The following is a 57,671-nucleotide window of genomic DNA, read 5'->3' as shown; positions in this document are numbered from 1 at the left end:
TCAGGGTTTAAGCTATTGTGGTGGGGGTACTTTCTATATTTTAAATAAAAGCCGGCATGAGAGCATCAAAATGGAGGGGTAAAAATGAAGGGCAGCGTGCCAAACCCCCCTCTAGAATCTCGCTCCAGACCCCCGCTCCAGTGAGTATCCAATAGAATCCAGCCCGCCCATCGCCCAACCCTCCAGCCGCCTCATCCACCTCCCGCAGGGTAGGTGACAAGAACGAGCTCCCCGTTGCCAAGCCGCCGCTCGGATGGAGCGGGGCTCCCGTCCACGATGAATAACACTGGACGGGACTCCCCATCCTCCAGCCTCCTTCTGAGCTCCCTGCCGTATTTGAGCCCTAGTAGCCTTGCGAGCTCCCCGACCGTCGCGCCCTCCTCCAGCCCAAGTGTCTCCTCCCTCTTTCCCGTGAGCTGGGAGAAGGTCCCAAGATAGCGCACGGTCACAGTTATTTTATTCACCTTTCAGACCTCCCGGTGCGCCCCGCGCGGGCCCCAGCCCGGCTCAGGGAAGGCCTCTATCCTCCTCCCTCCCCATGTCCCCCTCGAAGCTCCACTCGGCGCTTCCTGATGAACGAGCGCCTTTTTATCCTCACCGGCAGGCCGGCACAGGGGGAGCAGAGGCCCCGCTCGCAGCTGTAGTGCTCGTCGCAGACCACTGCCCCGCAGGAGCCGCACCTGCGCGCCCTGATGCCCGTTCTGGAGAGATCAATGCGCTGCCCGCATAATTTGCACACCGGCACTCTATCCCCTCGAGGCGTTCTCACCGGGGCCCGGCTCCGGGCGATGGGCGAGTGGGTCTCTGAAGGGCTGAGCTTGCTCTGGCGCGCCGCCGGGCGAGAGGAGTCCCCTCTCCTTCAGAGCCGCGGCCACGTCCTCCATTCCGAGCGAGGCGAGCCTCTCCTCGTACGGGTAGCCCGTGCGGGGGTCCCAGCCTCGGATTTTATAGTATTCCACCAGCATCTCTTCGAGAATTCGTGGCTCGAAGAGCTCGCCCTTCGCCGGCCCTTTTGGTATCCTTTCTGTAAGGAAGCGACGGGGCAGGGTGTCCTGTTCCCTCCTGAGGCCCCACCGCAGGTTCAGGGCCCTCTCGAGGTTGATTATCCTGTCCCCGAACTCCATCAGTCCTTCATAGCTCATCGGAATTCCCGTCGCGGCCTCTATCCATTTGTGGTACTTGATTGAGTGAACCACGGCCCTCTTCCTCTTAGCATACTTGTTCATTAGCTCGGGAATGGGATACTGGGCGTAGTAGGAGGCATGCATGAAGCGGCAGCTACCTGCGGAGTCCGTGACAGCGGCGAGATTCTCGTGCCAAGCCACGAGCCTGACCTTCCCGCCGTACTTCCTCAGCTCGACAGCCTCGGGCGAGCCGAAAAGTTCCCTTCCGACCTCAGGAGGCTTCCTGAGCATCTCGAAGACAGGATGGGCCCTCAGGTGGTCCGAGCCCCTGCTCGCAACCGCGAAGCCGAAGCCGAATGCCTTGGCGGCCCTCGGGTCGCAGGCGATGGTCTCAAGCCCCTTAATCGTGTTAAGGAGCGCCTCTGCCCCTTTCCCTATTGCCGCTGCTGCCCTCTCGCTCCCTTGCGAGCCAAGCTCCCCGAGCCTCCCCTCGCGGTTCGCGATTCTGTGGACCATCTCGACCATGGCGTCCGCGCAGCCAAACCTAAGCCCCAGACCCTCATCCTCGAGCAGACCCCTCTCGATGCACTCCATGAAGAGCGCGATCGTGTTGCCGCAGGTTATGCAGTCCATGCCGTAGTCGTTGGCAAGCATGTAGGCGTGGAAAACCGCGCCCAAATCATCCACGCCGCACTTCGAGCCGAAGGCCGCGACGCCCTCGAACTCGATGTTCCCCCTCGTGCCGGCGTATTTACCCTCGTCGATTCTACCGTACCTCTTGCACCGGTTTGGGCAGGAGAAGCACGCCCTTCCCGCCGGAAGGGGCGCCTCGCGAGTCGAGAAGACGTCCCTGAACTCCTCGCCGCTGATTCTATCCGCGCCCTCGAACCAGCTCTCACGGAAGTTGCGCGTTGGGAGCCAGCCCTGCGCGTTCCCCCAGTTCACGCATATGCTCGTCCCAAGCGCCGAATGCTCGCCCGTTCTAAAGCCCGGGTCCTCGAGAACCGCGAGCCAGCCCTCGCGCGCAGCCTCATAATAGGCCTTCGGGTCAGCAACGCGAATCGCTCCCGTGCCCTGGACGGACACGGCCTTTAGGTTCTTGGAGGCGAGCACCGTCCCGAGCCCAGTCCGGGCCGCGGCGTCCCAGAAATCGAAAATGACTGAGCCGAAGAGAACGCCGTTCTCCGCGGCGGGACCGATTGCGGCGACCCTCGCCTCCGGACCCTCCTCCTCGAGAATTCGAGCGGTGGTCTCGAAAACGCCCTCGCCCCATAGCTCGCTGGCGTCCTTCAGCCTGACATCGTCATCCTGGATGCTCAGCCTGACGGGCCGGGGCGAGCGGCCAGTGAGGACGATGCCGTCGTAGCCGGCGAATTTCAGCTCCGGACCGAAATTCGTGCCGGCGTTGGAGTTCCCGTAGATACCCGTCAGAGGCGAGCGGCCGGCCACGTTCAGCCTGCCCGTCGTTGGACCTAGTAGGCCCGTCAGGGGGCCAGTGGAGATGAGGACGAGGCTCGCGGGGTCGAGAGGGCCGGTCGACGGGTCCTGCTTCTCGAACAGAACTCTAGCGTCCCTCCCCCTCCCCCCCAGATAGAGCTCGCACCAGTGCCTCTCGAGCGGCACCCTCTTCGCCGTCCCCTTTCCAAGGTCGACGAAGAGGAGCGAGCCCGCGAAGGCGCCGTACTTGAAGCTCAAGCCCCGCCACCCCCTCCCGGGCCACCCGTCCCTTCATCGGGGCCCTCTCCGCTAGTTTTACTGACCCGCCTTTCACCGCTGGGCCCTGCCCCTCCGCTCCCGCCCCCCAGCGCCTCCCCACTCCCCCCCTCCCCGTATCCTCTCCGGGAGCCCTCTCTATCCACCGTCTTGCCAATACCTCTGGTTTCATTGGCCTGTGGAGCCGCGGGAGACCATAAGTCCTTCGTCAGGGCCATGTGCTTGTGCGCGAATCTGTGTCTCTTCGCCCGTGGCACACCCGCCTCCTCGCAGAAGCTGACCGCGCCGGTGAAGCACCACTTCACGCACTCTGGGTCTCCGTTGCACAAATCGCACTTGAAGATTCTGCCCGAGGCGTGGCTGAAGTGCACTGCACCGAATGGGCAGACAACCATGCACTGTTTGCAGCCGATGCACCTGTCGCCGTCGACCACCACCGCTCCCGTCTCCGGCCTCCTCTTGAGGGCCCTCACGGGGCATATTCTGATGCAAGGCGCGTCTTCACAGTGCTCGCAGCCCGTCGGGATGTCTAGTCCCTCCTCGTCGAGCCTGACGACCCTTATGCGGGAGAGCGCGGGCGAGAAGATGCCCTCCTTTTTAAAAGAGCAAGCGACCTCGCAGGCCCTGCAGCCCGTGCAAAGAGAGGCGGTGAAGAAGAGCTTTCTCATCTATTAAGACCTCCTTCTATCCCCCGCTCCCCACCTCCCCGCCCTCCGTTTCCCAACCGCGAATGTGCCCGTCCACTCACTCCCCATCCACCCATGACCCTCCCCCCTCCAGCTCCCTCCGAGCGACCTGGGTTTTGAAGTACTCCACAGCCTCCCTCCTCCCCCTCCTGAAAGCGCGGAGGGCCTCCTCCCTCTCGGCGCCCGCGTCCACCGCAACCAAGCTCTCGAGCGCCTCCTCACGGACGGGGAACCCGGGCACTCGAGACGCTGCTCCCAGAAGCACAGCGCTTACGCCACGCGTGCCCGCCGCGCCGGCGAGGGCCTCTGCGTCCAGTATAAGGGAGCCTGGCAGGTCGCAGAGGAGCTTGAGAAGCCCATCCGCTCCTCCTCTCATCACCGTACCAGCCGGGGGAATCAGCCTTTTGGTGGCGATGACGATACCGTCAGGCGCGAGCAGGGGTAGGCTGCGCACCGTCTCGAGCAGCTCGAGCCCGACGATGAGGCTTGCCGTCCCCTCCTCCACACGCGCGTTCAGCACCCTTCCCCCGAGTCTCAGGTGGACCGAAACGGCTCCACCTCTCTGGGCCATCCCGTAGGAGCCGAACATTCTGAGGTCGAGGCCGGAGGCCAGCGCTGCCTCCGCGAGCACCCGGGCCGCAGTGACGACGCCCTGTCCCCCCACGCCAGTGAGGACGATGTTGTAGGTGCGTCGGGCGACGGACTCCCGGAACTGCCTCAATTTGGCCGTGCCAATACGAGCTCCCCGTGGCGGCGTTCCGTCTTTCAAAGCGCCACACCCCCCCTTACCCCTTGAATCGCCCCGTGGGGGCACACGCTCTTGTCCAGGCAGGCACCGCAGCCGGAGCATATTCCTGGGTCTATCTCCATTTTTTTGCCGGTTTGGGAGGGTTTCATCGCCGGGCATCCAAAGCGCGTGATGCACAGGAGGCAGCCCTTGCACCTCTCCGGGTCCACCCTGCAGACCGGCGCCCTCCTCCCCTTTTTCCTCCTCTCCCTCTGGACGAGCAGGGCGCATGGCTCTCGGACAACTACCGCCCTGACTCCCCCATCCATCACAGCTCTTTCAACGCTCCGCGCGATCCTGCTGATGCTCCAGCCGGGGACGACCGAGACCCCCGCGACCCCGCAGGCCCTCAGCACCCGCTCGATGCTCACCGCCCGCGTGGCCTCCCCGCCCGCCCTCCTGCCCGTGCCGGGGTGGGGCTGGTGGCCCGTCATAGCGGTCGTTCCGTTGTCGAGCAGAAGGACCACGAGGTCCGAGCCGTTCATCACCGAATTGATAATCGCCGGGATGCCCGAGTGGAAGAAGGTCGAGTCGCCGACCTGGGCGACCACGCTCTCCCCGCTGAAGCGGCCCAGGCCCGAGCCGAGGCCCACGCCCGCGCCCATGCAGAAGTTCGAGTCCACAGCGTTCAGGGGCGGCTGGTACCCCAATGTGTAGCAGCCAATGTCGGAGGGCCTGAGTAGCCTTTTTCCCCTCCCTAGTCTCCGCTCAACTATGTTGAGGGCGAAGAAGGCGTTCCTGTGGAGGCAGCCGGCGCACAGCACAGGGGGCCTCGGTGGAATCGAGGGAGCGCTCGCGGGACCGCGTGGTGTTCCTTCTATTCCTGACCGGCCAGAGGGAACCTCCACAGCGCCCGCGCATGGCGCTGGACGGGCAGGCGCCTCCATTCCAAGGAAGCTCCTGATTCCGCGGACCACCTGTGTGACCGTGAGCTCGCCCTGAATGGGTAGGTGGCTTGCGAGTACCGCCCCGTGTCCCCTCAGTGGAGCCCTGCCGCCCGCGCCGGGACGAGCCCGGTGCCGAGGCTCCGGAGCCGCCCTCTTTCCCTCGACACGCGTCTCCGAGCCCATCCTGTGGGCGATCGCGCCCACCTGCTCCTCGACGAATGGCTCTAGCTCCTCCACCACGAGCACCCTCTCGCAGCTGTCGAGAAGGGAGGAGACCATCCTCTCCGGGAGGGGATACGGCGTGGAGAGCTTCAGGACCCTCACATCACGAGCGAGCTCGAGCTCCTCGAGCGCCTCGAGGAGCACTGGATGGGCCGCGCCAGACGCGATGAATCCCAGCTCCCCTCGGCCAGATAGGCTGTTCAGCTCAATGTTTTCGACATCGAGCGAGATTCTGGCCATCCTCTCGAGCAGCTCCCAACGCATCCTGCGTGCGTTCTGCGGCAGGTTGGTCCAGCGCTCCGGAGCCCTTGTGAAGGTGCCCCTCCGGGGTCTCTGTGGCAGAGGGCCGAGCTTGACCGGCGCACTCGAGTGACTAATGGCGGTGGTCGAGCGGAGCATCACTGGCTGGTGCCAGCGCTCGGAAAGAAGCAGGGCGAGACGCGCCGCCTCCTTGGCCTCGGCCACGCCACAGGGCTCGATGACGGGGAGATAGGCCTGTCGGGCGAAGATGCGGTTGTCCTGCTCGTTATGGGAACTGTTCATTGAGGGGTCGTCAGCGGTTATGAGGACGAAGCCCCCCGGTGCGCCGATGTAGGTGAACGCCTGGATGGGCTCCGAGGCGACATTCACCCCCACGCCCTTCATGGACACGCTGGCGCGCAGGCCGCACAGGGAGGCCGATATCGCCACCTCCGCTGCGACCTTCTCATTTGTGCTCCACTCGACATAGTGCCCCAGATGCCTCGCCTTTATGAGCATCTCGAGTATCTCGGTGGAGGGGGTCCCGGGGTAGCCGGTGCAGGCGTCCACGCCGGCCTCGAGAAGTCCCCTTGCGATCGCCTCGTTGCCTAGCAGGAGGGCCCTCCCGCCGGGGGCCTCGAGATAGGAATTCTCAGCTCGCGAGCCGTCCACCTCCCCCGACCGAAGATATTCTTCTGATATATCCTTTTTGTGCGGTTCATGCGCCCCCACGCCGGCTGAAGGCCCCGGTACCTATTGCCCCAGCGGAAACCCAGTCCGAGAATCAATGAAATTCGAGCCACAAAGGAACACCCCATAACAACAGTTTTTAAGTAGAACGTGTATGTATGGAAAGAACATGGAACACGGGAGGCCCCGGTATGCGGAATAGGGCGCTGGCCACTCTGCTCGTGGGAGCTGTTTTAGCTGTTGAGCTTCTGATTCCAACCGCGGGCGCGGGGCCCGCGCAGGACGAGGGCTTGCAGGTCACGCTGCACTTCAAGGGACAGGGGTTCACGACCGTCCCGCCCAGCCCCGGTAACACCACCGAGGAGTACGCCAGCGCTCCCGGGAGACTCTTCGGAGCGCGCAGGTACGGAACGGAGATAGGCACGTGGTCCTTCGTGTCGCGCCAGGACTTCGTCATTCAGGGCTCCTTCAAGGCGGAGCTCTGGGCCAGGAGTAGCGAGGGCGCAAAGAACGCGGGCTTCAGGCTCAACATATTCATCGGCGATCAGCTGGTCGATTACTTCTTCACTTCGAGGCAGGACGTCAGCAGCCCGGTTAAATTCACGATAACGGACAGCACCACCCTGTCGATTCCCGGGGGGAGAACCGTCGGCGTGGGCCTCGTCTGGCTAAGCGACCCGAACTATTTCATTGGGCCCTCGAGCGGCGGCGACTTCCTGTACGGAAGCGCGGACCACGACTCTTTCATCGTCCTCACCCTCAGCGCGCCCCCACTTTCCGTGTCCCTTCTCGAGCCGGAGAAGGAGAAGAGCTCCATCAGACTCGTCGCGTCGGTCAATGAGAGCTTGGGAATGGACACGGCCACCCTCTTCTACAGGCTCACAGTCACTGGCCCGGCGAGTGTCTCCCCGGACCACATCAGCCCCCCCACGATCTCCTCGAGCGACAACGGAACCACGGTCTCATGGGTCTGGGACATTAAGAAGAGCAAAGCCCAGTCCGGTGACTACACCTTTACGGTCGGGGCCTCCTACGATGGCCAGAACTACTACACCAACTCGAGTCGTTTCACCCTCCGCTTCGAGAAGGAGGTCGCCCAGGGCTTCTTTACGAACCCGACGGCCGGCAACAATCTTTTCATCACCGCCATCTTCGTCGTTATCGTGGCCGGAGTAGCCATCGCAGGCGGGTTCATCGCCCTCAGACGACGAAAGAGGAGGAGGCTGGCCAAGGAAATCGCCGCAGGGGCCGCGCCGGCCGGGGTTGCGTGAGCATTATACGAGGGCCACCGGGCCGCTTCCCTCGCCACCCTGGAGGCGAAAGGCTCCTCGGGCTATCCAGTTAGGTCCGGCGAGCTCCTTCGAGCAGGGCCTGCACCGTGGTCTGGGTCTGGTCGCCTGTGGAGAGCTCCCGGAGCGACAGAACCCCTTTACTCAACTCCTCCTCCCCAATGATGACGGCCTTCTGGGCCCCGATGGCGTCCGCGTGCCTCAGGGCCTTGGCTAGGCTCCTTCCCGATAGGTCAATGTCCGCGCTGAGGCCCGCCCTGCGTAGCTCGCTCGCGAGCCTGAGGGCCTCGCGCCTCGCGGCCGGCCCCACCGAAATCACATAGAACTCCGGCCCCCTCTCCGGGAGTTCGAGACCCTGCGCCTCCAAAGCGACGAGAATTCTGTCGAACCCGAGGGCGAAGCCGGTGCTCTCGACGGGCTCCGCGCCAAACAGCTCCGCTAGGGCGTAGGTCCCGCCCCCACAGACCTGCTTCTCCGCCCCAAGCTCGGGCGCGTCTATCTCGAATACGAGTCCTGTGTAGTAGTCGAGGCCGCGAGCGATGCCGGGCTCGATTCTGTAGTCCGTTATGCCGCAGGCCTCGAGTCCTTCGAGAACTTCCTCGAGGCCAGATTCCGGCGCTCTCTCAAGTACCTCCCTGCCCCCGGACGCCTCGAGGAGCGCGAGGAGCGGCTTGGGGTCGGCCCCGAGCCTCTCGATTGCGGCCCTGAGGCCATCCATGTCCCGCTTGTCGATCAGGTGCATCAGGGGTGCCTGCGCCTCCCTCCGCACGCCCGCGCTCTCGAGAGCGCTCCTCAGGACCCCGACGTGGCCTATCCTAAGCCTGAAGCCCCTCAGGCCCGAAGCCCGGAGGCACTCATGGGCCAGCGAGAGGACCTCAACCTCTCCCTCCGCCCTTTTTGCACCGATGACCTCTGCCCCGAACTGCCAGAACTCCCTGTAGCGCCCCCTCTGAGGCTCCTCGTACCTGAAACAGGGGCCATGGTAGAAGAGCTTGAGGGGCCGAGGCTCTGCCCTCAGGCCCTCGACAAAGAGCCTCATCGTGGGTGCGGTCAGCTCTGGCCTGAGCGCGAGCTCTCGTCCTCCTTTGTCCTTGAAAACATACATGGACTCAACAATTCCAGGGCCGGACCTCGCTGTAAAGAGCTCTGCATGCTCGAAAGTTGGTGTGGCGACTTCCCTGAAGCCGAAGAGCGAGGCTGTCTTCCTGAGACGCTCCTCCAGCCAGCGCCGGCGCTCCATCTCGCGCGGCAGGAAATCCCTCGTACCCCTCGGCCTCCGGAGCTCGGGCACGGACCCATGAATGGGCTGGATGGATATAAATACCCATCAGAAAGGCCGACGGGTCGCGAGAGCTTGCAGGCGTTCGAGCCCCGGCGCGGTGTCCGAGCCGCAAGCCGCGAGAGCAAAGGACCCGGGCCACTCAGTAACTTTTAATTCCCTCCAGGCGGTTGGGGATGGTGGGGGAAGTGCATGCTTGACCTCCCGAGCGTAAAGAAAGAACGAAGCAAGGAGGAGGAGGAGCTGGAGGCCGCGAGGAAGCTCAAGAGGAACGCGGAAATCGACCACGAGGTCTCCATTCTCCGGCAGAAGGCGGCCAAGAAGCGCAAGCTCGCCGCCCAGACCATGGAGAAGGTCAAGAAGCTGGAGCTCGAGTCCGTGGAGCTGGAGAACAAGGCGAACGAGCTCGAGAGAACCAAGATTCCCTGAGCGGGCCCCACCACTCCCTTATGGTCGTGCGCTCGCCTTGAAATAAGGGTGGCGAGCTACTCCCTCTTCCTGAACAGACCCCGAAGGATGTCCCCGCGCGTAAGGATACCGACGACCTTCCCTCTCTCGACCACGGGGACGCGATTGATTTTCTTGCTAACCATCATCGACGCAACCTCCTCAACGCTGTCGCCGGGGGCCACAGCGACGACCTTTCTGGTCATGATTTCCGAGACGGGCACGCTCTTGACCTCCTCGAAGGCCCTCGCGATTTCGGAGTAATTCTCTTTGAAGTCGAGCCCGAATTGATGAATCGACGGATAGACCAGATTGTACCTGATGTACTTCGCTTTGGTCGCGTTCAGTATGTCGGACTCGGTGACGATGCCGACGAGGCGGTTCTCCGCGTCCACGACGGGCGCGCCGTGGATGTGGTTCTCGACGAAGAGGCGGGCGACGTCCGCTAGGCTCTGCTCAGGTCTGACGGTTTTGACCTCTCGGTTCATTATCTCAGAGACCCTCATTCCTCCACCCAACCCGCATCCTCTCCGCCGATGATAAATATTTAGGTCCTGTGTGGTCTTCGGGTAGGGGCGGGCTGGGAAAAGTACAATATTGTCGAGTGAGGTACGGGCCACGCGCAGGGGGAAGTGCGGATGGCGGGAGGAGCCGAGAGAGAGCTAGAGATATACATCAAGGAGAAGAGCGAGCTGAAGGGAGCTGCGGTGGTCGAGGGCTTCCCGAGCGTTGGGCTGGTCAGCACCCTCGCCGCGAACTACCTTGTGGAGCAGCTCAAGCTGCCCAAAATCGGCTGCATCCACTCCAGATACCTCCCTGTCACCTCTATAATTAAGGGAGGCGATCCAAACCACCCAGTGAGGATATACGGTGACAAGAGGCTGGTGGTTTTTCTCTCCGAGTTCAGGCCACCCGCCGAGCTCGTCGACCCCCTTGTCGACGCTATTCTGGACTGGACCTCTGAGGCCGGCTGCGGCATCATAATCTCAGCGGAAGGCCTCCCCATCGCCGAGGGATACCAGCCGGAGAAGATCAACACATATGGGGTGGGGAGCACCCCAAGGATGCGTGAGCTCCTCAAGAAGAACGCGATACCTGAGCTCAGCGAGGGGATCATCACAGGAATCTCGGGGGTCCTACTGAACGAGGGCGCCAGACTCGACAGGGACGTTCTGTGCCTTATCGCGGATGCGCACGAAAGCTACCCGGACGCCCGGTCCGCCGCGAAGCTCGTCGAGGCCATAGACGCCCTCCTCCCCCAGATCGAGCTGGACACAACCCCCCTATATGAGGAGGCGGAGAGAATGGAGGCCGAGATAAAAAAGGCCTTGAAGAGCGTCCAGAAGACCCTCGCGGGCCACCAGAGCCCCCTCTCGGTGGAGCCGCCCTCGTTGTCAATGTATAGATGAGTGGGGGACCCCCGGTTATTCTGCTCGATTTCTCCGAATTCCCGGTCCAGCCCTGTGGGCGGCTCCGAGCTCCTCCCTGTTGCTGGCTTCGGTGTGCTCTCGGTCCCAGTCTGTTTTTCCTCTCATCCCTTTGCTACGGTCTCTCTCGCGGTGCCGCCCCCCTCTCGAACGAGACCCGGGGGTACCGGGTCAAGAGACTCCGCACCCTCCAGTTGCGCAGCAGAGCCCCCTTCACCTCGGCCATTCCGCCGGCGACGGCCGAGACCCTCAGCCCCTCCTCCCTCGCCAGTCTCCCGACCTCATCCGCTGGTCCCTTTATTGTGCCGTAGAAGAAGTCATCGAGAGATTCGATGACCAGCCGGGTGAGCTCGGGGAGGCCCGTGCCGTCGAGGGCAGAGGTAAGACAGTACTTTTGAAGCCCGTGCCGGAGCGCGATTGCAGAAGCCCTGCGCATGCCTTCCTCTCTGCCCACTAGATCCATTTTGTTGAATGCCGCGACAACTGGCACAGTTGCGCCGCCCTTTCTGAGCACTCCGAGCGTCGTCGCGGTCTTGACTTGAATCTCTTCTAGGGGGTCCGATACGTCCACGACCACAACAACGACGTCGGAGAGGAATACCTCCTCGAGCGTTGACCTGAACGCTTCGATGAGCCAGGGGGGTAGGTCGCGGATGAAGCCGACGGTGTCGGTCAGCAGAATTCGGGAGCCCTGCACCCCCCAGCTGCCCCCCGTTAGCGCCGCGGCGGTACCCCCCGCCCTCGCAAGGGGCGTGCCGTCTCCTCTCCCCGTGTGGCCTCCCCCGCCCTCAGCCTCCGCCAGCCGCCTCGTGGTTGTCGAGAGGGTGGTGAACAGCTCTGGGCCGACGGGGCTGTCCTCTGAAGTCAGGGCGCGAAATAGGGCGCTCTTACCCGCGTTGGTGTAGCCCGCGAGGGCGACAAGCGCCCTTCCCCCCCTCCTCCTCGTCTTGCGCCTCTGGGCCCTCTCCTTTCCGATGGTCTCGAGCTCCTTTCTTATAGCGGCCATCCTGGCCCGAATCATTCTGTAGTAGTCGTCGACTTGGTACTCCCCTCCCGAGAAGAATAGGCCAGGGTGCTCCCCCGTTCTCGTCCTGTGAATGTACTCGCGCACCAGAGGAACCTCGTAGCGGAGCCTCGCCAACTCGACCTGCAGCCTTGCCTCCCTGCTCCCGGCGCGTCTGCTGAATATCTCCAGAATCAGGCCCACCCTGTCCAGCACGCGGGTCCCGAGCTCTTTTTCGAGGTGGAACACCTGCCCCGGCTTGAGGGAGCCGTTGAATATCGCCACACACTCCCTCCCTCCCCGGCCACCCCACCGCTCCCCGGAGTCCTCCAGCTGCCTCAGGAAATCCGCCACCTCGCGGACCTTTCCCTTCCCGATGTATAGCTCAGCGTCCGGGCTCTCTCTCTTCTGTACGAAAGTTCGGAGGACCTCATACCCAGCGGACCTCGCTAGCTCCAGAATCTCGGCGGTGTCCTCCTCCGTGGAGAGGATAACGGCGTGGCCAGCTCCCCCAGCCGCTGTCGAGTGCACAAAGCCGGAATGAACCACAGATTTATTAAATCACACCTTGTGGCTGTTGACGCAAATCCACCAAAGGCCTTAAATTCAGGGACCCGAATTCTCAAACGACTCCTGAAAACAGGAGGGAATTGCCTATGAAGAATAATGGAAAGGCGGGGCTGGTGCTCACCGCTCTTGCCCTCTCCCTTCTCATGCCTTCTGTTCCCGCCTCCAACGACCCCCCGCCCTCGGGCGGCACGGTCACGGGAAACTGGACCGTTACGGACGCCCGGACATACACGGGCGTGAGCATTCTTCTTGACCACGGCAACCTGACCGTGGCGTCCGGTGGCAGCCTCACACTAGACCACGTCTCGCTCCGCCTCAGACTGGACACCAGCGGCCAGTTCGGCATCGAGGTCCAGTCCGGGGGAAAGCTGGTCGTCAGGAACGGCTCGACCATATCCTCCACAAATGCCTCGAACAGGTACCTGTTCAGAATTCGGCCGGGTGCGTCGGTGACGCTCTCGGGCAGCACCTTGAGCGACGTGGGCTACACCTACACGAACAGCCCCTCGGAGAACAACGGCGTTTACGTAGCTTCTGAAAATGTGACCATCGACTCCTGCACCTTCATCAACTCGACCCACGGAGTCTATCTCGACGGTGTCTCGCCCTCCGTGACTTCCTGCGGATTCTTCGACATCGCCTCCGCCGGCATCATGGCTTACGGGGCCAGCCCGGTGGTCAACGGCTGCGAGTTCACCAGATGCTACTACGGCGTCTACAGCTACTTTTCGTCGCCAACCGTCTCAAGCTCGAGCTTCACGGATTGCCGATACGGCGTCTACATGTACGGCCACTCGAGGCCCAAGGTCCACAACTGCACTTTCCAGGGGTCGGGATACTTCGGAATCTACTGCGCCTACTACACCTCGCCAGACATCGAGGACTGCACATTCGTCCGCAACGGACTCCTAAGTTCCTCCTACGGTGGTGCCGCATACTACGGCCAGATGACGAGTGGGGGGTTCCGCAGAAACAAGGTCACGACCCCAGACCTGGGCTACGGAATTCAGCTGACCGACGGTTGCCGCCCGGTTGTCGACCAGTGCGAAATATCGACCAAGTCCCGACCCGCAATCTCGGTGACATCCTACGGTGCCGTGGAGATTGTAGAGAGCGCTATTAGCACAGGAGACAGCTACGCCATTTATGCAGAGCACTACTCCTATGTGGCCCTGAGCAACTGCGAGGTTACCGCGCGCTCCTACGGCATCTACCTCTACACGGCTCAGTGCAGCCTCAACAGAACGAACCTGACATCAACCGCGGGCTCGGGAGCGATTCTATACTACACCTCCTTCATTTCCGCCGATAACTGCACGATATACGGGGACCAGCTCGGAATGTATGTGCTCTACTACGGCTCGGAGGCCGTGCTCAACAGGACCACGCTCGGTGGCCGCAGCAGCATCGGCCTCTACCTCAGCGGGTCCCTGGCCACTCTCCATAACTCCTCGGTCTATTCGATTCGAAGCAACGCCATCTACACAGCGGGTGACAGTCGCCTGACAGCTGTGAACTCCACAATAACCTCGAGCGCCCCCGGCGTCGCCTGCATCTACGTCGGCGGGCCACGCAACGAGCTCGACCTCACCAACACATTTTTCGACCAGTCGAAGGTCACATTCACGGAGCCGACGAGCGTCCTTCACCTCTCCTGGTTCCTGACCGCAGCCGTCCAGTGGCAGAACGCCGCTCCAGCGCCCGGTGCTAGAGTCAGGGTCACTGATTCGAGCGCGCGCCTCGTCTTTGAGACCGAGACAGGGGAAAGAGGTGAGTGCCCCACTGTTCCGGTGAGACAGTACTCGAGAAGCCAACTCACCTGGCAGAACTTTACCCCGCACGAGATATCCGCCCTGGCCGGCGGGGTCAGGAGGTCCGAGAGGAAATCTCTGACGACAAATACGGTGATTCGCCTGACACTCGCGGACCCCGACCCCCCCCTCCTGTGCATAACTCATCCGAGGGATGGGCTTCGCTCGACCACTGGTCATATCCGAGCCGAGGGAACAGCCGAGGACTACGCCTCCGGTCTTAACAGAGTCGAGTACGCGGTAGACGATGGCAACTGGAGCCGCGCGGATGGTCTCGACAGATGGAGCTTCGACTTGGACCTCCTCGATGGCCGCCACTTGCTCAAGGTCCGCGCGTTCGACCGCGCCGGAATGTCGAGCGTGGCCGCCGCCTCCATACTCGTCGATACCGAGCTCCAGCTACGGGTGGAAACGCCTGAGGAGGGTGCGCTCGTGAACAAGAGCCCCGTCAGGGTCTCAGGGGTGGCGGAGCCCATGTGCTGCGTCACCGTCAACGGCCTTCCGGCGGAGCTCGACCCCGAGGGCAATTTCGAGGCCCTCGTGGAGCTAGGGGAGGGCCCCCAGACCCTGACAGTCGTTGCAGTGGACGAGGCCGGGAATACGGCGGTAGAGACGAGGAACGTCACTGTGGACACGGTCGAGCCCGCGCTGATGATTCTCTCGCCCGCCCAAGGCCACGTGACCGCGTCTAGGGTAGTGACCATTAATGGCCAGACCGAGCAAGGCGCCTTTGTTACGGCGGGTGGATTACCCGCAATTGTGGGGCCTGATGGAGTGTTCTCCGCGCAGGTGCCTCTGCGCGAGGGCAACAACGCAATTCAGGTAACGGCGGCGGACGCTGCCGGAAACCTCAACTCCACAACCCTGCTTGTGGTTCTGGATACCGTTCCCCCCTCCCTCGTCATCCTCCACCCGTCCGACGGGAGTCTGACCAACCGTCCCCTCCTGACAGTGTCGGGAGAGAGCGATGGCGTTGAGGTCACCGCCGGCGCGACGAGGACATCGCCCGTGGAGGGCCGCTTCTCTCTCCAGCTCCAGCTCGAGGAGGGACCGAACCATATCACGCTGAGAGCTCTCGACGCCGCGGGCAACGCCAACCAGACCCATATCACAGTGACACTGGACACCATCCCCCCCTTCGTCCAGCTCGTCCACCCAAGGCCGGGCTTCGTGACCAACAACGCGGCCCTGACGGTCAGCATCGTCACCGAGCCGGGGGCCGAGGTCACTGTCAACGGCCTTCCCGCGACAAACACGGGTGGGAGCCTCAGCGTCCCCATCAGGCTCTCGCCGGGCCTGAATACGCTCACCGTGAGAGCAGTCGACGGGGCCACCAACGCCGCTTTCGTCAACACCACCGTTGAGCTCGACCAGGTGCCCCCGCCTCTGGTCATCTCGAGCCCGCAGAGCGGTTTCCGAACCTCACAGGACACGGTAATGGTCCGGGGCTACACGGACCCCGGGAGCTCGGTCACTGTCAACGGCATCCTAGCACAGATTGACTCTTCGGGAAGGTTCGCCTGCGAGATATCGCTTCAGGAGGGCGAGAACTCGCTCGTACTCACTGCCGTGGATAGAGCGGGCAACCCAACGACCAAGGTCCTGAGAATCACCCGAACGGGCCCCCTTTCCCTTTCAAAAGAGGAGACGCCACTCCTCTTCGTCGGTCTCGGGACGGGTCTCGTCGCCGGGGCCGTGGCCGGCTATTTAGCCGCCATGCGGCGAAGGAGGAGGGAGGAGGCTGTGGCACCTCTTGAGCCATCGATAGGGAGGTACAACGTCGAGGCAGTAGGGGAGGAGGTTCTGGAGCAGGAGGTTCCCGCGCCCGCGCAGCCCACCACACCACCCTTCCCGCCTCATTCCGAAACGCTGGAATCCGAAGAGTGGATTCCGTCGGTTCCAGCAGCGGAGAGTGCTCCCCATATGGAGCCTGTGCCGCCGATGCCGAGGATGGAGAAGCCCGAGGAGCTGAGCTGGGAGGAGGAGGCGCCGCATAGCCGAGAGGGCGGGCGCGGAGATCCCGGGGTGAAAAGGGTGGAGGAGCTGCTGAGGCGCCTGGGATGACTCCTCCCCTCCCTAACTAGAAAGGGCAGCGGCGCGGGGCGTCTCCTCCCTCCGGGCCTCAGATGAGCCCCCCGTCCAGCCCGACCATTTTATAGAGGCGCTCCAGCTCTTCCCGCCGCACCCTAAGCTCCTGGGCGAGTTCATCGAGGGGCGTCTCCGGGTCCTCCGCGAGAAGATATAGCACCCTCCTTTCTTTATAGCTGTCTGTCATCCCGGCTATGATTCCGCATGCCTCTCTCAGAATCTCCTGCTTGGCCGAGGCGAGGGAGGCTCTGCGGCTCTCGAGCTCCGCGATCTCACGGTTGATTTTCGAGAGAACGCCGATTAGTTCCCTCAGCCTTGCGGCTGGCTCGCGGGTCTCGCCCCTCTCCTCTTTTAACTCCGCGATTGGCGCGTGCCCTGACCCTCCCGCCACTCCAGACCCCCGGCCCTGGCCCTCGCCGGCTTCCAGTGGAATCAGCCTGGCCTCGAACGCTCCTGGACCGAGGTCAATTCGAATCGAGAAGCTCCCCGTGGAGACATAGCACTTTCGCGGGGGACCTAGCCGTGAACTCCTCCTCTCCGCGCACCTGACCAGCCTGTACTTCCTGAGCACGCTCAGGTGCTTCATTATCGCCTGCTGGCTCACCCTGAGCTCCCTAGATAGCTGGAGTGGGTAGTGGGTCTCCTGCGTGAGGCGGGCCAGAATCTCCCGGCGCAGGGGGTTCCCGAGCACCGCCAGCAGCTCGTCGATGGTCAGCTCCCTCTGCTTCGCAACGCGGGGCATGGATGTTAACCTTTGGTTTATATGCTAGTTCCTATAGAAAAATTTTTCGGCACACTCAGTCCGCCCGAGGGGACCAGAAATTATTTCATGGGAAAAGTATTTTGAAAATGCCCCGACTTGAAAACAGGGGAACCCGGCCCCCCATCCTCCCCCACAGAATCATTGCAATCGTCCAGTTTCTCACAGCCTCCTCCGCGCCCGCGCCAGCACCGGTGCGTCTCGACCGCCCCGGTGGAGACGCGTCTGCATTTATCCTACTAAGCATGAGCTTGAGGGAAATGCACGCAGGGGAGGGTTCATACCGCCCATTGACACGCATTGGTGGGGAGCCCGCGGAAGCCCAAGAAAAACCGCGCCGGAGAAGCTACAGAGATTCATCCCCGTCCCCTGCCTCTTCGCCCGGGAGCGGGTCTACGATATCGTCTAATACCCTCTCGGAGCCCGTCTCCTCAATGCTGTTCGCAATAACCCCGGGCATTTACACGCAACCGCCAGAGCGGGCTTCCTCCGGACTCTGCGACGTGCGCCTGTCACGACCCTGACTATTACCTCTAGTCCAGGTCCTCACATTCCCTTTCCACGGACTCATGTTGTTTTTGCGGTTCATAACAACAACATTAAATGCATCCATCATTGTGGCGAGGCGCGCCATGACCGCTCAAGTGAGTCTCCCGTCATTCAACAACGTCCTTCTGGTCCCGCCACCGAACACAACTTCAATAGTCGGCCTGTGGAATAGGAAGTCCCGGTGCGTCTTCGAGTTGTTTCTCCCGCCCGGCATCTCCGTGTTGTTGCCGAAAGCAATGTGGGCCGTGCCACCGGCCTTCTCGTCCTCGAGGAGGTTGCCCGTGATTCTCGCCCCTGGGTTGAGGCCGATTCCCAGCTCCCCGACGACACCGGCCATCACGTCGACGTTTAGCAGCTCCCTGAGCCTGTCGAGAAGCTTCCCCGACCCGCCCTCGACCTCCTCAATCCTGCCCCTCCTGACCGAGATTCTGAGGGGCTTGGGGACTGGTCCAAGGTCCCCTATCGAGCCGTCGCACACGACGACACCCTCTCCGGATTCCTCGATGGGTGCGCACCATATCTCGCCCGCGGGGAGGTTCCCCATCGCGCCGTTCTTAATAAGCAGGTCCGTCTCGAATGGCCGGCCCTCGATGCGCAGGGCGATGTCCGTGCCGGACGGAGCGGTGATGCGGACCTCCTCCGCCCCTCTGAAGCGCTCTATCAGGGCGAATGCCTGGTTTGCTATTGCCCTGTAGTCCACGCTCATCGGGCCCTCAGTCATCATTTCCTCTGTGATTCCGGGCGCGTGACCCACTCTAGCTCCCGTCGCGATTTCCCTCTTGATGAGCGCTATCCTGACGGGAGTCTCCTCCGCGATACCGGAGAAAGCATTGATGAAAACATGCCTCTCCGCCCTTCCTTTATAGGAATCCACGAGCTCCCCGAGCTCAGCGGGCAGCTCGACCATCGGCCTCTTCTCGGGGAGAAGGTACCTCTGGACCTCCGCGCCGAGTCCCCTCGCCCCCTCTTCAAAGGCCCTTCCGATCGAAAGCTTGGGTCTGTCCGTCACAACCAGAACGGTGGACCCCTTTCCTACCTCGAGAACAGCCTCCAGGGCATTCCTGGCCCCGAGAACCATCTTTCTCTCCTTCACGCCCCTACCTCCCCACACGCGGGGTTATGGACGGGGGGATATACATGCATTGCCCATCTCGACCGTCTCCCAAATGTGCCCCTGGGGTGACTGAAAGGCATCACCGGCCGTCTCCTACCTCCCCCTCGCCCCCCCGCCCCAGATGATCTTGTGGAGCTGGGGCATCACTCGAGCATCCAGCCCGTCAGAGAGAACCCAGCCGACCAACCTAGAGGGCCTTGAGCTCCAGACGGGCTGGAAAACCACGGCCGCCTCCGTCCGGTGCTGCCTCAGCACCCTGCGCGCATGGAGGTAGTCCCTCCTATCTCTCACGACGAACTTTATTTGGTCCCGGGCCCTAAGCTCGCCGAGGTTCTCGAGCCTCATCCGCCTGTGCATCCTCGACGACGGGCACTTCACGTCCATCGAGACTCTCAGAGCTGGTGCGCCCCTCAGGGAGAGGAGAGCTCCCACGGGGAGGGAGCCGTTGGTCTCTACGGACACCTCCCGCCCAGAGCTCAGCAGGCGCGCAACGAGTTCCTTTGAGTCCGGCTGGAGGAGCGGCTCGCCCCCTGTCAGGCACACTCTATTGCATCTGAATGCTTCGACGCGTCGGATTATCCTGTCAAGTTCCCACTCGCTCCCGCCGTCAAAAGCATACTTCGTGTCGCACCAGCTACAGCGAAGATTGCAGCCCACAGTCCGGACAAAAACGGTCGGGAGCCCCGCGTCCACACCTTCTCCCTGAATTGAGTGAAAGATTTCGCAGATTCTCATCGATGCGCCCCCCTCACCCCTCTCCCGCGTTCTCGAGTTCGGTCCAGATATCCATCCCGCGTCTTTCTCTCACGTCCCCCTCCAATTTTTATCCGGCGCCCAGCCCGGCGCTGCCCTGCCCCCCCATCCGCATCGGAGCCGGAGGGGCTCGAGAGCGGGTCCATCACTCCGGCTTCCCTGAAGCCTCTCGCTCGAAGAAGACACGCGTCGCAACGGCCACAGGGCCTCCTCCCACCTTTGTAGCAACTCCAGGTCAACTCAAACGGAACACCCAGCTCATTTCCTTTTCTGACGATATCCCCCTTGGACATCCGGAGCAGCGGGGCCACAACACGAATTCTTCGTCCCCTCGCCCCCATCTTTGTTCCCGCGCGCGCCGCCCTCTCGAAGGCTGAAAGGAATTCAGGCCTGCAGTCGGGATAGCCAGAGTAGTCCACGACGTTCGCTCCGATAAATATCGCGTCCGCCCCAACCCTCTCAGCATATGCTACCGCATAGGCCAGGAGGACAAGGTTGCGCGCGGGCACATATGTCGAAGGAATCTCCCCCTGCCGCCTCGTTCTCCCCTCCGGCACCCTGAGTTTCATGTCTGTGAGGGCGGAGCCACCGAGACCTCCGATTCCTGACGATATCACCCTATGCTCCCTCGCCCTAAAGAAGCGGGCGAGGCTCGCCGCGGCTTGGAGCTCCCTCCCGTGCCTCTGGCCATAGTCCACGGTGAGCGCAAAGAGCTCGTAGTTCCTTGCCCTCGCAACGGCCATAGCGGTCGCCGAGTCCATACCGCCCGACAGGAGAACGACCGCTCGCTTTCTCCCGCGCTTTCTTCCGGGCCCTGACCCTGTATCTCCTGATTTCATGTCCGTAACCTCACTTCAGTCCAGATTTGACAGCCCCGGCTCAGATTCGTCCTCGGATGTCCCTTGCCGTGCCTTACCTCCATCACTTGGCCCTTCCCACCCGCGTCTCCACACCCACTCCTAATCCCTCATTCCACCCGCGTCACGAAGTGCTCCCATCCGCCGTACCCCATGGGCCTGACGCGGCCCCGGTCGAGGAGTAGAACCCTCCGGCCGCCGGTGACTTTTCCGACCATGGTTATCTGGGTGCCGGTCCGGAGGATGGCTCTCCGGACACGCTCCCATTCCCCGGGCGGGAGCGCCATTAAGAGCTCGTAGTCGCCGCCAAAGTTGAGGGCGAGCTCCTCCGGAGACATCGTCAGGGAGAATCGCAGCCTCCGGGTCGTCTGTCGCGCGCGGGAGCCGGCGGATTTCCCGGAATGACAGCCGGAAGCACGCCCCAAGCAGATTTTATAGAGCACGGGAGCGACCGGCAGGCGCTCCAGCTCGATAACCGCGCCCGTGCCGCTCGCCTCGCAGAGCTGGTGCACTGACGCTGAAAGGCCGTCGGAGATATCGGTGCAGGCATGGACCTTCCTAGTCCGGGCCGCGGCCCTGCCCTCCTCGAGCCTCGGAACGGGAGCGAGAAAGCGGAGGAGTGCCTGCTCCTTAAGCGAGGAAGGACCACGAGAGGCCCGGGAAAGCCGCAAACGCTTGAGCCAACCAGAGCCGAATCTCGAGCCGAGTATCCTCCGAATTTCTTTCGCCCCTCCCGTCGCAACCACATCTCCGGTCGATTCCGCTCCCCGCGCCCCTACGTCCCCTCCACCCGCCAAATCCTTTGCTGGGACTCCCCGCCCTGTATCTCCCCTCAGAAAAAGATACCCCACCGCGGCCTCCCCGAGAACCCCGGTCACCGCGAGCAGGTCGCCGGGCCTTGCCCCGCCCCTCGGCATAAGCATTCCCCGGGGGACTCTCCCGATGGCTGTCCCCGATATCGCGACCTCAGCGCCCTCTTTCGTGTCACCGCCGAGAATGACGGTGCCGAACCGCGCGCAGCAATCCCTCGCTCCCCTCATTATTTCGAGGGCCACGTTCTCCTTCGTCCCAGGAGGCAAGAGGAGGGACATGAGAACGCCTAGCGGCTCGCCGCCCTTGGCCGCGATGTCGCTCAGGTTGACTGCCGCCGCGTGCCAGCCCCATATCCACGGAGCCTCCATGGGCACGTGGGTGCGGGGGGAGACGACGTCCGACGTCGCGAGCAGGAAGGCTCCTCCCCACTCGATAAATGCGCAGTCGTCGCCGGGCGCTCCGAAGACGACCCCACTGGGCCGCGCGTGGCTCCGGCGGTGGCCTCGACCCTCCCCGGTGGGACCCACACCGAGGAGGCGGAGTATGTCCCTGACCACCCTCCTCTCGCCCAGCTCCGAGAGCTTCAATGCAAATCCCCCCCGGCAGGACCGGGCCGGCCCCTCCCTGAGAGCTTGGAGGCGAATGCCCCCTCAGGAGACCGCACCTGACTCGGGCCCGATGCCGCCGCCACGCTTTTCTGGGCAGTCCCGGGAGGGCACGGCCTTCTCTCCGCCTCTCTCTCCACAATCACGAGTGCGCCCGATGGGCAGCCACGGACGCAAATGCCGCAGCCCGTGCATCTACCAGTGTCCACCTCGAGAAAAGTCTCGTGCACAGTCAGCGCCCCTAGCGCGCAGAGTGCTTCGCAGGAGCCACACAGGAAGCAGGTCTCGCGGCGCCAACGCACTGACCGCTCTCTCCACCGCTGCCTCGGGCCCGCGCCATTTCTAAACCTCACGTAGGACGCATCAGGCGGCCAGGATAAGAACATTGCGAAGGAGCCGTCAGGACCTCCAGAATGTCCTGAGAGGCTCCTCGCCCAGCGCGTCCGAGGCCTCATCCAGCTCGTCGAGCTCGCTCCTCGTCAGATTCCACTGCAGGGCGCCCTTCACGTCCACTAGCTGGCGCAGGTTCTTGACACCCACAATCGGTATCGCTCCCTTCGCCCTGACCCAGTTTATGGCGAGCTGGGCCATCGTTGCCCCCCTCCCCTCCGCCATTCTCTTCATGGCGTCAAGCAGGGGGGCCGCGCGCTCCAGAAGCTTCCGGCTGACCACCAGCCTTCGAATAGGGTTGCGGGGGAGTCTGTCCGGGCCGTACTTCCCGGCAAGAACGCCCCAGCACAGGGGCATGTAGGCGAGCACGGTCACCCCTCGCTCCCTGCACATTTTCAGCAGACCACCCCGCTCGTGCTTTCTGTAGAGAAGGCTGTAGTGCAGCTGGTTCGAGTCGAGCCTCGCGCCGAGTGTCGCGAGCGCGTCAAGCGCCACGCCCATCTCTGCGGAGAAGTAGTTTGAGACTCCGACACCGCTCACAAGGCCCTCGCGCTTCAGCTCCGCGAGGGCCTCCATCCATCGGGGCACCCGGCTCAGGCTGTCGAACTGGTGGACCTGGTAGAGGCCGACCCTCTTCAACCCGAGCCTCCCGAGACTCCCCACGAGGGCCCTCCTGACGGAGCTTTTCCTCCTCCGGTACAGGGGCGAGAATTTTGTGGCGATGACGGGCTCGCCCCCCTCCCTCCTGATGCACTCGCCCAGTAGCCTCTCCGAGGCGCCCAGACCGTAGAGCTCGGCGGTGTCGAAGAAGTTGAGACCGCTGCGCAGGCACTCGGAGTAGACCTCGGAAATGTCCCTCTCTCCATAGCCTCTCCCATATCCCCAGACGATTCTCGAGCCCCAGGACCAGGTCCCGATGCAGACCGCGGAGACCATGAGCTCCGTGCTCCCGAGCCTGAGCCTCTGCCCCTCCATCGGAACCACCGGTGGCTCGATGGAGGGCGGTTTAATTAAAATTTTGGGGGGTCTGCGTGTGGAAGTGGGAGCGAGATGCCCCGGGCAGCCATGTCCCTCGCACCCAGCGCGCGGGCGTCCTCCTCAGCCGCGCCGAGAAGCGCTCTCCCCATGCCCCTGCCCCGATAGTTCCCCCTGCCCTTTCTGTGATCGCGGACCCGGGTGTCTCTTGGGGACGTAATGGTGAAAACGGCAGGGCGTGTCTGGGGCCCCGGGGATTGGCTGCAGGCCGGGCGGGGCACGACACGCCCCCACTTTCGGTCACCACCAGCCAAGATTTATATGGTACGAGTCAGGTTTTGGAACGGGATCGGCGATGGCTGAGAAGAGCATAGAGGACCTGCCCGGCGTGGGCCCCACGACGGCCGAGAAGCTCAGGGAGGCGGGCTACAGGGACTTAATGGCGCTGGCAGTAGCCTCGCCCGCAGAATTGGTCGAAGTGGCGGAGATAGGGGAGGCCACGGCAATAAAAATCATCAACGCCGCGCGAAAGGAGGCGGATATCGGCGGTTTCGAGACCGGCGATGTTATTCTGGAGCGCAGAAAGGGCGTCGGCAAGTTGACCAGCGGAGCCAAGTCGCTGGACGATTTGCTCGGGGGCGGGTTCGAGACGCAGGCAATCAGCGAGGTCTACGGCGAGTTCGGGAGCGGCAAGACTCAAATCGCGCACCAGCTCGCCGTCAACGTCCAGAGGCCTAAAAAAGATGGCGGTCTCGAGGGGCAGGCGATAATGATAGACACCGAGAACACCTTCAGGCCCGAGAGGATTATCCAGATGGCCGAGGCCTACGACATGGACCCGAAGGAGACGCTCCAGAACATCAGGGTCGCCCGCGCCTTCAACTCCCACCACCAGATGCTGTTGGTCGAGAAAATAGCGGAGCTCGTCAAGGACATCCCGATAAGGCTGATTGTTGTCGACTCCCTGACCGCGCACTTCAGGGCCGAATACGTCGGCCGCGGCGCGCTCGCAGACAGGCAGCAGAAGCTCAACACGCACATGCACAATCTGCTCAGAATCGCGGATATGAGCAACGCGGTCGTGCTCGTCACGAACCAGGTCCAGGCCAAGCCCGACACATTCTTTGGCGACCCGACGAGGCCGATCGGGGGCCACATCGTCGGCCACACCGCCACTTTCAGAATCTATATGCGTAAAAGCAAGGGCGACAAGCGCATCGCGCGTCTAGTGGACAGCCCCAATCTGCCCGAGGGAGAGGCTGTTATATCGGTCACCAGGGACGGAATTCGCGACTGAGCGCTCCCGATTTACGGCCCCGCGCACCGCTCCGCTGGGCCATCCATCAATCCCACCTTCTTCTCCGCAGCCGCATGAATAGCGCCGCCGAGCACACAAGCAGGGAGAATAATGCAGCAAGAGCCAGAGCGGCCACGAGGCCAATTGACGAGCGCTCCGTTGAAATCGTGGGTTCCGGCGTAGGAGCGGGCGGCTCCGGTGAGGGCGGCAGCGGCGAGGGCGGCTTCGGGGCCCCGGGCGCGGTGATGGGAGTGGCATGGAGCAGAACGACGGTTTCGCACGCGATACGCCCGTCTCCCGAGGAGATTGCCCGGACTGGAATCGCGATGAGCGAGCTCCCCCGGCTGGCGGGAGTGGTCATCGACAGAATAACATCCGCGCTCTCGCCAGGCTGGAGCTCGAGCTCTGCAGGGCTCAGCGAGGCTTTCCAGCCCTCCGGAAGGGCCCCGGGCAGCGAGAGGCGTATCAGGTCGGGGCCGGTGCCCGTGTTGGTCACTATCAGGACGAAATCCACTCCACTCCCGCTCTCAACCGTCCTCTCCCTTTCCACAGCATCGCACCAGACACAGTAGCGCTGGAGGATGGCGAGGGTAATATTCACCGAGCGCGCCATGGAGGCATCCGAGCGTGGCGCGACCCGCACAGCGATTCCCACCTCCCCCGGCGGATGGGATGCCGTCAGACTGACCCTGACGAGCACGATCGCGCTCCCGCCGGGCCGAAGGCGGGCGATGGGAGGCTCCGTGCGTGCGGACAGACCGGGAGGTGCGAGGGCATCGGTATCGAACTCCTCCTCAAAGTTACCGGTGTTGCTCAGCCTCGCGGCGAGCGTGGCGACCTCGCCCGCGCGGACGCTCACGATTCCCTTGACCACTTCGACTTCTAGTCCCGCCCGGGGCCGGACCATCGTTGTTATGGTGAGGGACGAGCGAATGCCCGCCGCGTCAACCGCCGATACCTCGACCGTGCAGCATTGCCCCGCTAGGCTCCAAGGCGGCGAGGAGACTGTCAGGGCGATGTCGGTCCACCCGCCAGCCTCGAGCTCTGCGGAGCGGGGGAAGAGGGAGGCCCTCCAGCCCCTTGTAGGGCCCGATGCGAAAAGGTTGAACTGGTCAGGTCCGTTGCCGGTGTTCTCCAGACGCAGGATATATAGCGTGGAGGCTCCGGGGTCTACTAAGCCCTCCCAGCGCTCCGCCGTCAGATTGAGGCCGAAGAGATGGTTGACCACGACCGTGATCTGGACCGAGGCCGTGTGGCTCGAGTTGCCAGTGGAGGTGCAGCGAACCCACAGGGAGCAGCTCTCGAGTGCCCCGGCCCAGGTGGGGGGTGCAACGGTCAGCCACACCTGGCGGGTCTCGCATCGAGGAACAACCACGCTGGTATCGCTTAGCTTCGCTGTCCAGCCATTAAGGACCTGACCCTCCAGCGATATGGAATAGGTGTCGGCAGTGTTGCCGGTGTTGACGACACCCACTTCTAAAAGCGCCTCTTCCCCAGGGTCGACAGCGATTCTCTCTGCGCCCGTCTCAAGGCGCACTCCATAGCCCCTGACGAAGAGCTCCACCGAGAGGCTGTTGTTGTCCTCCGAGCGCTCGGGAATGTCATCGAAGGGGTCGGCCTCGATGGCGACAATCCACAGACCTCTCGTTGCGGTCCAGCTGGCGCTGACGGGGGCCGTCTCGCCGGGCCTGAGCCCTCCAAGCCCTCCATCGATGGTGGCCGCCTCTGGTCCCCCCGCGCCCCCGACCGTGAAGCGATACCTGAGCCCCGGAAGGGCCACTGGGCCGGCGTTGAAGAGCTCGGCGCTGAGCAGTATCGTTTCCCCCTCCTCCGGCTCCGCGGGAGAGGCGGAGAGGTTCAGGACCGAGAGGTCCGTCGTCTCGGGGAAGACGTGAACGAATTTGCCCGAAATCACGAGAGCGTAGTCCTGGGCGCCGGATGGCACGTTCGCCCCGCTGACCCTGACTCCCCACCAGCCCTCCGCAGGGGACGCGATTCTTACCTGCTCGATGTTGTTCACGTTATCGCTCCCGTTGCCCGGGACGGAGAAGCCGCCTGCGAAAGAATTGCCCATGTAGGTGGTTCCATCGGGCGCGGAGACAATCAAATTTAAATCGTTGACGAGTGCAAAATTCGCGTTAACGGTCCCCGGGACGTCGCTCCAAACAAGCGTTACCCTGAGTTCGCTCCCGCCAACCACCCTGAACTGGTAGTCCCTGCTCTCGCCCGTGGCGAGCTTGTGCTGCTGGTCCTCCACCCAGATTTTGCGGGCTGTGGTATTGAGGAGGGCGCGGGAGAGGTTGAGCCTCCCCCAGCCCTGCTCCGGGCCCGGCCAGGAGTAGTCTGCGAGTGGCTCGGCGCCGTTTATCAGAACCGCTTTGACCATCGCAGGGCTCGGGAGGAGACCGCGGGTGACACAGAAATGCTCGCAAACAACGACGGCAGCGCCCGCGACCACCGGGCAGGCCATGCTCGTCCCGGAGGCCGTTATGTAGGACGACGAAGCGTTGGAACTGGTAGAGACGACAGAAACTCCGGGCGCGACGAGGTCCGGTTTGATTCTTCCGTCGTCGCAGTGCCCCCTTGCGCTGAAGGACGCCACCGTCGTGCCGTTGACCTTGTCCGTTGCGCCGACCGCGATGACGTTTTTAGCGGTCGCGGGCGGCTGGACGGTCCCGTTGCCGGGGCCGTCGTTTCCGGCGGAGAAAACTATGCAAAGGGACTGATTCCCCTCGCGGTCGGGGTCGGAATCCCTCACACTCCTGTCGTAGATTACGTCCCGGCTATCGTAATCGCCGTGGTCAGCGCCCGAGGAACCCCAGCTGTTGCTCTGCACAAGCGCGCTGCCGCGTGATGCGTCCCTGCAGTAGGTCGCGTAGGCTCCGGCGCCTGAGAAGGAGCGGGCCTGACCCACGAGCTGCGCTCCCGGCGCCATTCCTCCGTAGTAGCCAGCAGTCCCCGAGTGGCCCGGCCTGTAGGCCCCGCTCCCGAGCACTGTGCCGGAGACGTGCGTTCCGTGCCAGCCAGTGTCGGTCCAGTTCTCCGAACCGGTGTAGCTGAAGAAGAGCTTCTTCCTTCCCTCGAACGCGGGGTGGGTTCCGTCGACGCCCGTGTCGCAGACGGCGACCGTCATGTTGCCGCCCGTGTAGCCCTCGAAGCCTCCGTATGAGGAGTTGTAGCTCCACAGGCACGAGTCGCTACTGAAGTTGTATGGGCCGTCAGTAGGGGAACGAATGGAGGTTATCAGCGACGTTTTATAGTTATGTGGAGCGTCCGGCCGGAGCTCCTCGACCCACTGAACGTCTGGTAACCGCGCAATTTGAATGGAGAGGATATCTGGAGCGCGTATGAAAACCGCGGGGCCCTCCACGCCCACCACCTCCGCTCCCAGCGACTCGAGCTCGCGTGCGAGCCGGCCGGGGAGCGAGTCTGAAAAGGCAAGCACGCTCAGGGTCCGGAGCCTTCCGTCCGGAGCCAGCTCCGGATGGAGCCTGTAGGCGGGATGAAACGGTCCCACGAACCTGATATGCGGGTGCGTTCTCAGCCCGTCCGCGACGGAGGGCGGAGCGCGCACCACGAACGCAAAATCGGGAAGATAAGCCAGCACCCCACACCGCCCCTCAAGCCAGGCAACCCAGTCCTGCCTTACAGGTCCGTCAAATTGGACGATAAAGCACCCGTCCTCACCGCTCGATTTCAGGTTCCCGGGAATGAACGTCTCATCCTTCAGAGGGTCGAACTCGCCGGCGCGAAGCCGGAGCGGGATCGCGCGACATGTCCGAGCGCTGCCTCTCTCCATCACTTTGACCTCATCCGGTGGGTTGTCATCGCGGGCGCCAGACAAGGGGCTGCGGGCGGGGTTAAGAGCGGGTTTAAAAGTAATTGCCTGGAGCATTGGAGACCACGCGATGGTGCCTGCGAGGAGGACCACCATGCTCATCACGGTCCTTACCCGCGGAGCTGCCTGCCTGCGCCGTGTCCTGACCATCGCAGGGCTCATGGTCCAATGATGGCTCCGGTTGATAAAAAGATTGTGCAGTTCCCTCTACTCGGGGCCGCGCCTGCTCCAGACCTTCTGCTGGTATGGGTCGGGGGCGTAGCTCAGCCTCTCTTCAGGAAGCGCTGGGGGCGGCGTCAGCCCGGCCCCGCCGCTCTCGTATCCCTCTACCTCTCCCCCAGCAGGTGCGGCTGGCTCGGCCTCGGGCGGCGGGGGGCCCTCGTAGGACTCGATCGGCTCGGCCTCGAGAATCGCCTCCGTCTCACCCTCCCTGCCCCTGCGCAGGAAAAATATCGTAATGGTCGCGGCGATGATGAGGACGATAATAATCGCGGGCCAGAACAGTTCCACCTTGCCCTCCTGCCCAATTGCGGGTCTGGACCTGACCTCGAGCGTCCAGCCGTAGAGAGCCTCAGCTTCGCCGTCGCTGACCCTGACAAGGATTTTGTATACCCCCTTTTTCTCGGGCGTGAAGGCCATCGAGCTGTCGTTGTCTCTCTGGGGGACGTCGTTTACGAACCACTCGTAGAAAAGCCTGTCCCCATCAGGATCCGACATCGCTACGGAGAACAGCTGGCCGACGCCTGTGTAGCACACAGTCCTCTCCGCCGGCGAGTACGATACAACCACAGGGGGCCTATTCAGGACCCTGACCTCAAGCTCGACTGATGCCTTTGCGCCGAAGTTGTCGGTCACGGTAAAGACGACGGTGTAGTTTCCCTTCTTTCTATAAGTATGGGTCTGGGCGCTCCCGCTCGCGGTTGTTCCGTCACCGAAGTCCCACTCATAAGCCACTATCGTCCCGTCAGGGTCAATTGTGGTTCCGGCGGGCACGGAGAACCTGAAAACGGTCGAGGTGTTCCCGGTGAGCGGGTAGACCTGTGCGTCAACGACGGGCGGCCTGTTCTCCACGCGCACGCAGGCTGTGGCGCACCCTGATTCCATTCCATCGTCGTCCCGGACCCTGACCGTGGCGTTGTACTCGCCGGGCGCGGTGTAGGTATGGTTGACGGAGGAATGCTTTATCCACCCGGATGAGTTTCCGTCGCCGAAGTCAAAGAGCCACGCGACGATGTCGCCATCCTCGTCCCTCGACCTAGACGCCGAGAACAGTACTTCGGAGTTCAGGCCGGTCTGAGATGGTCTGGCCTCCAGATGGGCGGTGGGGGTCTTTCCTGAGATGACCGCCGTCACGTAGGAGGGTTCGCTCGTCTCCTCTCCATCGCTCACCTCCAGCCTGAAGGTGTAGCAGCCGATAGTGAACGGCACGAAGGAGAGGAAGGGCTGGTCGGTGACCGCGGGCATGGCGGGTGGACCCGAGGACTGAGTCCATAGGTAGCTCAGGGGGTCTCCGTCCTCGTCGGAGGCGGTCGCTGTGAAGGTTACGAGCTGCCTCTTGAAGCCCGTTTGGTTGGGTCCGGCGTCGCACCTCGGCGGCCTGTTCGGGACGGTTATCGTTACGGTCGCGGGTTGGCTTTCGGCGAAGCCGTCGCTCACGACCAGAGAGAACACATAGGCTCCAGACTTGGTGGGGATGAAGGAGGCCCTCTGGCTTTCTGGATTGTTGAGGGCCGTCGCGGGCCCCGAGACCCTACTCCATTTATATGTCACCGGGTCTCCATCGAGATCCACCGCGCTCCCATTGAGAACAACCTCTGTCCTTTTATAGGCCTGCCTGTCCTCGCCCGGGAACGCCCTTGGCTTACTGTTTACCGTATACTCCAGAACCACTGCCCCCAGCTCAGGCGTCTTTGTCCTGTCGGAGGAGGCGTGGAGGGTGGCATTCCACTGGACGAAGCGCCCTTGGTGGACCGGCCGGCTCCCGTTTCCAATGTCCGTGAAGGATGAGCTGTTCACATTCGTTTGACTCGACCGGAACCGGAGAGTTATGCTCGTCCCCAGAGGAATCTCTCCGTACCATGTAATTCTATTGAGGCTGTGGAAATCGGGGCCGGTGTCGAACGGAAGGCTCTGGATGGTTCCCTGGGGGACGTACCTGAGCTCCAGATGACCGTATCTAAAGGCCCATGTGTCTGAGAACTCGTCCTGCCCGCTGCCAGTGCCGCCCCCATACAGAATAACCTGATGGTTGGCAGTGTCGTACACGCAGGCGTGCCGGAATCGGCCCGCGGCTGGGAGGTTTGCGTTCGAGGCCCACGCGTTTGCAGAAGGGTCGTAGGTCAGTGTCTCGTTAGAGTTTGTGCCCTGCGCCCCAACCTTGCCACCAATGACCGTCATTACACCTAAGTCGGAATTCCAGCAGGCGGAGTGGCCGTAGCGCGCCGAGGACGCGCTCGCTAGCTGCGTCCAGCGCATCTGCGTATAGTTGAAGGCCCAAAGGTCAGAGAGGGGGCCGTTGTTGTAGCCGCCGAAAACCAGCATCCGACTGCCGTTGGTGTCCCAGACCGCGGTGTGGTAAGCGCGTGCCGAAGGAGTTACCCCACCGGGGTTCAGCTGGGCCCAGGAATTGGTGCTCATATTGAACGCCCAGAGGTCCCCGTAGGGGGCGCCGCTTATCGTCTCCAAACCCCCGAAAATAATCATCACGCCGTCCACGGGGTCCCAGACCGCGGAGTGGTGAAAGCGAGTGGGCCCGTCCGCGAGCCGGCTCCACCCCTGTATTGACGGGTACCAGGCCCAGGTTTGGTTGTAGTAGGCATTGCCCCACATGCTCAGGTAGTACCCGCCGTGGGTGATGAAGCAGCCGTCCGCGCCGTCCCAGACACCGACGTTGCCCGCCGGGAGTTTGGCATTCCCACGATTAGTCCAGGTGTTGCTCACCGGAGAATAAGTATAAAGTGGCTGGAACCAGCTTGCGTCCTGCATGCCCGAGACGAAGTAGTAGCCTCCGTGGATGATCATCTGGTTGTTGGCATCGTCCCAGGCGGCGGAGAAGTCCTCCCTCTCCGCCCCGTCGCCGAGGCGGGCTCGCTGGCTCCAACTCTCGCCCACGCTCTCAAGAACCTGAGAGAGATTCGCCCTACCCGCCGATATTACCACCCTGTCTATCGTGTAGGAGGAGGGAGCGAGCATCTCCCAGGCTACGCTTCGGGAGTGGGGGCCCTCGCCCGAGACCTCAGGGTCCGCCCTCTCCATGGCGCCACCCTCGAGGCTGGACGCAGGTGGCATAGAGGGCTCCACCTTACCTCCGGAGCATGCGCCTTCCCCCTCTCCTATCAATGTGGGCATGGGAATGGGGGTGGTGAGCAGAATAAGAGCCACAAACCACAGGGGCCTCGTCAACGTCCTCCCTCCAGACAGATGCTCATTCGCTAACACGATATATTTACCTTTTTGAGCGATTTACCTTTTTGAGCGCGTTTTTGAGCGGTCCGGATGGAGCGACAAAAACCCGGCGGGTGTTGGGGCGACCCTTTGTGGAGACATGGCCGGTGGAGCCTCAGAGAATCTCCACCGTTCCGGTGTCGGCGTCTACCCTGACCCTGTCACCGGTTCTTATGTTCTCCACCGGTACTCTGTCGACACATGGCAGACCCGCGAGTATCACGCCCGTCGCTACTATCGTCTCCGTCTCGGCGTTAATAATTGCGGCGGGGGCGACCCCGTTGGCGGCCAGGCCATAGATGACATATGAGCCAACCGTGGATCCCTTGCCCTTCGGGAATACCAGAATTTTTCCTTTGACGCTCTTCCCCTCGAGCTCGTGCCCCTTCTCAATGAATACCCCCGTCTTCGGGTCCACTCCCCCATAGAAGCCGATGGGCTCCTTCGAAACTAGTGCCTCCCCCTCGGCCTTTCCCGGACTTATCGTCCTCCCCTGAAAGCGCGCCACTGCCCTCACCCCTTGCTCTATTTCTGTAACAGCTCCACCTCCATTGTTGACGGCTACAGTCTTCCCCCGCTCAGCCCGGCTCCCTCGCGCCCCTCCTCTACTCTCTTTAAGAGCTCTCCAACCCTCGCCACCACCTCCTCTCCATGGGCGAGAATCGTCCAGCCATTTCTTAAGGCTGTCGCCCTGAGGCCGGGAGCGGGGTTGAGGGCCACGGGCCACCCGACCCTTTCGAGAAATGAGATATCCTCTTCAGTGTCCCCGAACCCGAAGGAGTTCGCCTCATCAATTCCGTCCAGCTCAACGATTTGTTCATAAACGGGGCGCTTCGTCTCGCCCAGAATCATGTTCCTCAGGACCCTGCCCGTGTAGCGGCCACCCCCGACCTCCAGCTCCGTCCCGAAGGCCGCCTCCATGCCTAGTCTGCGCGCCATCGGAAGGACGGTCTCCACCGGCGAGCCGCTGAGGGCCACTCCCGGCCTCCCGCTATCCGCCATCAGGGCAACGAGGGGCATGGAGTAGTCGTACACCTCCTTCATTCGCCCAGCCACGAAGCTCTCTGCTACTAGCTTCACGTCGCTCACTCTCCGGCCCCTCAGCCCCTCCGCGTAGAGGCTGGGGAGCGCTTCCGCAACCTTTCTGTACAGGAGCCTGCCCGTGCGGTGGTCTTCCCTCATCTCCCTAATTTTCCTGTGAATCTCCGGGTCGAAAAGCCCGGCGGAGAGGAGATGGTCGGGGAAGTCGAGAATCATGTGGCCCCTGATGAGCGTGCCGTCCAGGTCAAAGAATGCGGCGGCCCTCCCCGCGCGGCTGCAGTCTGGAATCACTTCATCGCCGCCTCGACGAGCTCTTCCAGCGTCCCGAACATCACGGCCTGCTTGCAGTGGCCGGGGAGATAGGTCGCAGCCTTTCCGGAGCAGACCCCAGTCACTCTGAAGCCCATCTCCTCAATGGGCGCCACGACCATGCAAGTGTCAGCGACGACCTTTCCCCCAGCCTTCTCGATGGTCGAGACATAGCCAATTCTCTCGGCGGCACTCCTCATCAGCCGGGAAGTGCAGACCCAGAGCGGCTTCTTGAGACGCCTTCCGCTGACGAGCCGGGCGACCTCAGCGATTTCTTTGAGCGAGGCGTGGGGGCAGCCCACGACCACAAGGTCGGGCTCTTTCGAGGGGCCGAGTTTCGCATAGGTATCCCTGAGCTCTCTCTCGCCGAAGTCGATGGCCTCCAAGCCCTCCCTCCTCACCGCACCGGCCTCTGGCGTCATCCCCTCGACATGGTAGAGCGCCACAGCGCCTGATGCCGCCATGGCAGCTCCGAGCGCCTTTAGCTCGTCCACGCCGGCCCACTTAATCCCCGTGAAGAATGGAATTCTGTCCTTAACGATTTTACCGACATAGCAGCCCAGCGCCCCAAAGTCCGAGCCTGTTCTCAGCTCCGCGCTGACCCTCACATGGTAGTGCGGTTGTCGGTTCTCCTCGCGGTGGAGGCCGTAGTCCGGCGTGACCCCACATATCGCCGCCGCGAGGGCCGAGGGTCCCCCCTCGCGATTGGTCCGGGCGCCGATCACGGAGTTGGCGAACGAAACCGCCGATGACTCCGACCAGGCGATGTGCTCGCCGAACCGAGGGAGCATGCCGATGAGGTAGGGCGTGCAGGAAGCGCTCGTCACGATACCCATTGACTCGAATGCCCGCATGATTCTGAGCTGCTGCTCGGCGAACGCGGGCGGGAAACCCAGCTCCCGCCACTGCTCAATGTCCATTCCCGCCGGGTTGAGGAAAGTGGGCACCACGACCCTCGCCCCCAGCCTCGCGTAGTCCTCGAGGAAGTCCCTCCCAGGGTCTCCAATAGACTTGTAGGACACCCCAGCGACTTGAACGGACCCGACAGGAATCATTCTCTCGGCTCCGTATATCTCTCCGAGCCTGACCAGCAGGCGCAGGCATCGCTGGGGGACCTCGCCCCTCTCTCCCCTCAGAACAGCCTCTTCTTCTTTGGTAAGCTGCACACACCCACCTCCTTATCGCCCCCGCGCCTCAACCCTCCAGATAGTCCTCTAGCCTCAGCTTCATCGGCAGCGGGGGCCTTCTGAATTCCTTCCGCGGGCCCTTTTTCGACGGGTCCTCGCTCGGTATCGTCATGTCAAACCCTATCTTGGTCGTCATCTGGGTCTCCATGTCTGAGGATGGGTCGAGGGACGAGCCCTTATCCTCGAACATCTTGATTCCCTTCTTGCCCTGGAAGCGCGTCGCCATTGCCCACTCGACATCGTGAGGGTTGTGGATGTCGATATCGTCATCCACGATGAAGACGTGCTTCATCGACCTATGGCCCCTGAACGCGGCGTCTATTGCCTTCATTCCGTCATCAGGATTCTTCTTGTGAATAGACACAACCCCATGGAGCCATGAAGCTCCACCGGGCGTGATGAGCACGTCCTTCACCTCACAGACCTTCGCAACCTCACGGTAGATCGTCGGCTCCCTGGGCATTCCCATCAGCACCTTGTGCTCCAGCCCTCCGGGCAGGAGCGCATGGAATATGGGGTCCTTCCTGACGAATATGTGCCTCACTCTTGCGACCCTCTGTTTTCTGACAATGTCCACGGTCTCCGTCAGGTCAACGAACGGGCCCTCGTCGTGCATCTCGCCCGTGAACTCCATTATAATGACTATCTCTGAGCCGGGGACCGTGTGCCCGCCCACGCGGTAGAGCCTCGTCTCGGAGAGGGCGTTCGCGATCGCCATCTCGTCGACATTTATCGGCGCCGATATCGCTGCGCCCACGAGCACCGGAATGGAGTTGCCTATGCAGAAGGCGAACTCCCTCAGCCCCCTTTTAATATAGGCGTCGAAATCCCTCTGCAGAATTCTCAGAACGAGTTTGTCCTTTACCAGCTCCCCGTTTTCCCTGAACATCATTGCCCTATGGTAGGATGCGTTTAGGCCGTACTCCGGGTCGCGTGCAATCGCGATGCCAGAGGCGATGTAGGGCCCGCCGTCGAAAGGATAGTAGGTCAGAATCGGGAGGCGGGTGAGGTCTGTCCCGATGTCCGTGTAGTCGGTCGTGTTCTCGACCGCGGGGGGCTTTGGATGGTCTATCGCCTCCGCCAGCCGCGTTATCAGCTCCTCGCGCCGGATCCCGAGCCCCAAACAGACCAGCTCTCTCGTGGCGCAGATGTTCGAGACCACTGGCATCTTGTGTCCTTTCACTCTCTCGAAATAGAGCGGCCTTCCATCGAGCATTTTTATCAATGTCGCGGCTTCGTAGACCGTGTCGACCTCCCTCTTTATCCGCGTAAGCATTCCCTTACTTTCGAGCAGTTTCAGAAACTCCCTCAGCTCCATTTCCAACCCTCCTCAGCACCCGATTCTAGTCCTGAGCGCCGTGAACCCGGCATTCTCGATGGCTCTGGCCACCCTCTCCTGCAGGTCCACGCCCGGCGTGAGAGCGACCATGAGGCCTCCCCTTCCGGTTCCGGTCAGTTTGGCCCCCGGAGCGCCCGCCCGAATTGCAAGCTCCACAAGCCTCTCTAGCTCCTCGCATGAAACCCCGAGCTCCCTCAGGAGCTCGTGGTTGCGCGTCATCAGCGTCCCGACCCTCCCGACGTCTCCTCTCTCTAGGGCCTCTTTTGCCTCGAGAGCGAGGGCCTCGGCCTCGCTGAATATTCTGGAGAATTTCTCCGGCGCGGCCTCTCGCCTCCTCCTGACCTCCTCGACCACGGCCTTTGTGCTCGAAGTGATGCCCGTGTTCCCGAGCACGATTTCAAGAGGCCTCCTGAGGCGAATCATTTCGATATGGTTGGTCGGTTGCTCCTTCTTAAAGAGGAAGAGGCCCCCGTATGTGGCAGCGGTGTCGTCGATTCCGGAGGGCGTGCCGTGAAAGCCCTTCTCTCCCTCATGGGCCGCCCGGTTGATTTCCTCATCGGTGAGGCCTAGATCGAAAAGGGAGGAGAGGGCGCGCGCGATGGCTGCGCAGGCGGCGGCCGAAGCACCAACGCCGCTGGCGGCCTTTAGGGCTCCACCGAGCGCGAGATTCACGGGGTTCTTTCTGGTGTCTATTCCGAGGTGGGAGAGAATCAGCTCCACCGCCCTCCTCTGCTCGGCCGCCTTCTCCTTTTTGTACCCAGGCGTCTCGGGCCTGTTGTCGTAGAGCGTCCAGCCGTCGCCCTCGAGAACGAAGGTCTCGGGTCCCGCCTCGAGGCCGCCGGCTCCTCGCGCGAGCGTGGCCTCGGCCACTGTGGTGTCGGATATCGCCGAAGCGATGGCCGGAAGGCCGTACACTACGAAGTGCTCTCCGAACAGAATTACTTTACCATACCCGATCCCGCTCGCCACATCGCTCCCTCCGCCAGCCTCGAACGGCGTACGGTTATTATTAAATTTCTATCAGACCAATGTCCCGACGGGCTCATAACCCCTACTCAATCACCGGCTCCGTCCATCAGCAATCCTTTTATCCCGGAGCGTGTTATAAGGGTCTGTCTGAATAGCGGGGTAGGGTAGCCAGGAAATCCCGACGGGCTCATAACCCGTAGATCAGTAGTTCAAATCTACTCCCCGCTACCAAATTCCAGAGTGCGCCCCCGAGCGTAGCGAGGGGGCGCTTGCCCCTCCAAATTATAAACAACCACATCATTTCGATGGCCCTTGAGGCACGAGACAGGCCGGTGCTGGCGTTCCTCCTTCTCTCGACGTTCATCGGTAAATGCCTCTCCAGCATCTCTCCCACCTCGAGTTCTTTAACCCCCTTTATTTCCTCCTTCTTGCTGGAATGTACAGAACTGGCGCGCTCCTGTGGCGAGACGCCGTTGTCCGGTGGGGAATGGGGCTCCCATCGCTCATCCTACTCGGCTGAGCCTAAGGCATAACCGAGGAGGCTCTCACATACGAGAGCCTCTTCCACCCGCGCTGAATTGACATCGGCGTTCCAGGGAGCTATAGCCCGCCGGGATGAACTATGTTAATTCCATCGGGCTGAAGGCATATCACTCAGTTTTCAACATCACCGTGCGGCTCGTGCTGGTCAAGATTCTCTACCCCAAGAGGGTCCAGGAGACCTGGATGAGGAGGAGGGCTCAGGTCCTCCTGTTCTTTATTATTAGCTTCGTTGAGGGGTCGTGGGGGGATGTGCTTTCCTCTCTTCCCACCCTACAGGCTACCGGCGCCGAATTATGTCCCGTTTCTTCTCGCTGACTTGCTTCTTATCGCCCTGTCATGCGTTGTTGCGGGGTTTTCCATCTGATGCGGGTGAGGAGCTTTGGCAAGAGCAGCGTCCGCCGCCCAGAGCCGCAGCTCCATTACGGACAAATTCAGCCCCCTCCCGGATAGCCTTTTCGCATACGGGGCCTTCTGGAGCCTCATCTTTTATTTTACTCTACGCCGGGCCCTATTTCGTCCCCGCGGCCGCTTTTCTGGCGGCGATGGGGGTCTTTCTGGTCTTCTAGGCCCTGCTCCCCGCCGGGGCGCGCCGGGACGCTGACCGGTCGCCATAGGTGCGCTTTGGCAGTTGGCTCGCTCGCTTTCTTCATATTTCTCGGGTTCATCCATGAAGCCGGGCGAGTTGAAGGGCATGTCCGCAGTTTCGGTCTCGGCGTCTGGGTCCTTCTGGATTGTGTGGAGGCGGTCGAAGCACCCCGGGGGCCATAGCCGGTCTGGTTGAGACCGGAAAAAGCCTTTATATCGCCCGACAATGCCGTCCGCGGGGATCCCCCACGCTCAGCACCGAGCTCCTCACACTGATACTGTTCATCCTGTTCGCCATCACCTTTGCGGCCCCGATGGTCCTCAACTGGTACTTTCTTAAGATGATTGTCAGGGCACTAAACGGAACAGAGGGCCCTGTGCTCGGACCCTCAGTGCTTGAGCTGAGAACGCCCACGGGGTTCGAGCTTCTTCTCTACGAGCTCGTCATATTCGTACCTATGGTGCTGATGGCTCTCCTCGGCCAGACCATCGACCTACCTGGTAGCATCCTCATAGGACTCGTGCTCAGCGGCTTCGTGGGAATGTACATGGCGATGGTCGTCGGTCTCGAGGTAACTATGTACATCTGCCTCTGCACGGCGGTCGGCGGCCTTCTTGCGCTCGGGGGACTGGCGGAGGCAATTCTTTATCATGGGTCCCCGGCGATTTACTTTCTGGCGGTGGTCAGCTTTGTCCTCACCACCGGAGCGGGCTATATCCTCGGCATGGGCCGTGAGAAGGGGGCCTCGTGGGGTGCGGCCGCGGCGGCAGGGTGGGCCCTGAGTCTCGCCATCGGCGTCCTGGGCATGTTCTGCCTGAGGCTAGAGAAATCCGCTGTCACTGTCTTCTCTGTCATTGGATACCAGAGTCTCCTCCTGCTGGGGATATTCGAGGGCTTCCACAGAATGAAAATTCGCTCGCTGCGCCAGCTTCTCAAGGGATCTGGGGCCATGGAGTAGCTCAGGTAGGCCCCCCTCAGCCCATCACTTTCCGATGTAAAATGATGCGATGGTATTCACTATTCTCGCTAGATCCTCCTCGGCGAGCGCCGGATGGACGGGAAGGCTCAGGACCTCCCTGCAGGCGCGCTTGGCATTCGGGGTGGGACGGGTGGCGAAGGGCCTGAGGGGTGGGTTGTCGGTCACCGGCCTCGGATAGTAGACCCCGCTCTTTATTCCATTTTTTTCAAGATAATCCTTGAGGGCGTCCCTCAGCCGCGCCCGGATGGTATACTGGTGGTAGACATGGGTCAGCCCTTCCGGGACGTGGGGGGTAACGACGCCCTGGATGCCCTGGAGGCCCCGGTCGAGCACGGAGGCATTGGCCCTCCTCTTTGCGTTGAAGCCCTCGAGTTTCTTCAGCTGCTCGATGCCGATGGCGGCGGAGATGTCGTTCATCCTGAAATTGTAGCCGATGACGACGTGCTCGTAGCGGCTCTTCTGTCCGTGGTCCCTCAGTAGCCTTATCTTCGACGCAAGCTCATCGTCGTTGGTGGTCACCATGCCCCCCTCGCCCGTGGTCATGTTCTTTGTCGGATAGAAGCTGAAGCAGGCGCAGCTGCCCAGCGAGCCGACCCTTTTTCCTTTGTAGAGGGCCCCATGGGCTTGGCAGGCGTCTTCGATGACCGGAATTCCTCTTCTCTCAGCCAGCTCGAGAATTTCATCCATATCGGCCGGGAGGCCGAAGAGATGTACGGGTAGGATGGCCTTTGTCCTATCCGTCAGCGCTTTAGAGATATCATTAGGTAAGATATTGAAGGTCCGAGGATCTATGTCGGCGAAGACCGGCCTAGCGCCGCAGAATGTTATCGGGGTGACGGTCCCTATGAACGTGAATGGGGTGGTCACCACCTCAGCCCCGTTTCCTATTCCGTGCGCAAGTAGAGCGAGATGAATCGCTATCGTCCCATTGCCGACGGCGACAGCGTGCTTTGTCCCGATATACGACGCGAAGGCCTTCTCAAACTGCTCCACCCTCTCCCCCTGGGCGAGCTTCCCTGAGCCCATCACCTCCAGCACGGCCCTCTTCTCCTCCTCGCCGAGCAGGGGCTTAGCGATGTTTATCACGCTTGCGCTCTCCGCTCCCTTCCGCTCTTTCCCCGTGCGCCGGGCTTCACTCCCTTTTCTCTCTCCTGTTGCGCTCAAGCAAGCCACCTCGCAACCGCAGACAGGACCAGACCAGCCCCCGTCATGGTCATATTTGAAGCGACAAACGCGTCCCATCGGCCCGCAACGTAGGCGGCGACCCCATTAATCACAAGGCCCATGATGCCCACGCCGGCCCCGAGCACGATGAGAGCCCTCCCTACAATTTTGAAGCCCTTGTAAACCAGCACCCCGCCGAGAATCACCGAGACCCCACCGAGCATGGCGAAGAATATCAGAATATTGAGGACAGTAACCACCGTCTCCTTCATGTCGCTCTCCGCCATGTATGTCTCTACCAGCTCCCGGACGCGCTCGAGCTGTCTCCAGCCGGAGAAGCCGCCGATGACGAGCATCGCCCCCCCCGCCACGGCGAGACCCCCAGCGATTCTGTCCACACCGCTCACCCCTCAATCCTCGTCTATCGAGTACATCAGGTTGTACTGGACCTTCCTCAGCAGCTCCTCCGGTATCGGCTGCTGGCCCCTCTCAACCCTTATATTATTCACCTCGATGCAGAAGGCCTCGAAGTCCCTGTGGCGCATGCGCGCCAGCCACTCGCGGTGGAGGAGCTTCTTGTGCCTGGCCCAGGCTTCCTGGAGACGCCTGCTGTTCCTGTGCGCCGCCCATGCAATATAGAATATGCAGGCGAGGCCGGCGGCCACAATGCCCCAGCCCGTGGCGAGCAGTAACATATCCCATGTGGCGGTATCCATTGTCGACTCAATCACTTTAGAGGAATATTTAACTATCGGGCGTCCGTCGGTTGCTTCCGCTCTAGGGGATTTCCATCAGCCCATGAGACTCCAAAGAGGCCTGCGCCACGCCTCGCTCAACTCTCTCAGAGAAAGCCTGAGCAGCTCCTTCCCTCCCTTCCGGATAACGAGCTCTCCACCCCCGAATTTCCCCAGCCTGCGAAGCCCTAGCCGCTCCAGCCTCCGCTCTACCCTCCTTCTGTTGCTCTCCTTGACCTCCAGGAGCCAGCGCGTCGGGCTCTCCGAGAAAAGGGCGGCTTCTGGGGGCATCGAGGGCAGCCGCGATATATCAACCTGCGCTCCCAGCTCACCCCCGATGCACATCTCGGCCAGCGCTACCGCCATGCCTCCATCAGATACGTCGTGGCACGATTCAAGCAAGCCCTCTTCGATGCAGGATACCAGCGCCCCGACCGCCCTGCGGGTCAGGCGAGGTTCGGTGTCCGGGACCCGGATGCTTTGCCCGCCGAACCTGTAGTAAAGGGCGCTCCCACCCATCTCCGGCTTCGTTTTTCCGAGGAGATAAACGGCGTTCCCGGAGCGTTTTGCGTCAGAGGTAACGCATCTACGAAAGTCCCCGATGATTCCTACTCCGAGAGCCACGGCGGTCGGGGGCACTGAACTCTGGGTAGTCTCGTTGTAGAGACTGACGTTGCCTGAGGGAATTGCCACCCCGGCCCCGGCTGCGGCCTCGCCCATCCCCCTGACCACCTCCCCGAGCTCCCATAGCCTCTCCGGAATCTCAGGGCTCCCGAAGTTCAGGCAGTTGGTCATTGCGAGCGGTCTAGCGCCCACGGCCGCGAGGTTCCGGCACATCTCGTCGATTATCAGTTTTCCGCCCCGGTACGGGTCAATAATCGAGGCGAGCGGGTTCGAGGCGACAGCAATCGCAATGCCCATATAGCTGTCCTCTGCAACCCTAATCACCGAAGCGTCGCCGTGGCCCTCGCTGCCCACCTTTCCCTGTAGCGGCTTGAGAATGGTGTTGCCCCTCACTTCGTGGTCGTATGTGCGGATGACCCAGTCCTTGCAGGCGATATTTGGCTCGGACAAGAGGGCGAGCAGGGCCTCGCCGGGGCTATTATAGCCAGAGGGTCTCCTTTCAGCCGCGCTCCCCGCTGGCCTCCGTGGCCTCCGGACTGGCCTGCAATACTCCGGCCCGGCGGTCAGGAACTCCAGGTCCATCTCGAAGACCTTCACCCCCTGATAGAAAAGTCTGCACACCTTCTCCGGAATGGCTCTCCCAACGACAGTCGCCGGTACGTCCCATTTCCTCGCGATGCGGAGGACCTCGTCCGCGTCCTCCGGCCTGACCGCGAGCATCATCCTCTCCTGCGATTCCGAGACCCATATCTCCCACGGGGCCAACCCCTCCTCTTTCAGTGGTACCCGGTCGAGCTGAATCTCCGCGCCGCAGCCCCCGCTCAGAGCCATCTCTCCCACGACACACGAGAGCCCCCCGCCACCGAGGTCCTTCATCCCCCTCAGCAGCCCCCTCTCGTTTATTTCGAGGCAGGCATGAATCACCGGCTCCTTCATTATCGGGTCGCCGAGCTGAACCGCTCCTCTGGATTCCTGGTCGGTCTTGTCGGTGATGATTTTCGAGGCGAAAGTGACGCCGTGGATGCCGTCACGTCCGGTCCTTCCACCGACGAGGACGAAGAGGTCACCTGGCCCTCCGACGCTGTTCCTGAGAATTCGGTCCCTCCTGACGATGCCCACACAACCGACATTCACGAGGCAGTTCCCGGCGTACCCCTCGTGGAAGAACACGCTCCCGGCCACTGTCGGAATACCGATTCTGTTGCCGTAATCACGGATGCCCGCTACCACCCCCGCAAGAAGGTACTTAGGATGCTTTACACCAGGGGGAACGCTCTCATGGGGCATGTCGAGCCTGCCGAAGAATAGGGGGTCTATCAGGGCGACGGGCTGGGCGCCCATGCAGAGCACGTCCCTCACTATCCCCCCAATTCCTGTTGCCGCGCCGCCGTAGGGCTCGACTGCCGATGGGTGGTTGTGGGACTCGATTCTCAGGGCGCAGGCCCACTCGTCGTCCAGCGCTACCACGCCCGCGTCGCCCCTAGCCAGCACGGCTTCGGAGGTGATAGGGAAAATGTGCTTCCTCAGGAAGGGCTTGGAGCTCTTGTAGCAGCAGTGCTCGGACCAGGCCTGCCCCAGCGACTGGAGTTCCACGTCTGTGGGGTTCCGGCCCTTCGCCACAAAGTAGTCCGCAATCCGCCTCATCTCCTCGAGGCTCAGGCCGACCCCGGTCTCTCGGCTGAGGGCCTCGAGCTCTTCATCAGTGGCGCTCCTGAGGTCAATATCATAAAGGGGGAACGGCAGATCTCTCTTTTTAAAAAGGCGGCCTGGACCACCTTGCATGTGCTCTCACTCTCTTAGTATGTTTATGTGGAAGTTGTGAATCACGGGGTTGACCAAGAGCTTGCGACACATATCTTCCACCCTCGCACGGGCCACGGCCTCGTCCTCCCCCTCGAGAAGAATGACGAACAGCTTTTCTGTCCGGACCTCGCCGACCTCCCTGAAGCCGAGCAACTCTAGGGCCTTCTTCGTGTTCTGGCCCTCCGGATCCGCCACCCCCTTTTTCAAGCTGACGCGAACCTCGGCGCGGAACATCACCACCACGTGTGGTGGATGGAGGTGGATGGACTTAAGCTTTCGTTCCGCTCGCCGGAAGCGAAGGATGGAGTAGAGAGAAGAGGCTCGGAAGAGAGATGGGATGAGCGGAACGTACGGTGGGCATACGGATACTATATAGGATATGTGTGAGCATATAACATGAAATAATTAAATAGAGCATATATAATGCAGGGCTGTCGGGAGGGACCCCGGAGCACCGGTGGCTGCGGCGCGCGCGGGGCCCCGGTCCAGGAAGAGGGTGTCTCCGTGGTGAAGCTTCACGACCAGACGTTCCGCGACGCACACCAGTCGATTCTGGCAACACGCTTGCGGACGGAGGATATGCTGCCCATCGCCCCGAAGATGGACCAGGTCGGCTGGTTCTCGATGGAGGTTTGGGGAGGAGCGACATTTGACGTCCCAATAAGGTTCCTGAACGAGGACCCCTGGGACAGGCTGAGAGCGCTCAAGGAGGCGATGCCGAACACGCCACTTCAGATGCTTGAGAGGGCGATGAACGTTGTTGCCTACCACAACTTCCCGGACGACATAGTCATAAAGTTCATCCAGCTTGCAAAGAAAAATGGCGTGGACTACTTCCGCATCTTCGACGCCCTCAACGACCTGCGCAACATGAAGGTGCCAATAAAGGCCGCTAAAGAGGCCGGTGGCCATGTCCAGGCCTGCCTCTGCTACACGATCTCACCGGTTCACACGGTCGAGAAGTTCGTCAATGACTTCCTCGAGCTTGAGAAAATGGGCGCCGACACACTTTGCATCAAGGACATGGCGGGCATGATATTCCCTGAAGATGCCTACAAAATCATCAAGGGCTACTATGACGCAGGCGGGAAGCGGCCGATGGACCTTCACACCCACATGACATCGGGCATGGGCGCAATGGCAGCCATGCGAGCGATTCAGGCTGGAGCAGAGATAATCGACGTCGCCATATCCCCGCTCAGCGGTGGCACGGGCCAGCTGCCGGCGGAGTCTATCGTGGCGGCCCTGAAGGGAACCCCCTATGACACTGGCTATGACCTGAAGCTACTGATGGAGATAAGGGAATACTTCAAGGAAATATGGAGGAAGTACAGGCACCTCCAGAGAATCGAGGCGATCAGGATCGACCCATCGGTCACGGTGCACCAGATTCCCGGTGGGATGCTCTCCAACCTAGTCGCCCAGCTGGAGCAACAGCAGGCGATGGATAAGTATGAGGAAGTCCTCAGGGAGGTGCCGAGAGTTAAGGAGGAGCTCGGCCACCCGCCCCTGGTGACGCCCACCTCGCAGATTGTGGGCGTTCAGGCGGTCTTCAACGTCCTTTTCGGAAGGTACAAAAAGATTCCTCACGAGACGGTGGAGTATGTCAGGGGGATGTATGGAAGGCCTCCGGCGCCAATCAAGAAGGAGATATACGAGCTCGTGCTGGGCAAGGACTGGAAGAGCAAGCTCGTGGAGTGCAGGCCCGCGGACCTGCTGCCCCCGGAGTTTGAGAAGAGGAAGGCGGAGCTCAAGGAGATGGGCCTCTACCGGAGGGACGAGGACGTCCTGACCTACGCAATATACCCCCAAGTGGGGCTGAAGTTCCTGAAGGGGGAGGCGAAGGCAGAGTTCACATCGAAGGAACTGCCCCTGCCATGGAACCACCCCTTGACCCGGACCTTCGTAAAGTCATTCTTTCCTGAAATCAAGGACCCGAACAAGCTCTGGCTGGAGCTGGAGCCTCCCGAGGCGCGCAGGGTGGCGGCCCAGCCAGCGCTGCCCACGGAGTTCGAGGTCGAGGTGGACGGGGAGCCCTTTGAGGTCAAGGTCACGCCCAAGGGCGGCTTCATTGTTGCGGGCAGTTGCGGGCCGGCCGCCGCCGGGCCGGTGAAGAGGACCCGGGAGAACACGCCCGGCGCAATAACCACGAGCCTCCAGGGAATGATAATTAAGCTCAAGGTGAAGGTCGGGGACCGCGTCAACAAGGGCGACACTGTCGGGATAATCGAAGCTATGAAGATGGAGCAGGAGATTAAGGCCGACGTCGGGGGCACAATCAAAGAGATTTACGTTAAAGAGGGCCAGCAGGTCTCCGTCGGCGACGTAATCATGAGGGCCGAGTGAGGGCGTTGGGAGAAGAGGAGGGCCGGGTGTGACGAGGGGAGGGTGGTGAGGACTTGCCGAGGGAGGACGGTCTCCTGAACAAGATTCTCGTCGCGAACAGAGGCGAGATAGCGATACGTGTGATGAGGGCATGCAAGGAGCTCGGCATCGCCACGGTGGCGGTTTATTCTGAGGCCGACCAGACCGCCTTATTCGTCCGCTATGCAGATGAAGCCCACCTCCTCGGCCCCCCTCCCGCGCGCGAGAGCTATCTGAAGATGGACAAAATAATTGATATCGCCCTCAAGACCGGCGCCGAGGGGATACATCCCGGTTACGGCTTCCTCGCTGAGAATCCTGAGTTCTCAGCCCTCTGCAAAAAGAACGGCATAGAGTTCATAGGCCCGACAGCAGAGGCGATTCTGGCCCTTGGCGACAAGGCGATATCTAAGAACACGATGAGGTCCAAGGGGGTCCCGGTGGTCCCCGGCACGCCCGATGGAATAGACGACATAAAAGCGGCGATGGACATCGCGGAGAGCGTCGGGTTCCCCGTGATTCTTAAGGCCTCGGCCGGGGGCGGCGGAATAGGTATGAGAATCGTGCACAAAAAAGAAGACCTCCCCGGAGCAATTGAAGCGACGCAAAGAATCGCCCTCTCGTCCTTCGGCAACCCGAAGGTGCTTTTGGAGAAGTATCTAGAGGAACCCAGGCACATCGAGTTCCAGATAATCGCGGACAAGAAGGGGAACACGATCCACGTTAACGAGCGCGAGTGCTCTGTCCAGAGGAGGCATCAGAAGCTAATTGAGGAGACCCCATCATGCGCGGTGACGCCCGAGATTCGAGAGAAAATGGGCAAGGCCGCGGTCACGGCGGCGAGGGCGGTGAACTACACGAACGCCGGCACTGTTGAGTTCATGTTCTCGAAGGGGAATTTCTATTTCCTAGAGGTTAACACGCGTCTTCAGGTCGAGCACCCGATAACCGAGCTGATAACGGGCATAGATTTGGTCAAGGAGCAGATAAGGGTCGCATCGGGGCTGGAGCTCCAATACAAACAGGAGGACGTCGTGGGAAGAGGGGCGGCGATGGAATGCAGAATCAACGCCGAGGACCCCCTGAACAACTTCCTTCCAGCGCCGGGGAAGATATTCAAGTACGCCGAGCCGGGCGGCATCGGAATACGGGTCGACAGCGGGGTCTACAGCGGCTTCACCATTCCCCCGTTCTATGACTCGCTGATCGCTAAGCTGTGTGCGTGGGGCAGAAACCGGGAGGAGTGCATCCGGAGGATGAGGCGTGCGCTCTGGGAGTTCCAGATCACCGGTGTTAAGACGAATATACCCTTCCATGAGGTGGTGCTGAACAACCCCAATTTCCTCGCCGGCTGCTACAACACCAACTTTATCGAGAAAGAGAATATCCTGACGCAGGTTCAGGAGTACGTGAGGACTAGAAAAGGCGCAGCTCAGGAGCAGAAGGTGGCGGCAATATCCGCCGCGATGAGTGCGGTGATGGCTGGCATCACAGCCCAGCAAGGCCAGAGCAGGGAGGAGAAAGGAGGCTGAGGAGGTCAGACCCGCGCGAGCTGATGCTGGGCCAGTGTGAATTTCAGATGGAGATGGTGGAAAAATGGATGCATGTGGCTTTGCGGAGGCGTATAGGCGCAGGAGGCTTCAGGCGCTCGAGTGGAGGAACTCCCTCGGGGTGGAGCACAGGCTCCTACTCTCGCTCGGCTTCGCCCTCTTGACCGCGCTCGCGGCGCAGGTCAGGGTCTACACCCCTCTCACGCCGGTGCCCTTCACCCTTCAGGTTATGACGGTCCTGATGGCAGGGGCGCTGCTGGGGAGATACTACGGCGGAGTGAGCATGTTGATCTATCTCGCTCTCGGAGCGTTTGGACTCCCGGTTTTCGCAGGCTGGAGGGGCGGAGCGGAAGTCATCGCCGGAGCCACCGGCGGCTACCTGATTGGCTTCGTTCTGGCGGCCTTCGCGATTGGATGGATTGTGGACGGAACGGCCTGGGGTAGGAGTAGCAGTGGAATACTCCTTGCAATGCTCGCTGGTGTTTTGCTCATATATCTGACCGCTTTCTTCAGTCTGGTCTTCGCTCTGGGTTGGCCTCCCCCTCAGGCGTTCGCGCTCGGGATTGCTCCATTCATCGGCGTTGACATCGCGAAGGCGCTCGCGGCCGCCGGGGTGTCAAGGGCTGTTTTGCCGGGCGTGGGTAAAGCTTCTGGCTGAAGGTGGTATTTTCCTCACCGGCCCCATCAACCAGTCCCCCACATCGCCTCTGTGAGTACCTACTCCCCAACGACCGGGGGCAGAGACCGGGGTGAGGAGTGATGCTGTTGGGGCTCCCACCTTACTCAAGATGCACGCAGTCCCCAGCGATAACCCTCACTGGGCCCTTCGCCGTCCTTATCAAGAGCGCGCCGCTCGCGTCTATTTCCTCCGCCAGCCCCTCGACTACCTCTTCGAGCGTATCGACACGTACCTTCCTACCCAGAGTCTCCGAGAGGGCGCGCCACTCTTCCAGAATGCCTCCCGTTTTCCCTCCTACGAATTCCAGATACCTTTTGTCCAGCTCCTCAACAACCCTGTATAGCAGGGGCTCGAGCTCGATAGTTCGACCGAGCAACTCCTGAATCGTTGTTGCGCGGGTCCAGAGCTCACTGGGGAGGAGGGCTAAGGGGAAGGAGGCGTTGATCCCGACGCCGACAATGACATGATCCAATATCTCTCCGCGGACGGAGAGTTCGGTCAGGACCCCGCAGACCTTCTTTCCTTGAATTAGAACGTCGTTGGGCCATTTGAGGCGGGACTCCAGCCTGTAGAGCCCCTTAAGCGCCCTCGCGACCGCGACCCCTGTCAGCAGGCCGAGCACCGGGACTTGAGCGGGGGGAACCCGTGGTTTAAGAACCACAGAGAACCATAGGCCCCCCGGCGGCGAGACCCAGGCGCGCCCCAAGCGTCCCCGGCCCCCGGTCTGGGTTCGCGCCACCACCACGGTGCCCTCGGGCTCCCCGGCCTCCGCGAGTTCCCGCGCTTTCTTGTTCGTTGACTCAAGGGAGTCGAACCTCAGAATTCTCGTTCTTGGCTCCGCTCTGCTCACCCCGGCAGGTGGGGGGATGGGCGGGGGGATAATTAAATACGCGGTGTCCGCGTACGGTGGCCCCTGGCGCCCCCCGCTATCGAGAGGTGCGATTGCCCCGGCCACCTCCGGGGCCCCCTGAGATCGCGCCGCCCTACGAAACCCCCTCCCGCAGGCGCCAAACATTTTATATTCCCAGTGGGATAGCGCGACCATGGTCCGGCTCGCCCTCATCGGGTGCGGCGCAATCGGCTCGACAATCGCCCAGAGGGTCGAAGATATCCCCGAGGTCGAGGCGATATATCTCTATGACCGCTCGCGCAGACTCAAGAACCACCTCGCGCGCAGCTTGAAAAAGGGCAGGGTGCTTAATGATATCGAGGAGATAATCGAGAGGTCCGACCTCGTCATCGAGGCCGCCTCCCAGCAGGCGGTCAAGGAGTATGTCCCAATGGCGCTCGAGAAGGGCAAGAGCGTGGTCATAATGAGCGTTGGGGCGCTGGTCGACCCAGTATTTAGGAGGAGAATCGAGAGGCTGGCGAAGGCCCGCCACCGCAAGATCTACATTCCCTCCGGAGCGGTCGCGGGCATCGATGGGGTCTCGGCAGGCTCAGCGGCCCGGGTTGAGAGGGCGACGCTCGTCACGATAAAGCACCCCAACGCGTTCAGGAACAACCAGTACGTAGTCGATAGAAAAATTGACCTAGATGGAATTAAGAAGGCCACGGTGATATACGAGGGCACGGCCGAGGATGCGGTGGTGCACTTCCCTCAGAACATCAACGTAGCGGCTACGCTCAGCCTCGCCGGGGTCGGTTTCAAAAAAACAAGGGTGCGCATAATCGCCGACCCGGCCGCAACAAGAAACATCCACAAGATTCTGCTGAAGGGCGAGTTCGGGGTGCTCGAGACTGAGGTGCGGAACGTCCCCTCCCCCCAGAACCCTCGGACGAGTTATCTGGCTGCGCTCTCCGCGGTCAGCGCGATTCGGAAAATCGTCGGCACAGTCTGGATTGGGGCCTGAGCTGCCATCCTCCCGACGGCCCCCCAGAAGATATCCGGGCCGAACGGGGGCTCCGTGCGAATGGGCTGCCGGGGCACCCGGGGTCCGCCTCGCTGTTTGACTCGACGGACGACGGACTATGGAGCAGTCTTCCTCCAGAGCAGCCTCTCCCCCCCGCTGCCGTTCGAGGTGAGAATCTCTAGTTCATAGCCGAGCTGGTCGTCGCTCTTTCTGTCCTGCCTCTTCATTACTTTTATGTGCTCCTCCCGAATCCAGGCGAGGCTGACATTCCTGTAGCTCCAGTCCCCGAACTCTCCGTCTCCGTCGGGGTCGAAGCCCACGGTGATGTTGATGGACCATTTCAGGACCTCCTTGGCCCCGGAACTGGCCCCGTCGTCAAAGTCGAAGCCGGGTATCCAGCTCTCGTCCATGTATATCCTCTCTAGGGGACAGGTGGTCTCGTTGAACAGCTGATAATTGTAAAGGGCGCCCTTTATCGCGCCATCCTTGTCTTTCACGAGAATGCTCAGGCAGAATGTCCCGACGAAGTGGTTCTTTATTGTTAAGTAAATCGGGGCGCCCTTGACCTGGAGCTCGACGCTCATGTCGGCGAAATCGTATGAGTAGAAGGAGCGGACCTCCAGCTCCCACGAGCGTTTCTTGAGCTTTATCTCGGGCTCCGTGTACTTGCACTCGACCATGTATTTACCGGGCGAGACGTAGACGCCCCTCAGGGGAGGCCCTCCGGCCATGCTGGTCTTGACCGACGAAACGGATACATCCTTCCCCCCCATATCCAGATACCTGAAAAGAGTGTAGTTCGAAGCCCTGGTCACGAAGTGTGCGTCAACGATAGATGTGGGAATTCTGAGCTGTAGGTAGCCCCACTCGTTGCTGTAGTTGACCCCGTCCTGTTCGCTGATGTACCGGCTCATCGCCTGCGCTTTGGAGAGCTTCTTCTGCCATTTCGTTATCTGGTCGCCGATTCTGGCGAGCGAGTTCGCCCACGCACCCACGTCGTCGGTCCTGACGGTTCCTGAGATTGTGAAGGAGATGGTCGTGTTCGCCGCTTTCTCCTCGGTCATGCCCTCAAGGTAGTCCCGAACATCGCTCTCAAGAAGTCTGTTGTTCGACCATTGATTATCGGTGATCTTGATTTCCGCGCCCGGGCCATCCTCCACCTGCCTCCAGAGTGTGATGATGAAGTACCTGAGGGACCTGACCGCCACAGCCTGGTGCTGCTTCGCCCACGAGTCGTCCATCGTGCGCGTCGAGAGGTTCTGGAGCTCGAAGGTCAGGTTTGCGTCGGTGGAGAGGGCCGCGAGCCTGTCGAGCGCAAGGGCGGCCCCGCGCGCTGTCCTGGCGGCGGCCATCGTCTCGTCGGAACGCATCCCGTTCAGGAGCGCGACGGTACCCAGTGTGTCGCGCAGGGTGCGTCCGACCGACTTCTGGGCCTGCTCCCTTGCTTCGTTGGAGAGGTTCCCCGTGACCATGCTCGAGACGGCGTCCCAGTTGAATATGATCAGGACAATGATTGTCAGTGCCATGAGGAAAAGGCCGACCGGGCCAAGGATGGCAGCGACGGTTGCCATGCCCAGAATGGAGGCCATCATACTTGCGAGCGAAACCGCGAAGGTGAAGACCGCCAGATAGAAAGAGACGGACGACTGGTCGGGGTCGGCCAGCAGGTCCTCGAGCCAGACCGGGTCGCCCCTGAACTTGTTCATCTCGGACAGGATGCACTGAGCTATCGTGAGGGCGCCGATGACAACGCTCGCAATCTCTCCAATAACGGCCAGCGCCACCTTGGCGCCCGTGACCAAACCGGCGGACTTAAACACGGCGGTGGCGATTCTCGCCACTAGCTGGCCGATTCTCAGGCCCAGCTTCACCGCGTCCATTGCTAGGTCAAGAGTCTCATAGGTGGTCAGGCACTTGTCGGAGTGATATTGGATAAATTTTGTGTATAATGAAAAGGCAATGACTATGATTCCCAGAATGTCGCCAATTGCTCCCACGGCCGTGGATTTCAAGTCAGCAGGTGTCGGGTCGTCCCAGGCCTTCGAGGACTTACTATCCACAAGAATCCAGCGCCCTCCGATTTTCTCGTATCTAAGCTCCCTTTGCCAGACATTCCCCTCAATTTTGATAGTCAACTTGTCCATCTGTCCAGAAGAACCGTAGCCGAACTCCACCCCCACCCTCATGACCTTGAACGCCTCTAGCCTGCCTGCCTCGTCAAGCTTTAACGAGCCAATCGCCTGCTCAACCCTCCTTATCACCTCGAGCGATATTCTGACGAAGGCCTGCATCCCCTTCGCGGAGCTCGCTCCGATGGCGTTTGAGGCCGCCGCCGCCCCCGAGGGTGTGGAGAGGTGGCTGTCCAGCCCCTCCCCCCACGCCAGAAGCCCACCCACGCTGCCCGAGCTGTTGCCGCCGAGGCCTTGCCAGTTCCAGGGCAGGGGGTACCCGCTGAGCCTGGAGAAAAGCTCGAAGAGCCTGACCATTCTAAACTCGGGCGGCGTGTCCCGGAGGTACTCGAAAATCAGCCTCCAGAGCCCCGCGTTCTCGAGCGACGCGCCCGCCGGGACCGTGACCTTCGTTCCGTCTCTGACATCTTTCGTCGTGCTACCGAGCAGGGGCTCGGTGCCGTCGAGTCTAAGAACCACGTCGAACTGGTGCGGGCCCGAGGGGACGCGGGTGAGCTCGATGCCCTCGGGACCCAGGTCCTCCGGGCTGAAGAGACCGGCGGGCTCGCCGTCCACGCTGAGCTCGAGCAAGAAGCCCTCCTGAAGTGCGCCGAGCCGGGTGCTGTACTCGCAGGACACGTCGACGTACACCGTCGAGGGTGCGGAGTAGAGATAGCTGTACTCCTCCCTAAAAGTATGAATGTCCTCTATCGCGCAGTGGTGCTCGGCCGACTCACTCGTCTTTCCACGCACGTTCTCTTCATGAACCACATGAAAATCGAGGTGCACAGGTATCGCTATGTGGACGAACTGTCTGGTGTTTGCCGGGCCAACGGCCAGCTCGTATAGGCCGTTCACAAACACCTCGAAAACAATGGGATCAACGCCGAGCTCTTCGCCCGCGAAACGGAGCAGTTTAAACTCCACCTCTGGGTGCAGAATCCATCCGGACTCTGACACAAGATGAAAGCTGGACAGAGGCCTGGCCCCCTTGACCGCCAGATAAGGATAGACGTCCCGACCATACCTGGCGAGTTCGATAGTCAATCCGGGCCGCGCCGAGCGAGGCAGCTCAGGATACAGAGGGGCATAGGGCAGAAGAGCGGAGAGGTTGGAGCTATCCGGAAGTTGTACAGAGCCTGCGGGGGCGGTGGCGAGGAATATTCTCTCGAGGAGATACATTGAGTCATTGAGTGCGTCCATGAAGACCCGGGGCAGTTCCATTCCATCAATCTCATAGCCAAGAGTATCGGGAAATAGGGCTCGAGGGTGTAGATACCTCTTCAACCTCAGGTCCGGAAGAGCTCTCTCCAGATACCCCCCGAACATCTCGCGCATGAAGAGCTCGACGAGGCCCTCGGGCGCACACTCCCTGCGCATCCTGGCCGCCTGCGACAGGACGTACGGGTACCATGATTCCAGCTCAGTGACGATGTCCAGTCTCTTGCTCACCTGCACCCCGTCACTTCTGCAGAATGTGACATTGACCACGCTGCTCGCCCTCAGCGCCGCGGGGCAGCTCATCCAGACCTCCATTCCGAACCGGTTCAGGGTCCTGATGGATCTGGGCGTAGCCGTCACAGAGGCGCTCTCGAGCTCGAGCGTTGTTGCTTTCGCATCCCTCCCAAAATGTTGTTTGATGTTCACGGAACGGATAGAATTGGTGAAATATCTCCTGAAGCTCTCTTCCACCCGCCATATTGATTGATATCCATCGCCCAACGCATTGCCCAGCTGGTCGCAGAGGGCGCGCTGAATCGCCCATTCCGACCCCTGATTCAGCTCCCTCCTGAGCGAGGGTAAAAAGGTCTCGATGGATGCCTCCCCCTCCCCATCACCCCCGCTGCCGTCGATTGCTGCTCTCTGCATGTATGCGGCCGTGATTGCGGAGCATATCAGTATCACCACCGCGACCAGCGCGAACGGCACCCTTCCCTTGCGGTCCCTCGAGAGACTCATTCTTTCACCTCCAGATGTAGAGCGTGACCGACACCCCCTCCTCCTCCAGCTCCAGCGGCGCAGAGCACGCGCTCCTCGGGTGCGGAACTTCGGACGGCGAGGCCGCCCTGTCGGAGATGAAAAGGATGTCTGAGCCTCCAGAGAAAAGCTGGACCGCGAAGTGATAACCATCTGGCGTGAGAATGTCATAGACCTCCCTGACCGCGCGCTCCAGCCCGGCTGGGCCCCCGCTGGAGTTCCAAAGGGCCCGGTCGCTCAATGCGAGAAGGCCCTCGAAAACGGTCCCCGAGAAAACGAGCGTCTCACCGTCCGAGGTCCAGTTCACGGGCCCGACCGTGCACTCCAGTGCGCAGGTCTGAATCTCTGAAGCGAGGCGCGCGGAGCGGGACGAAGAAGCCCCGGCGGCCTCCTGCGACCGTGAGAGAGAGGCGGAGAGATGAATCGCACCTGTGGCGACGAGGAGGATTATGAAGAATATGATGGCGTCGAAGAGCGCCGAAACGGCTTTCCCATCTCCTCTTATTTTCCTCATTTCCACATCACCACCGTGAGCTCCCCCGGGTTGTGCTCCCCACTCGACTCGACGACCACCACCGGACCCGAGACCCTCACTCCTGTGTTTGCCGGAACGGGCTTTCCGAAGCCCCAGACCTGTCCAGTGTGGAGGTCCGTGACGGTGATGTTGAAGTTGTGCGCGGGGTGGAGGCCGGAGCGAAGGCTCGTGTCGTTCAGGGAGCCGAGCCTTACGGTGTCAATATGGGCGGTCAGGGGCTCGCGCGAAATCGGGCTCCTCTCGAGCACGGGCGCCCAGCTCCTGAACGCCTCATAGAGTCGCTCGCAATCCCCATCGAGTCGCGCGAGCTCCACATCCTCTCCGAGGGAAGAACCTATCCTATATATGGATACGAAGAATATCGCCAGCCCGACCACAACGACCAGAAAGGCCGGGAGCTCCTCGAAGAAGCCCTCCGAAGCCCGCCGGTCGCGGGCGATGCGCCTGCACCCCTTCCCTCCGCTCCGCTCCCTATCCACCTGGCCCATGATGCTCTCTTGGGGGCTCCGGGTTTATATGGATAGTGTGGTAGGTACCATTTTCCCCCTCCTGTCCCGCCGCGGCTCAGGAGAGGAGGTGGAGGTTGCCCACCCGTACCCTCTTCAGGTGGCTCTTGGCTGCTTCCAAACACCCCATCGCCTCATCTCGGGAGGTGGTCGGGAGGTCCGACATCTCAAAGTCAGGGTGGAAGGCGAGGAGGGAGTAGGGTATGGATGGGTCGAGTGAGGCGATGAAGCGCGCTAGGGCGTCCACCTCCTCCACGCCAATGTAACCGGGAACGAGGAGGGTGCTCGCGGTCAGAAGCGGCGGCTCGGGCCTCTCAACAGCCATGCTGGCCACAGTCCTGAAGTTCTCTAGCGTTCTGCGATTCGAGACGCCGCATAAAGCGATGTGGAGGTTCTCGTCCCATGCCTTCAGGTCGAACTTGATGGTCCCGCCGGTTCTCAGGGAGAGCTCTGCCGCCTTTTTGAGTAGGGCGGGGGACATCGAGCCGTTGGTCTCCCAGCATATGCGCAGAATTCCCCTTGCGCTCTCGAGAGCGATTCTGGAGGCCGCGAGGGCGTGGGGCATCTGGGGCGTCGGGTCGCCGCCAAAATAACAGATGCACGACGTCTTTTCATCAACCATCGCGGCGAGCTCCTCCGCGCTCATCGCCTCTCTCCTCTCTATCATATATCTGAAGTGCCAGTTCTGGCAGAAGAGGCAGTCGAAGGAGCAGGCGCCGTAGAAGACGGCGAGATTTTTGTAGCCCCTCTCCGGGCCATTATAGTGAGCGTAGCGCGGGTACCCGGCGCCAGACCCGCCGGCGCAGAAGTCGGTGGCGACGCAGTTCGTCGGGAGGGGGTCGTAATAGGCGCTCACGATGCCCCTAATCGGGGTTCCTGCGATGTGGCGGAGCCGGCCGCCGCGGTTCTCGCGGAGCCCGCAGTAGCCCCTCTCGCCCCCCGCCATCGCGCACTCATTGGCGCACAGGGTGCAGCGGACTTTTCTCGCGTGGTCGGGATGGGACGGTGGTTCCATGGCACCGGGGACGCCGGAAGCGCCGGAGACACCGGAGAGACCGGGGGCGGCGGGGGGAGGCCCGGGCTGCCCGCCGGCGGGTCGGGCGCGGGTGAATGGGAGGGGGCGGCCGGGCGGGTGGGGAGGGAGGCCGAAGCGCCTCCGGCTCTCCGCATGAGCCCCGAGTGCGATGGGCAGGGCTTCCTCCGGCCTGCCCTTTATGCAGTCAGCGCAGAGGCCCAGCGCATCCGATATGAGCAATGATTCATGCCGGCATAGAAGGCAGAAATTTTTCCTCAGCTACCCACCCATCATGCTTAAATGCGCGGTGGAATAAAAAACCATCTGCTCAGAAGCACTCCAGCAACTCAACCAGTCTTCAAGGTTCCGGAGCCTCCTGATCGGCTTTCACCGCATTTCTCAATAAGAGACGTGCGGCCACGCCCCAGGACGTCCAGAGGGCGCCGGAGACCATGCCCAGGTACCCAAAAAGAACCGAACTGACGGCGGCGCTCAATTCGTACTCACGGTAGTCATAATAATTGGGGCTGACAAAAAAATAAATGAAAAATATCAGAGATAATATTCCGAAGACGATGCATTCGTGAGTGAAGGGTAGTGCCAGCCTCAGGTCCTGCGAGCGGGAAAGAATTCTCTCGAATTTTATGGTGGAACGTAACAAAAGAAGAAGGATTACTATGACTGCAACAAACCCTGGAAGCCAACATATCCCGTTAAACACCATCATGGACGAAATAAAACCGCACGAAATTATCATTCCGGCCATTGGAATCCCGTGTGAAAGTCTGCGCCCCCTCCAGACCCTCACCCAGACGAACCAGACGGCATGCCCCGGCGGCACCCCGAGCAGCGCAAACGCCGGTATGGAGAGCCCCGTCTCCAGCTTCCCCGCCGTGCCCTCGATTCTTATTACTCCCGAGTTCCCGCCGTGGAGGTCATGCGTGTATTCTGTCGAGTAGTGGAATTCCGCGTCCTTCAACCGATACGGCCCGAGAAACTGAACCCTGCCGTTGCAGAAAAGCCAGCCGGTTAATTCAGGGTCATCATGAAACTCGAAATCGCCCCGAACAGTGCCTGAGTCGGGATTCTCCAGGGGAGGAAATTCGTCCGCCCTGAAGTAGATCACATATACCGCGACGGAATGGAGCTCCCCATGAACCCCATGGGACTGCGCCCCGGCAATTGAAAGGAATAAAAGATAGGGTGTAACTATCAGAACCGTGAAAATAATGAAATCGCGCTTGACGGCATGAACATATTCCACTAACAGGGAGTTCCAATGCAGGCTCTTGATAGATGATACTGCCATTTAGTCGGCCAATCCCTGGCGACCGAGAGAAAGGTTAATCGCGTGGCAGGGCCTTACGGATGTTGATAGAACATGAACGCAAAGCCCTGCAATTACCCAAGGGTCAGGGTAGTACATAATCTTGTCGATGAACTGGTCCGGACAATCCGGTTCCCTAAAGACCGAATGCCGAGTACAACAACCGGGAAATCATCCGGGTTATCGCGTTCGCGGCGGTCGAGAACATGGACATCGAGAATGCAGCACATAAACTCAGGGCCATGGGCCTCCACTCCCCATCCCCTGATGTTGTCCATGCCCGTATTGGAGAGCTCTCCGAAATGGAGGTCATTGCGCTGTTTCAGCGCATCTCTGAGGAACAGCTGGCCCGCAGGAAGCTCCGCGGCTCCTGAAGAAGGGGGTTGATATAGCAATCGACCTCCACGAGCGGAGGACCTGGAGCAGGGCTAGCTCACCCTTCACCTGCCCGAGCGGTCTGCATGAAGGGACCGGGACGGCATATCGGATGATATCTATTGAGGTCGTTGTTCCTGGAATACGGCTGACCATGGCGAACCTTCCCATAACGGCCCTGGCCAACCGTCCGAAAATCGTCCTTGGACTGCTCCTTAAAGTGAGCCATTATGCCACCATAAATAACGTTCTCATGGACCGGGGCTTCTTCTGTGCCTCTCTCCTCGATGAGCTTACTCAGGCGGGATTCACCTGGCTGATGCCCGTACCGAGGTCAGAATCCATCAAGGAGCACTTATCCACTATCCGGGGGTTCTCATGGTGGG

At 61.5% G+C, this 57,671-nt stretch carries 47 protein-coding genes and 1 tRNA gene; 14 read left to right on the top strand and 34 right to left on the bottom strand.

Annotated elements, in window-relative coordinates; genetic code table 11:
- Window positions 1-191 precede the first annotated feature (191 nt).
- The 6 genes from QW379_04465 to QW379_04440 form a co-directional block, all read right to left on the bottom strand.
- The gene (locus QW379_04465; protein ID MEM2869659.1) at window positions 192-464 is read right to left on the bottom strand and encodes a MoaD/ThiS family protein; all 273 of its coding nucleotides are present in this window, start codon (window positions 462-464) and stop codon (window positions 192-194) included.
- 56 nt (window positions 465-520) lie between these two features.
- A complete protein-coding gene (locus tag QW379_04460) occupies window positions 521-745 on the bottom strand; it encodes a hypothetical protein (protein MEM2869658.1) in 225 nt (74 codons plus the stop codon).
- Window position 746: 1 nt separating this feature from the next.
- Window positions 747-2,819, bottom strand: a complete 2,073-nt coding sequence (locus QW379_04455; GenBank protein ID MEM2869657.1) for an aldehyde ferredoxin oxidoreductase family protein — start codon at window positions 2,817-2,819, stop codon at window positions 747-749.
- The gene (locus tag QW379_04450) at window positions 2,816-3,505 is read right to left on the bottom strand and encodes a 4Fe-4S dicluster domain-containing protein (protein ID MEM2869656.1); all 690 of its coding nucleotides are present in this window, start codon (window positions 3,503-3,505) and stop codon (window positions 2,816-2,818) included. The genes QW379_04455 and QW379_04450 overlap by 4 nt, the downstream gene beginning before the upstream one ends.
- A gap of 76 nt (window positions 3,506-3,581) precedes the next feature.
- A complete protein-coding gene (locus tag QW379_04445; GenBank protein MEM2869655.1) occupies window positions 3,582-4,292 on the bottom strand; it encodes a 2-oxoacid:acceptor oxidoreductase family protein in 711 nt (236 codons plus the stop codon).
- Window positions 4,289-6,331, bottom strand: coding sequence for a thiamine pyrophosphate-dependent enzyme (locus QW379_04440; protein MEM2869654.1), 2,043 nt, complete (start codon window positions 6,329-6,331; stop codon window positions 4,289-4,291). Before QW379_04440 ends, QW379_04445 begins: the two co-directional genes overlap by 4 nt.
- Before the next feature lie 209 nt (window positions 6,332-6,540).
- On the opposite strand from QW379_04440, the gene QW379_04435 reads away from it, so the two are divergent.
- Window positions 6,541-7,620, top strand: coding sequence for a hypothetical protein (locus tag QW379_04435; protein MEM2869653.1), 1,080 nt, complete (start codon window positions 6,541-6,543; stop codon window positions 7,618-7,620).
- A 70-nt stretch (window positions 7,621-7,690) separates the two neighbouring features.
- Here the strand turns inward: QW379_04435 and hisS are convergent, their stop codons facing one another.
- Complete coding sequence (gene hisS, locus QW379_04430) at window positions 7,691-8,929, bottom strand: histidine--tRNA ligase (GenBank protein MEM2869652.1); 1,239 nt, start codon at window positions 8,927-8,929, stop codon at window positions 7,691-7,693.
- Between the two features lie 180 nt (window positions 8,930-9,109).
- Between hisS and QW379_04425 the strand changes: the two genes are divergently transcribed.
- Entirely contained in the window at window positions 9,110-9,346 is a 237-nt protein-coding gene (locus tag QW379_04425) for a hypothetical protein (GenBank protein MEM2869651.1), read from the top strand.
- Window positions 9,347-9,402: 56 nt separating this feature from the next.
- On the opposite strand, the gene QW379_04420 is transcribed toward QW379_04425, so the two are convergent.
- Window positions 9,403-9,882, bottom strand: a complete 480-nt coding sequence (locus QW379_04420) for a CBS domain-containing protein (GenBank protein ID MEM2869650.1) — start codon at window positions 9,880-9,882, stop codon at window positions 9,403-9,405.
- A 120-nt stretch (window positions 9,883-10,002) separates the two neighbouring features.
- Here QW379_04420 and QW379_04415 point away from each other — a divergent pair, with 120 nt between their 5' ends.
- Window positions 10,003-10,773, top strand: coding sequence for a PAC2 family protein (locus QW379_04415; GenBank protein ID MEM2869649.1), 771 nt, complete (start codon window positions 10,003-10,005; stop codon window positions 10,771-10,773).
- Between the two features lie 133 nt (window positions 10,774-10,906).
- Here QW379_04415 and QW379_04410 read toward each other — a convergent pair whose 3' ends face one another.
- Complete coding sequence (locus QW379_04410) at window positions 10,907-12,325, bottom strand: GTPase (protein MEM2869648.1); 1,419 nt, start codon at window positions 12,323-12,325, stop codon at window positions 10,907-10,909.
- A 125-nt stretch (window positions 12,326-12,450) separates the two neighbouring features.
- Here QW379_04410 and QW379_04405 point away from each other — a divergent pair, with 125 nt between their 5' ends.
- Complete coding sequence (locus QW379_04405) at window positions 12,451-16,239, top strand: right-handed parallel beta-helix repeat-containing protein (GenBank protein MEM2869647.1); 3,789 nt, start codon at window positions 12,451-12,453, stop codon at window positions 16,237-16,239.
- A 58-nt stretch (window positions 16,240-16,297) separates the two neighbouring features.
- Here QW379_04405 and QW379_04400 read toward each other — a convergent pair whose 3' ends face one another.
- The 7 genes from QW379_04400 to QW379_04370 form a co-directional block, all read right to left on the bottom strand.
- Window positions 16,298-17,005: a helix-turn-helix domain-containing protein gene (locus QW379_04400; protein ID MEM2869646.1), complete on the bottom strand. Its 708-nt coding sequence runs from the start codon at window positions 17,003-17,005 to the stop codon at window positions 16,298-16,300.
- A 658-nt stretch (window positions 17,006-17,663) separates the two neighbouring features.
- Window positions 17,664-18,665, bottom strand: a complete 1,002-nt coding sequence (locus tag QW379_04395) for an aminopeptidase (protein MEM2869645.1) — start codon at window positions 18,663-18,665, stop codon at window positions 17,664-17,666.
- Between the two features lie 114 nt (window positions 18,666-18,779).
- The gene (locus tag QW379_04390) at window positions 18,780-19,421 is read right to left on the bottom strand and encodes a radical SAM protein (protein ID MEM2869644.1); all 642 of its coding nucleotides are present in this window, start codon (window positions 19,419-19,421) and stop codon (window positions 18,780-18,782) included.
- Window positions 19,418-20,278 (bottom strand): 7-cyano-7-deazaguanine synthase QueC, encoded by an 861-nt coding sequence (gene queC, locus QW379_04385; protein MEM2869643.1) that lies wholly within the window; start codon window positions 20,276-20,278, stop codon window positions 19,418-19,420. Before queC ends, QW379_04390 begins: the two co-directional genes overlap by 4 nt.
- A 128-nt stretch (window positions 20,279-20,406) precedes the next feature.
- Window positions 20,407-21,696 (bottom strand): thiamine-phosphate kinase, encoded by a 1,290-nt coding sequence (locus QW379_04380; protein MEM2869642.1) that lies wholly within the window; start codon window positions 21,694-21,696, stop codon window positions 20,407-20,409.
- The gene (locus QW379_04375) at window positions 21,693-22,067 is read right to left on the bottom strand and encodes a 4Fe-4S binding protein (protein ID MEM2869641.1); all 375 of its coding nucleotides are present in this window, start codon (window positions 22,065-22,067) and stop codon (window positions 21,693-21,695) included. Before QW379_04375 ends, QW379_04380 begins: the two co-directional genes overlap by 4 nt.
- 46 nt (window positions 22,068-22,113) lie before the next feature.
- Window positions 22,114-23,079 (bottom strand): aldo/keto reductase, encoded by a 966-nt coding sequence (locus QW379_04370; GenBank protein MEM2869640.1) that lies wholly within the window; start codon window positions 23,077-23,079, stop codon window positions 22,114-22,116.
- 355 nt (window positions 23,080-23,434) lie between these two features.
- On the opposite strand from QW379_04370, the gene radA reads away from it, so the two are divergent.
- Window positions 23,435-24,376, top strand: coding sequence for a DNA repair and recombination protein RadA (gene radA, locus QW379_04365; GenBank protein MEM2869639.1), 942 nt, complete (start codon window positions 23,435-23,437; stop codon window positions 24,374-24,376).
- A 46-nt stretch (window positions 24,377-24,422) separates the two neighbouring features.
- Here the strand turns inward: radA and QW379_04360 are convergent, their stop codons facing one another.
- The 7 genes from QW379_04360 to mvk form a co-directional block, all read right to left on the bottom strand.
- Window positions 24,423-28,376 (bottom strand): S8 family serine peptidase, encoded by a 3,954-nt coding sequence (locus QW379_04360; protein MEM2869638.1) that lies wholly within the window; start codon window positions 28,374-28,376, stop codon window positions 24,423-24,425.
- A 45-nt stretch (window positions 28,377-28,421) separates the two neighbouring features.
- A complete protein-coding gene (locus QW379_04355) occupies window positions 28,422-31,616 on the bottom strand; it encodes a PKD domain-containing protein (protein ID MEM2869637.1) in 3,195 nt (1,064 codons plus the stop codon).
- Window positions 31,617-31,773: 157 nt separating this feature from the next.
- The gene (locus tag QW379_04350; protein ID MEM2869636.1) at window positions 31,774-32,166 is read right to left on the bottom strand and encodes a DUF126 domain-containing protein; all 393 of its coding nucleotides are present in this window, start codon (window positions 32,164-32,166) and stop codon (window positions 31,774-31,776) included.
- Between the two features lie 53 nt (window positions 32,167-32,219).
- Complete coding sequence (locus QW379_04345) at window positions 32,220-32,990, bottom strand: HAD-IB family hydrolase (protein MEM2869635.1); 771 nt, start codon at window positions 32,988-32,990, stop codon at window positions 32,220-32,222.
- Window positions 32,987-34,174 (bottom strand): aconitase X catalytic domain-containing protein, encoded by a 1,188-nt coding sequence (locus QW379_04340; protein ID MEM2869634.1) that lies wholly within the window; start codon window positions 34,172-34,174, stop codon window positions 32,987-32,989. Before QW379_04340 ends, QW379_04345 begins: the two co-directional genes overlap by 4 nt.
- A gap of 28 nt (window positions 34,175-34,202) precedes the next feature.
- On the bottom strand, window positions 34,203-35,513 hold the full coding sequence (locus QW379_04335; protein ID MEM2869633.1) for a UbiD family decarboxylase: 1,311 nt from the start codon (window positions 35,511-35,513) through the stop codon (window positions 34,203-34,205).
- 12 nt (window positions 35,514-35,525) lie between these two features.
- Window positions 35,526-36,503 (bottom strand): mevalonate kinase, encoded by a 978-nt coding sequence (gene mvk / locus QW379_04330; protein MEM2869632.1) that lies wholly within the window; start codon window positions 36,501-36,503, stop codon window positions 35,526-35,528.
- Window positions 36,504-36,656: 153 nt separating this feature from the next.
- Between mvk and QW379_04325 the strand changes: the two genes are divergently transcribed.
- The 3 genes from QW379_04325 to QW379_04315 all read left to right on the top strand — a co-directional run bounded on the left by QW379_04325 (window position 36,657) and on the right by QW379_04315 (window position 38,590).
- Window positions 36,657-36,734 (top strand) — tRNA-Met (locus QW379_04325).
- 384 nt (window positions 36,735-37,118) lie between these two features.
- Window positions 37,119-37,361 (top strand): hypothetical protein, encoded by a 243-nt coding sequence (locus QW379_04320; protein MEM2869631.1) that lies wholly within the window; start codon window positions 37,119-37,121, stop codon window positions 37,359-37,361.
- A gap of 584 nt (window positions 37,362-37,945) precedes the next feature.
- Entirely contained in the window at window positions 37,946-38,590 is a 645-nt protein-coding gene (locus QW379_04315) for a hypothetical protein (GenBank protein ID MEM2869630.1), read from the top strand.
- A gap of 24 nt (window positions 38,591-38,614) precedes the next feature.
- On the opposite strand, the gene QW379_04310 is transcribed toward QW379_04315, so the two are convergent.
- The 5 genes from QW379_04310 to purS all read right to left on the bottom strand — a co-directional run bounded on the left by QW379_04310 (window position 38,615) and on the right by purS (window position 43,170).
- Window positions 38,615-39,697, bottom strand: coding sequence for a DegT/DnrJ/EryC1/StrS aminotransferase family protein (locus QW379_04310; GenBank protein ID MEM2869629.1), 1,083 nt, complete (start codon window positions 39,695-39,697; stop codon window positions 38,615-38,617).
- Window positions 39,698-39,771: 74 nt separating this feature from the next.
- Complete coding sequence (locus tag QW379_04305; protein ID MEM2869628.1) at window positions 39,772-40,182, bottom strand: hypothetical protein; 411 nt, start codon at window positions 40,180-40,182, stop codon at window positions 39,772-39,774.
- 3 nt (window positions 40,183-40,185) lie between these two features.
- Window positions 40,186-40,491: a hypothetical protein gene (locus tag QW379_04300; protein ID MEM2869627.1), complete on the bottom strand. Its 306-nt coding sequence runs from the start codon at window positions 40,489-40,491 to the stop codon at window positions 40,186-40,188.
- A 75-nt stretch (window positions 40,492-40,566) separates the two neighbouring features.
- On the bottom strand, window positions 40,567-42,915 hold the full coding sequence (gene purL, locus QW379_04295; protein ID MEM2869626.1) for a phosphoribosylformylglycinamidine synthase subunit PurL: 2,349 nt from the start codon (window positions 42,913-42,915) through the stop codon (window positions 40,567-40,569).
- 6 nt (window positions 42,916-42,921) lie between these two features.
- Complete coding sequence (gene purS, locus QW379_04290) at window positions 42,922-43,170, bottom strand: phosphoribosylformylglycinamidine synthase subunit PurS (GenBank protein ID MEM2869625.1); 249 nt, start codon at window positions 43,168-43,170, stop codon at window positions 42,922-42,924.
- A gap of 270 nt (window positions 43,171-43,440) precedes the next feature.
- On the opposite strand from purS, the gene QW379_04285 reads away from it, so the two are divergent.
- The 3 genes from QW379_04285 to QW379_04275 all read left to right on the top strand — a co-directional run bounded on the left by QW379_04285 (window position 43,441) and on the right by QW379_04275 (window position 47,508).
- Complete coding sequence (locus QW379_04285; protein MEM2869624.1) at window positions 43,441-45,282, top strand: pyruvate/oxaloacetate carboxyltransferase; 1,842 nt, start codon at window positions 43,441-43,443, stop codon at window positions 45,280-45,282.
- 53 nt (window positions 45,283-45,335) lie between these two features.
- Window positions 45,336-46,832: an acetyl-CoA carboxylase biotin carboxylase subunit gene (locus tag QW379_04280; protein ID MEM2869623.1), complete on the top strand. Its 1,497-nt coding sequence runs from the start codon at window positions 45,336-45,338 to the stop codon at window positions 46,830-46,832.
- Between the two features lie 64 nt (window positions 46,833-46,896).
- Complete coding sequence (locus QW379_04275) at window positions 46,897-47,508, top strand: biotin transporter BioY (GenBank protein ID MEM2869622.1); 612 nt, start codon at window positions 46,897-46,899, stop codon at window positions 47,506-47,508.
- A 121-nt stretch (window positions 47,509-47,629) separates the two neighbouring features.
- Here the strand turns inward: QW379_04275 and QW379_04270 are convergent, their stop codons facing one another.
- A complete protein-coding gene (locus tag QW379_04270; protein ID MEM2869621.1) occupies window positions 47,630-48,379 on the bottom strand; it encodes a biotin--[acetyl-CoA-carboxylase] ligase in 750 nt (249 codons plus the stop codon).
- 193 nt (window positions 48,380-48,572) lie between these two features.
- Here QW379_04270 and QW379_04265 point away from each other — a divergent pair, with 193 nt between their 5' ends.
- A complete protein-coding gene (locus QW379_04265; GenBank protein ID MEM2869620.1) occupies window positions 48,573-49,382 on the top strand; it encodes an aspartate dehydrogenase in 810 nt (269 codons plus the stop codon).
- A 116-nt stretch (window positions 49,383-49,498) separates the two neighbouring features.
- Here the strand turns inward: QW379_04265 and QW379_04260 are convergent, their stop codons facing one another.
- From QW379_04260 to QW379_04240, 5 genes are all read right to left on the bottom strand, one after another.
- Entirely contained in the window at window positions 49,499-53,509 is a 4,011-nt protein-coding gene (locus tag QW379_04260) for a hypothetical protein (protein ID MEM2869619.1), read from the bottom strand.
- A 4-nt stretch (window positions 53,510-53,513) separates the two neighbouring features.
- Window positions 53,514-54,041 (bottom strand): hypothetical protein, encoded by a 528-nt coding sequence (locus tag QW379_04255; protein ID MEM2869618.1) that lies wholly within the window; start codon window positions 54,039-54,041, stop codon window positions 53,514-53,516.
- Window positions 54,038-54,550, bottom strand: coding sequence for a hypothetical protein (locus QW379_04250; protein MEM2869617.1), 513 nt, complete (start codon window positions 54,548-54,550; stop codon window positions 54,038-54,040). The genes QW379_04255 and QW379_04250 overlap by 4 nt, the downstream gene beginning before the upstream one ends.
- Window positions 54,551-54,626: 76 nt before the next feature.
- Window positions 54,627-55,823, bottom strand: coding sequence for a radical SAM protein (locus QW379_04245; GenBank protein ID MEM2869616.1), 1,197 nt, complete (start codon window positions 55,821-55,823; stop codon window positions 54,627-54,629).
- Window positions 55,824-55,941: 118 nt separating this feature from the next.
- Window positions 55,942-56,892: a hypothetical protein gene (locus tag QW379_04240; protein ID MEM2869615.1), complete on the bottom strand. Its 951-nt coding sequence runs from the start codon at window positions 56,890-56,892 to the stop codon at window positions 55,942-55,944.
- 224 nt (window positions 56,893-57,116) lie between these two features.
- Here QW379_04240 and QW379_04235 point away from each other — a divergent pair, with 224 nt between their 5' ends.
- Window positions 57,117-57,284, top strand: coding sequence for a hypothetical protein (locus tag QW379_04235; GenBank protein ID MEM2869614.1), 168 nt, complete (start codon window positions 57,117-57,119; stop codon window positions 57,282-57,284).
- A gap of 113 nt (window positions 57,285-57,397) precedes the next feature.
- The coding region (locus QW379_04230) for a hypothetical protein (protein MEM2869613.1) at window positions 57,398-57,671 on the top strand (274 nt) is incomplete at its 3' end.

It is taken from the genome of Thermoplasmata archaeon, from assembly GCA_038851035.1.
Lineage (GTDB): Archaea > Thermoplasmatota > DTKX01 > VGTL01 > VGTL01 > JAWCLH01.
The sequence above is the reverse complement of the archived record's forward strand: the minus strand, read 5'-3'. Positions and strand labels throughout refer to the sequence as shown.

Bases quoted from the DNA above. Each gene is read 5' to 3' on its own strand.
- QW379_04450 (MEM2869656.1), bottom strand. From the start codon at position 3,505: ATGAGAAAGCTCTTCTTCACCGCCTCTCTTTGCACGGGCTGCAGGGCC.
- QW379_04435 (MEM2869653.1), top strand. From the start codon at position 6,541: ATGCGGAATAGGGCGCTGGCCACTCTGCTCGTGGGAGCTGTTTTAGCT.
- QW379_04425 (MEM2869651.1), top strand. From the start codon at position 9,110: ATGCTTGACCTCCCGAGCGTAAAGAAAGAACGAAGCAAGGAGGAGGAG.
- QW379_04415 (MEM2869649.1), top strand. From the start codon at position 10,003: ATGGCGGGAGGAGCCGAGAGAGAGCTAGAGATATACATCAAGGAGAAG.
- QW379_04405 (MEM2869647.1), top strand. From the start codon at position 12,451: ATGAAGAATAATGGAAAGGCGGGGCTGGTGCTCACCGCTCTTGCCCTC.
- QW379_04400 (MEM2869646.1), bottom strand. From the start codon at position 17,005: ATGCCCCGCGTTGCGAAGCAGAGGGAGCTGACCATCGACGAGCTGCTG.
- QW379_04390 (MEM2869644.1), bottom strand. From the start codon at position 19,421: ATGAGAATCTGCGAAATCTTTCACTCAATTCAGGGAGAAGGTGTGGAC.
- queC (MEM2869643.1), bottom strand. From the start codon at position 20,278: ATGAAATCAGGAGATACAGGGTCAGGGCCCGGAAGAAAGCGCGGGAGA.
- QW379_04370 (MEM2869640.1), bottom strand. From the start codon at position 23,079: ATGGAGGGGCAGAGGCTCAGGCTCGGGAGCACGGAGCTCATGGTCTCC.
- radA (MEM2869639.1), top strand. From the start codon at position 23,435: ATGGCTGAGAAGAGCATAGAGGACCTGCCCGGCGTGGGCCCCACGACG.
- QW379_04360 (MEM2869638.1), bottom strand. From the start codon at position 28,376: ATGAGCCCTGCGATGGTCAGGACACGGCGCAGGCAGGCAGCTCCGCGG.
- QW379_04335 (MEM2869633.1), bottom strand. From the start codon at position 35,513: ATGGAGCTGAGGGAGTTTCTGAAACTGCTCGAAAGTAAGGGAATGCTT.
- QW379_04320 (MEM2869631.1), top strand. From the start codon at position 37,119: ATGAACTATGTTAATTCCATCGGGCTGAAGGCATATCACTCAGTTTTC.
- QW379_04315 (MEM2869630.1), top strand. From the start codon at position 37,946: ATGGTCCTCAACTGGTACTTTCTTAAGATGATTGTCAGGGCACTAAAC.
- QW379_04300 (MEM2869627.1), bottom strand. From the start codon at position 40,491: ATGGATACCGCCACATGGGATATGTTACTGCTCGCCACGGGCTGGGGC.
- purL (MEM2869626.1), bottom strand. From the start codon at position 42,915: ATGCAAGGTGGTCCAGGCCGCCTTTTTAAAAAGAGAGATCTGCCGTTC.
- purS (MEM2869625.1), bottom strand. From the start codon at position 43,170: ATGTTCCGCGCCGAGGTTCGCGTCAGCTTGAAAAAGGGGGTGGCGGAT.
- QW379_04275 (MEM2869622.1), top strand. From the start codon at position 46,897: ATGGATGCATGTGGCTTTGCGGAGGCGTATAGGCGCAGGAGGCTTCAG.
- QW379_04265 (MEM2869620.1), top strand. From the start codon at position 48,573: ATGGTCCGGCTCGCCCTCATCGGGTGCGGCGCAATCGGCTCGACAATC.
- QW379_04260 (MEM2869619.1), bottom strand. From the start codon at position 53,509: ATGAGTCTCTCGAGGGACCGCAAGGGAAGGGTGCCGTTCGCGCTGGTC.
- QW379_04255 (MEM2869618.1), bottom strand. From the start codon at position 54,041: ATGAGGAAAATAAGAGGAGATGGGAAAGCCGTTTCGGCGCTCTTCGAC.
- QW379_04250 (MEM2869617.1), bottom strand. From the start codon at position 54,550: ATGGGCCAGGTGGATAGGGAGCGGAGCGGAGGGAAGGGGTGCAGGCGC.
- QW379_04240 (MEM2869615.1), bottom strand. From the start codon at position 56,892: ATGGCAGTATCATCTATCAAGAGCCTGCATTGGAACTCCCTGTTAGTG.
- QW379_04235 (MEM2869614.1), top strand. From the start codon at position 57,117: ATGGACATCGAGAATGCAGCACATAAACTCAGGGCCATGGGCCTCCAC.